Source organism: Kribbella pratensis (genome assembly GCF_004366075.1).
In the GTDB taxonomy this organism is placed as follows: Bacteria; Actinomycetota; Actinomycetes; order Propionibacteriales; family Kribbellaceae; genus Kribbella; species Kribbella pratensis.
Map to the genome: position 1 here is coordinate 1,808,486 of NZ_SODU01000002.1, position 55,287 is coordinate 1,863,772.

At 68.9% G+C, this 55,287-nt stretch carries 56 protein-coding genes and 1 riboswitch (2 of these 57 only partly in view); of the genes, 20 read left to right on the forward strand and 36 right to left on the reverse strand.

The genetic code is table 11. The features are described from left to right. Positions 1 to 210, forward strand: the 3' portion of a protein-coding gene (locus EV137_RS23625) for an HU family DNA-binding protein (RefSeq protein ID WP_134130756.1). Its footprint begins 84 nt before the window's first position; only the last 210 of its 294 coding nucleotides appear in the window; its start codon lies off the left edge, out of view; it ends in the stop codon at positions 208 to 210. 3 nt (positions 211 to 213) lie between these two features. Here the strand turns inward: EV137_RS23625 and EV137_RS23630 are convergent, their stop codons facing one another. Together EV137_RS23630 and EV137_RS23635 are read right to left on the reverse strand one after the other, a co-directional pair. Continuing rightward, positions 214 to 1,245, reverse strand: a complete 1,032-nt coding sequence (locus tag EV137_RS23630) for an SMP-30/gluconolactonase/LRE family protein (protein ID WP_134130757.1) — start codon at positions 1,243 to 1,245, stop codon at positions 214 to 216. A gap of 52 nt (positions 1,246 to 1,297) precedes the next feature. Next, positions 1,298 to 2,206 carry an SMP-30/gluconolactonase/LRE family protein gene (locus tag EV137_RS23635; RefSeq protein ID WP_134130758.1) on the reverse strand — a complete coding sequence of 303 codons (909 nt, stop codon included), beginning with the start codon at positions 2,204 to 2,206 and terminating at the stop codon, positions 1,298 to 1,300. Between the two features lie 130 nt (positions 2,207 to 2,336). On the opposite strand from EV137_RS23635, the gene EV137_RS23640 reads away from it, so the two are divergent. After that, positions 2,337 to 4,280, forward strand: a complete 1,944-nt coding sequence (locus EV137_RS23640) for a M13 family metallopeptidase (RefSeq protein WP_134130759.1) — start codon at positions 2,337 to 2,339, stop codon at positions 4,278 to 4,280. A 43-nt stretch (positions 4,281 to 4,323) separates the two neighbouring features. Here EV137_RS23640 and EV137_RS23645 read toward each other — a convergent pair whose 3' ends face one another. Beyond that, the gene (locus EV137_RS23645) at positions 4,324 to 5,133 is read right to left on the reverse strand and encodes a class I SAM-dependent methyltransferase (protein WP_134130760.1); all 810 of its coding nucleotides are present in this window, start codon (positions 5,131 to 5,133) and stop codon (positions 4,324 to 4,326) included. Continuing rightward, positions 5,130 to 6,176 carry an alpha/beta fold hydrolase gene (locus tag EV137_RS23650; RefSeq protein WP_134130761.1) on the reverse strand — a complete coding sequence of 349 codons (1,047 nt, stop codon included), beginning with the start codon at positions 6,174 to 6,176 and terminating at the stop codon, positions 5,130 to 5,132. The genes EV137_RS23645 and EV137_RS23650 overlap by 4 nt, the downstream gene beginning before the upstream one ends. 87 nt (positions 6,177 to 6,263) lie before the next feature. Here EV137_RS23650 and EV137_RS23655 point away from each other — a divergent pair, with 87 nt between their 5' ends. Then, positions 6,264 to 6,905 carry a TetR/AcrR family transcriptional regulator gene (locus EV137_RS23655; RefSeq protein WP_134130762.1) on the forward strand — a complete coding sequence of 214 codons (642 nt, stop codon included), beginning with the start codon at positions 6,264 to 6,266 and terminating at the stop codon, positions 6,903 to 6,905. Between the two features lie 9 nt (positions 6,906 to 6,914). Here EV137_RS23655 and EV137_RS23660 read toward each other — a convergent pair whose 3' ends face one another. From EV137_RS23660 to EV137_RS23700, 9 genes are all read right to left on the reverse strand, one after another. Then, entirely contained in the window at positions 6,915 to 8,360 is a 1,446-nt protein-coding gene (locus EV137_RS23660) for an aminopeptidase P family protein (RefSeq protein ID WP_134130763.1), read from the reverse strand. 13 nt (positions 8,361 to 8,373) lie between these two features. Continuing rightward, entirely contained in the window at positions 8,374 to 8,811 is a 438-nt protein-coding gene (gene panD / locus EV137_RS23665) for an aspartate 1-decarboxylase (RefSeq protein WP_445991795.1), read from the reverse strand. 45 nt (positions 8,812 to 8,856) lie between these two features. After that, positions 8,857 to 11,031, reverse strand: coding sequence for an MMPL family transporter (locus tag EV137_RS23670; RefSeq protein ID WP_134130764.1), 2,175 nt, complete (start codon positions 11,029 to 11,031; stop codon positions 8,857 to 8,859). An 81-nt stretch (positions 11,032 to 11,112) separates the two neighbouring features. Further along, entirely contained in the window at positions 11,113 to 11,793 is a 681-nt protein-coding gene (locus EV137_RS23675) for a response regulator transcription factor (RefSeq protein WP_134003746.1), read from the reverse strand. Then, positions 11,696 to 12,964: a sensor histidine kinase gene (locus EV137_RS41515; RefSeq protein ID WP_134130765.1), complete on the reverse strand. Its 1,269-nt coding sequence runs from the start codon at positions 12,962 to 12,964 to the stop codon at positions 11,696 to 11,698. The genes EV137_RS23675 and EV137_RS41515 overlap by 98 nt, the downstream gene beginning before the upstream one ends. 75 nt (positions 12,965 to 13,039) lie before the next feature. Then, the gene (locus tag EV137_RS23685) at positions 13,040 to 14,461 is read right to left on the reverse strand and encodes an FGGY family carbohydrate kinase (RefSeq protein ID WP_134130766.1); all 1,422 of its coding nucleotides are present in this window, start codon (positions 14,459 to 14,461) and stop codon (positions 13,040 to 13,042) included. Beyond that, entirely contained in the window at positions 14,448 to 15,845 is a 1,398-nt protein-coding gene (locus EV137_RS23690) for an alpha,alpha-trehalose-phosphate synthase (UDP-forming) (RefSeq protein WP_134003752.1), read from the reverse strand. The genes EV137_RS23685 and EV137_RS23690 overlap by 14 nt, the downstream gene beginning before the upstream one ends. A gap of 7 nt (positions 15,846 to 15,852) precedes the next feature. Further along, on the reverse strand, positions 15,853 to 16,854 hold the full coding sequence (locus EV137_RS23695; RefSeq protein ID WP_134130767.1) for a Gfo/Idh/MocA family protein: 1,002 nt from the start codon (positions 16,852 to 16,854) through the stop codon (positions 15,853 to 15,855). Further along, on the reverse strand, positions 16,845 to 18,248 hold the full coding sequence (locus EV137_RS23700; protein WP_238175504.1) for an amidase: 1,404 nt from the start codon (positions 18,246 to 18,248) through the stop codon (positions 16,845 to 16,847). The genes EV137_RS23695 and EV137_RS23700 overlap by 10 nt, the downstream gene beginning before the upstream one ends. A 149-nt stretch (positions 18,249 to 18,397) precedes the next feature. Here EV137_RS23700 and napA point away from each other — a divergent pair, with 149 nt between their 5' ends. The 3 genes from napA (at position 18,398) to otsB (ending at position 20,320) form a co-directional block, all read left to right on the forward strand. Next, positions 18,398 to 18,706: a nucleoid-associated protein NapA gene (napA, locus tag EV137_RS23705; protein WP_134003758.1), complete on the forward strand. Its 309-nt coding sequence runs from the start codon at positions 18,398 to 18,400 to the stop codon at positions 18,704 to 18,706. A 2-nt stretch (positions 18,707 to 18,708) separates the two neighbouring features. Next, a complete protein-coding gene (locus EV137_RS23710; RefSeq protein ID WP_134003759.1) occupies positions 18,709 to 19,410 on the forward strand; it encodes a LytR C-terminal domain-containing protein in 702 nt (233 codons plus the stop codon). 76 nt (positions 19,411 to 19,486) lie between these two features. Continuing rightward, on the forward strand, positions 19,487 to 20,320 hold the full coding sequence (gene otsB, locus EV137_RS23715) for a trehalose-phosphatase (RefSeq protein WP_134003761.1): 834 nt from the start codon (positions 19,487 to 19,489) through the stop codon (positions 20,318 to 20,320). Here otsB and EV137_RS23720 read toward each other — a convergent pair. Next, positions 20,286 to 20,726 (reverse strand): hypothetical protein, encoded by a 441-nt coding sequence (locus EV137_RS23720; protein WP_238175505.1) that lies wholly within the window; start codon positions 20,724 to 20,726, stop codon positions 20,286 to 20,288. The two genes, otsB and EV137_RS23720, sit on opposite strands and share 35 nt — an antisense overlap. Positions 20,727 to 20,840: 114 nt before the next feature. Between EV137_RS23720 and EV137_RS23725 the strand changes: the two genes are divergently transcribed. From EV137_RS23725 to EV137_RS23745, 5 genes are all read left to right on the forward strand, one after another. Continuing rightward, positions 20,841 to 21,785: a DNA-3-methyladenine glycosylase family protein gene (locus EV137_RS23725; RefSeq protein WP_238175506.1), complete on the forward strand. Its 945-nt coding sequence runs from the start codon at positions 20,841 to 20,843 to the stop codon at positions 21,783 to 21,785. A gap of 435 nt (positions 21,786 to 22,220) precedes the next feature. Then, a riboswitch (SAM riboswitch) is annotated at positions 22,221 to 22,364 on the forward strand. Between the two features lie 13 nt (positions 22,365 to 22,377). Beyond that, complete coding sequence (thrC, locus tag EV137_RS23730; RefSeq protein WP_134130770.1) at positions 22,378 to 23,640, forward strand: threonine synthase; 1,263 nt, start codon at positions 22,378 to 22,380, stop codon at positions 23,638 to 23,640. Then, positions 23,637 to 23,912: a ubiquitin-like small modifier protein 1 gene (locus tag EV137_RS23735; RefSeq protein ID WP_130383007.1), complete on the forward strand. Its 276-nt coding sequence runs from the start codon at positions 23,637 to 23,639 to the stop codon at positions 23,910 to 23,912. Before thrC ends, EV137_RS23735 begins: the two co-directional genes overlap by 4 nt. A gap of 13 nt (positions 23,913 to 23,925) precedes the next feature. Continuing rightward, a complete protein-coding gene (locus tag EV137_RS23740; RefSeq protein ID WP_134130771.1) occupies positions 23,926 to 24,942 on the forward strand; it encodes a zinc-dependent alcohol dehydrogenase family protein in 1,017 nt (338 codons plus the stop codon). A 71-nt stretch (positions 24,943 to 25,013) separates the two neighbouring features. After that, positions 25,014 to 25,811 (forward strand): prolyl oligopeptidase family serine peptidase, encoded by a 798-nt coding sequence (locus EV137_RS23745; protein WP_166679991.1) that lies wholly within the window; start codon positions 25,014 to 25,016, stop codon positions 25,809 to 25,811. A 30-nt stretch (positions 25,812 to 25,841) separates the two neighbouring features. On the opposite strand, the gene EV137_RS23750 is transcribed toward EV137_RS23745, so the two are convergent. The 3 genes from EV137_RS23750 to EV137_RS23760 all read right to left on the reverse strand — a co-directional run bounded on the left by EV137_RS23750 (position 25,842) and on the right by EV137_RS23760 (position 29,382). After that, on the reverse strand, positions 25,842 to 27,065 hold the full coding sequence (locus EV137_RS23750; RefSeq protein ID WP_134130773.1) for a response regulator: 1,224 nt from the start codon (positions 27,063 to 27,065) through the stop codon (positions 25,842 to 25,844). A 224-nt stretch (positions 27,066 to 27,289) separates the two neighbouring features. After that, positions 27,290 to 28,240, reverse strand: coding sequence for a dihydrodipicolinate synthase family protein (locus tag EV137_RS23755; RefSeq protein WP_134130774.1), 951 nt, complete (start codon positions 28,238 to 28,240; stop codon positions 27,290 to 27,292). A gap of 11 nt (positions 28,241 to 28,251) precedes the next feature. After that, positions 28,252 to 29,382: a mandelate racemase/muconate lactonizing enzyme family protein gene (locus tag EV137_RS23760; protein WP_134003779.1), complete on the reverse strand. Its 1,131-nt coding sequence runs from the start codon at positions 29,380 to 29,382 to the stop codon at positions 28,252 to 28,254. A gap of 95 nt (positions 29,383 to 29,477) precedes the next feature. Here EV137_RS23760 and EV137_RS23765 point away from each other — a divergent pair, with 95 nt between their 5' ends. Next, positions 29,478 to 30,440 carry an LLM class flavin-dependent oxidoreductase gene (locus EV137_RS23765; RefSeq protein WP_134130775.1) on the forward strand — a complete coding sequence of 321 codons (963 nt, stop codon included), beginning with the start codon at positions 29,478 to 29,480 and terminating at the stop codon, positions 30,438 to 30,440. A gap of 452 nt (positions 30,441 to 30,892) precedes the next feature. Here EV137_RS23765 and EV137_RS23770 read toward each other — a convergent pair whose 3' ends face one another. From EV137_RS23770 to EV137_RS23805, 8 genes are all read right to left on the reverse strand, one after another. Then, positions 30,893 to 31,765: a carbohydrate ABC transporter permease gene (locus EV137_RS23770; protein WP_134130776.1), complete on the reverse strand. Its 873-nt coding sequence runs from the start codon at positions 31,763 to 31,765 to the stop codon at positions 30,893 to 30,895. After that, positions 31,766 to 32,605, reverse strand: coding sequence for a carbohydrate ABC transporter permease (locus tag EV137_RS23775; protein WP_238156812.1), 840 nt, complete (start codon positions 32,603 to 32,605; stop codon positions 31,766 to 31,768). A gap of 80 nt (positions 32,606 to 32,685) precedes the next feature. Beyond that, entirely contained in the window at positions 32,686 to 33,951 is a 1,266-nt protein-coding gene (locus tag EV137_RS23780) for a sugar ABC transporter substrate-binding protein (protein WP_134130777.1), read from the reverse strand. Positions 33,952 to 34,041: 90 nt separating this feature from the next. After that, on the reverse strand, positions 34,042 to 36,030 hold the full coding sequence (locus tag EV137_RS23785; RefSeq protein WP_238175507.1) for a ligand-binding sensor domain-containing protein: 1,989 nt from the start codon (positions 36,028 to 36,030) through the stop codon (positions 34,042 to 34,044). 154 nt (positions 36,031 to 36,184) lie between these two features. Further along, on the reverse strand, positions 36,185 to 36,745 hold the full coding sequence (locus EV137_RS23790) for a hypothetical protein (RefSeq protein WP_134130779.1): 561 nt from the start codon (positions 36,743 to 36,745) through the stop codon (positions 36,185 to 36,187). Beyond that, complete coding sequence (locus tag EV137_RS23795) at positions 36,742 to 37,893, reverse strand: L-histidine N(alpha)-methyltransferase (protein WP_134003791.1); 1,152 nt, start codon at positions 37,891 to 37,893, stop codon at positions 36,742 to 36,744. Before EV137_RS23795 ends, EV137_RS23790 begins: the two co-directional genes overlap by 4 nt. 57 nt (positions 37,894 to 37,950) lie before the next feature. Then, positions 37,951 to 38,151: a cold-shock protein gene (locus EV137_RS23800; protein ID WP_130382983.1), complete on the reverse strand. Its 201-nt coding sequence runs from the start codon at positions 38,149 to 38,151 to the stop codon at positions 37,951 to 37,953. Between the two features lie 64 nt (positions 38,152 to 38,215). Beyond that, positions 38,216 to 39,598 (reverse strand): MFS transporter, encoded by a 1,383-nt coding sequence (locus EV137_RS23805; RefSeq protein ID WP_166679992.1) that lies wholly within the window; start codon positions 39,596 to 39,598, stop codon positions 38,216 to 38,218. Between the two features lie 52 nt (positions 39,599 to 39,650). On the opposite strand from EV137_RS23805, the gene EV137_RS23810 reads away from it, so the two are divergent. Continuing rightward, on the forward strand, positions 39,651 to 40,256 hold the full coding sequence (locus EV137_RS23810; protein WP_166679993.1) for a CGNR zinc finger domain-containing protein: 606 nt from the start codon (positions 39,651 to 39,653) through the stop codon (positions 40,254 to 40,256). Here the strand turns inward: EV137_RS23810 and EV137_RS23815 are convergent. The 3 genes from EV137_RS23815 to EV137_RS23825 all read right to left on the reverse strand — a co-directional run bounded on the left by EV137_RS23815 (position 40,217) and on the right by EV137_RS23825 (position 42,989). After that, on the reverse strand, positions 40,217 to 41,362 hold the full coding sequence (locus tag EV137_RS23815; protein WP_134130782.1) for a Cmx/CmrA family chloramphenicol efflux MFS transporter: 1,146 nt from the start codon (positions 41,360 to 41,362) through the stop codon (positions 40,217 to 40,219). The genes EV137_RS23810 and EV137_RS23815 overlap by 40 nt on opposite strands. 152 nt (positions 41,363 to 41,514) lie before the next feature. Then, positions 41,515 to 41,703 (reverse strand): hypothetical protein, encoded by a 189-nt coding sequence (locus EV137_RS23820; RefSeq protein ID WP_134003799.1) that lies wholly within the window; start codon positions 41,701 to 41,703, stop codon positions 41,515 to 41,517. Then, the gene (locus EV137_RS23825) at positions 41,700 to 42,989 is read right to left on the reverse strand and encodes a PspC domain-containing protein (protein WP_134003801.1); all 1,290 of its coding nucleotides are present in this window, start codon (positions 42,987 to 42,989) and stop codon (positions 41,700 to 41,702) included. Before EV137_RS23825 ends, EV137_RS23820 begins: the two co-directional genes overlap by 4 nt. A gap of 197 nt (positions 42,990 to 43,186) precedes the next feature. Between EV137_RS23825 and EV137_RS23830 the strand changes: the two genes are divergently transcribed. The 3 genes from EV137_RS23830 to EV137_RS23840 all read left to right on the forward strand — a co-directional run bounded on the left by EV137_RS23830 (position 43,187) and on the right by EV137_RS23840 (position 45,910). Further along, positions 43,187 to 44,674, forward strand: coding sequence for a PspC domain-containing protein (locus EV137_RS23830; protein WP_134003803.1), 1,488 nt, complete (start codon positions 43,187 to 43,189; stop codon positions 44,672 to 44,674). Then, complete coding sequence (locus tag EV137_RS23835; protein ID WP_134003805.1) at positions 44,671 to 45,312, forward strand: response regulator; 642 nt, start codon at positions 44,671 to 44,673, stop codon at positions 45,310 to 45,312. Before EV137_RS23830 ends, EV137_RS23835 begins: the two co-directional genes overlap by 4 nt. 109 nt (positions 45,313 to 45,421) lie before the next feature. Further along, positions 45,422 to 45,910, forward strand: coding sequence for a GNAT family N-acetyltransferase (locus EV137_RS23840; protein ID WP_134130783.1), 489 nt, complete (start codon positions 45,422 to 45,424; stop codon positions 45,908 to 45,910). Positions 45,911 to 46,023: 113 nt separating this feature from the next. Here EV137_RS23840 and EV137_RS23845 read toward each other — a convergent pair whose 3' ends face one another. From EV137_RS23845 to rpsR, 3 genes are all read right to left on the reverse strand, one after another. After that, positions 46,024 to 47,445, reverse strand: a complete 1,422-nt coding sequence (locus EV137_RS23845) for an META domain-containing protein (protein WP_134130784.1) — start codon at positions 47,443 to 47,445, stop codon at positions 46,024 to 46,026. 63 nt (positions 47,446 to 47,508) lie between these two features. Further along, positions 47,509 to 48,018, reverse strand: a complete 510-nt coding sequence (locus tag EV137_RS23850) for an NUDIX hydrolase (protein ID WP_134130785.1) — start codon at positions 48,016 to 48,018, stop codon at positions 47,509 to 47,511. A 59-nt stretch (positions 48,019 to 48,077) separates the two neighbouring features. Next, positions 48,078 to 48,320 carry a 30S ribosomal protein S18 gene (gene rpsR, locus EV137_RS23855; protein WP_133784955.1) on the reverse strand — a complete coding sequence of 81 codons (243 nt, stop codon included), beginning with the start codon at positions 48,318 to 48,320 and terminating at the stop codon, positions 48,078 to 48,080. 136 nt (positions 48,321 to 48,456) lie between these two features. Between rpsR and EV137_RS23860 the strand changes: the two genes are divergently transcribed. After that, a complete protein-coding gene (locus tag EV137_RS23860; protein ID WP_134130786.1) occupies positions 48,457 to 49,785 on the forward strand; it encodes a C1 family peptidase in 1,329 nt (442 codons plus the stop codon). Here the strand turns inward: EV137_RS23860 and EV137_RS23865 are convergent. Together EV137_RS23865 and EV137_RS23870 are read right to left on the reverse strand one after the other, a co-directional pair. Continuing rightward, positions 49,768 to 50,502, reverse strand: coding sequence for an alpha/beta fold hydrolase (locus EV137_RS23865; protein ID WP_134003814.1), 735 nt, complete (start codon positions 50,500 to 50,502; stop codon positions 49,768 to 49,770). The genes EV137_RS23860 and EV137_RS23865 overlap by 18 nt on opposite strands. Before the next feature lie 41 nt (positions 50,503 to 50,543). Continuing rightward, entirely contained in the window at positions 50,544 to 51,269 is a 726-nt protein-coding gene (locus tag EV137_RS23870; RefSeq protein ID WP_238175508.1) for a PIG-L deacetylase family protein, read from the reverse strand. Positions 51,270 to 51,311: 42 nt separating this feature from the next. On the opposite strand from EV137_RS23870, the gene EV137_RS23875 reads away from it, so the two are divergent. Next, the gene (locus EV137_RS23875; protein WP_134130787.1) at positions 51,312 to 52,397 is read left to right on the forward strand and encodes a serine hydrolase domain-containing protein; all 1,086 of its coding nucleotides are present in this window, start codon (positions 51,312 to 51,314) and stop codon (positions 52,395 to 52,397) included. On the opposite strand, the gene EV137_RS23880 is transcribed toward EV137_RS23875, so the two are convergent. Together EV137_RS23880 and EV137_RS23885 are read right to left on the reverse strand one after the other, a co-directional pair. Beyond that, the gene (locus tag EV137_RS23880) at positions 52,390 to 52,998 is read right to left on the reverse strand and encodes a ClpP family protease (RefSeq protein ID WP_134130788.1); all 609 of its coding nucleotides are present in this window, start codon (positions 52,996 to 52,998) and stop codon (positions 52,390 to 52,392) included. The two genes, EV137_RS23875 and EV137_RS23880, sit on opposite strands and share 8 nt — an antisense overlap. After that, complete coding sequence (locus tag EV137_RS23885; protein WP_134003822.1) at positions 52,995 to 53,591, reverse strand: ClpP family protease; 597 nt, start codon at positions 53,589 to 53,591, stop codon at positions 52,995 to 52,997. Before EV137_RS23885 ends, EV137_RS23880 begins: the two co-directional genes overlap by 4 nt. Before the next feature lie 98 nt (positions 53,592 to 53,689). On the opposite strand from EV137_RS23885, the gene EV137_RS23890 reads away from it, so the two are divergent. Beyond that, positions 53,690 to 54,046 carry a hypothetical protein gene (locus EV137_RS23890; protein WP_134003824.1) on the forward strand — a complete coding sequence of 119 codons (357 nt, stop codon included), beginning with the start codon at positions 53,690 to 53,692 and terminating at the stop codon, positions 54,044 to 54,046. Here EV137_RS23890 and EV137_RS23895 read toward each other — a convergent pair. Continuing rightward, positions 54,043 to 54,924, reverse strand: coding sequence for an alpha/beta hydrolase (locus EV137_RS23895; RefSeq protein ID WP_134003826.1), 882 nt, complete (start codon positions 54,922 to 54,924; stop codon positions 54,043 to 54,045). The two genes, EV137_RS23890 and EV137_RS23895, sit on opposite strands and share 4 nt — an antisense overlap. Before the next feature lie 82 nt (positions 54,925 to 55,006). On the opposite strand from EV137_RS23895, the gene pcrA reads away from it, so the two are divergent. Beyond that, on the forward strand, positions 55,007 to 55,287 hold the 5' portion of the coding sequence (pcrA, locus tag EV137_RS23900) for a DNA helicase PcrA (protein WP_133784972.1). 2,038 nt of this gene lie beyond the right edge of the window; only the first 281 of its 2,319 coding nucleotides appear in the window; its start codon is at positions 55,007 to 55,009; its stop codon lies off the right edge, out of view.

Sequence of the window (55,287 nt, forward strand, 5' to 3'; positions counted from 1 at the left end):
GGCGACGTCGTCACCGAGGCCGTGCAGCGCGGCGACAAGGTGTCGCTGACCGGCCTGCTCAGCATCGAGCGGGTGCTGCGCGCCCCGCGCACCGGCCGCAATCCGCAGACCGGCGAGCCGCTGAACATCCCGGCCGGCTACTCCGTGCGCCTGTCGTGCGGAAGCCGCCTCAAGGCCGCTGCCCGAGGCGACCTCCGCACCGTCCGGTGACCCTCAGCGGCGGACCGCCGTGGCCCAGTAGGGCGTCGTCGCCGTCGGCGGAGTGCTGAACCGGGCGTTCACCAGGTACAGCCTGGACCCGAACGCGGCAGCGGTCGTCGGGATGTCGAACCCCGGATCGGTAATGGTCCGGATCTGCCGGCCCGTCGTCCCGGCGCGGTCGAGGCGCACCACCGCGACCTGGTTGGAGAAGTTCTGCACGACGTACAGCAACCGTCCGAGCAGCAGCATCCCGTCACCGTTCGTCATCAGCGTGCCACCGAGGTCCACGCGCTTGGTGACGCCGGTCCGCGGATCGACCCGGAACAGGAATCCGGTCGACGACTGCACGATGATCAGCGCCCGGCGGTCCGGCGTCAGCGTGATGCCGTTGCCGTTGAAGCCGGTCGGATCGTGCACATAGTCGCCGCTCAGCGGAACGGTCCGCACCTGATTCAAGAGCTGGCCGTGCCGGCCGATCGGCACCTGGTAGACGACGGGGCGACTGGAGTCCGTGAACCAGGCGCTGGTCCTGCTCAGCACCACGTCGTTCACGAACGTCGCCGTCTCGGTGGTCAACGTGTAGCTCTTCAGGATCTTGCCGGTGCGGATGTCGACCACGCGGGCGTTCCCGGCCGACCCGCCGGCGATCCACAGCCGTCCGCGGTTGTCTGCCTTCAGTCCGACCGACGGCGTACCGGGTCCCTGGCTGATCAGCTTTCCGCGGCCCGTGCGCAGCGTGGCGGCGTAGATGTCGCCGTCGACGAGCGATCCGAAGTACGCCGTACCGCGGCTGATCGCGATGCCTTCCGGCTGGAATCCGTTCGGTAGGTCGATCCGCGTCGGGAACGCCCTGGACTGCCGGGATGTCTGCCGGGACGTCTGCTGGTCCCCGAAGCGGATCCGGTCGCAAGGCGCGTCGTAGACCGAGTGCTTGACGACGGCCGGTCCGGGCGCGGGTGCAACGGTGGCGGCCGCCGACGTGGAGACGAGGCCCATCAGCAGGACGGGCAGGCCGAGAGCGGCCATCACGTGACGTTTGTGCATGATTCCTCCCCTCCGTCACACCGTAGGACGGCCGGTGCCGGTCGGGAACGGCTCAGCGCTTGACTGCTGTGACCCAGTACGGAGTGGTGGGAGTCGGTGACGTGGTGAAGCGGGCATTCGGCAGGTAGAGCCGGTTGCCGAACGCTGCGACGGTCGTCGGTACGTCGAAGTCCGGGCTGGTCAGTTCGCCGACCAACTCGCCCTTCGTGCCGGTGTCGTTCAGTTCGAGTACCGCGATCGTGTTCAGTCGGTTCTGGACGACGTACAGCGTGCGGTCGAGCAGGAGCAGGCCGTCGCCGTTGGTCATCAAAGCGTCGCCGAGGTCGATCCGCCGGGCCACACCGGTCCGCGGGTCGACCCGCAGCAGGAAGCCGGTGGACGACTGCACCATGATCAGCGCGCGGCCGTCCGGGGTCAGCGAGATGCCGTTCGCGTTGTTGCCGGGCAGGTGCTGGTAGTCGCCGCTGAGCGGAATCGTCTCGGGCTTCGCACCGGCGACGCGGTAGAAGACGGGCTGCTGCGAGTCGGTGAAGTACGCGCCGTCATTGGCGAGTACGACGTCGTTCACGAAGGTCGGCGTCGCGGTGGTGAACGTGTAGCCGGCCAGGACCTTGCCGGTGCGGGTGTCGATCACCCGGCCGTTCCCGCCGGCGGCCCCGGCGACGAACAGGCGGCCGAACGGGTCGACCTTCATCCCGAGCGAGCCGGTGCCCGGGCCCTGACTGATCACCTTGCCGAGGCCGGTCCGCAGTGAGGCGGCGTAGATGTCCCCGTCGGCGCGGGAACCGAAGTACGCCGTACCGCGGGCGATCGCGATGCCTTCCGGCTGGAATCCGTCCGGCAACTCGAATCGCGTCGGGTAGGGGACTGGTGCGGCGCTCGCTGCCGAGGTGCTCGCCAGGCCCAGCAGTACGGCCGGCACACCGGCAAGGGCAGTGCGCCTGCGGACGGGGTGTGACATGGGCGGGTCCTCCCTGATCCGTGGTCTTTACCCGGGAGAACGTGGCGGTCCTGTGGATAGTTCAAACCGGCGGATTCGCGAACCGGGTATGTTCGCTGGCAGCAACTCGACTTGGGACAAGGGGTCAGGGATGACAGCAGAACTCGACGACTCGGTGGCGGTTCGCCCGCAGGACGATCTGTACCGCTACGTGAACGGGGCGTGGCTGGCGGAGCACGAGATTCCCGCGGACAAGGCGATCCACGGTGCGTTCCACGCGCTCCGGGACACCGCCGAGCAGGACGTCCGCGCGCTCGTCGAGAAGACCGTCGCGGCCGGGCACCCGGAAGGCAGCGAGCCGCGGAAGATCGCCGACCTCTACACCAGCTTCATGGACACCGAGACGATCGAGCGGCTCGGCGCCGAGCCGATCGCCGAGCAGCTCGCCCTGGTCGCGGGCGTGACCGACGTGACCGGCCTCGTGTCCGTCCTCGGGCAGCTCGAGCTGCAGGGCGTGCCGGGGGTCTTCCACTACTGGGTCGACGCCGACGCGAAGAAGTCCGACGAGAACATCGTCCACCTGACCCAGGGCGGCCTCAGCCTGCCCGACGAGTCGTACTACCGCGAGGACAGCTTCGCCGAGATCCGGACGGCGTACGTCGACCACGTGGCGACGATGCTGGAGCTCGCCGGGCTGTCGGACGCGACCGCCGCCGCCGAACGGATCATGGAGCTGGAGACCCGGGTCGCCGGCGCGCACTGGGACCGGGTGAAGGAGCGCGACGTCCAGCTCACCTACAACAAGCTCGACCGGTCCGGGCTCGAGGCACTGACGCCCGGGTTCGACTGGGCGACGTGGCTGGCCGGTGCCGGCGTACCGGAGAGCGCGTTCGCGGAGGTCGTGGTCCGCGAGCCGGACTTCCTGACCGCGGCCGCGGCCGCGCTGCAGGAGGTCGACGTCGATCGGTGGAAGGAGTGGCTGGCCTGGCGGGTCGTGCACAGCGCGGCGCCGCTGCTGAGCCAGGCGTTCGTCAACGAGAACTTCGCGTTCTACGGCAAGACCCTGACCGGTGCGCCCGAGCTGCGCGAGCGCTGGAAGCGCGCCGTCGGCGCAGTCGAGCAGGCGCTCGGAGAGGCGCTCGGCAAGCTGTACGTCGCGGAGCACTTCCCGCCGGACGCCAAGGCCCGCATGGTCGAGCTCGTGCAGAACCTGGTCGCCGCCTACCGGCAGCGGATCGAGGCGCTGGACTGGATGGGCCCGGACACCCGGCAGCGGGCGCTCGAGAAGCTCGGCACCTTCGTCCCGAAGATCGGGTACCCGGACGAGTGGAAGGACTACTCGGCGCTCGAGATCGACCCGGCCGACCTGTTCGGCAACATCCGCCGCTCGGTCGCGGTGGAGACTGCGCGGGACCTCGCCAAACTCGGCAAGCCGGTCGACCGGAACGAGTGGCGGATGACGCCGCAGACCGTCAACGCCTACTACAACCCGCGGATGAACGAGATCGTCTTCCCGGCCGGCATCCTGCAGCCGCCGTTCTTCGACCTGGTCGCCGACGACGCCACCAACTACGGCGCGATCGGCGCGGTGATCGGCCACGAGATCGGCCACGGATTCGACGACCAGGGCTCGCGCTACGACGGCGACGGCAACCTGAACGACTGGTGGACCGACGCGGACCGCGCAGCCTTCGAGCAGCGCACCGACAAACTCGTCGCGCAGTACGACGCACTCGAGCCGGCCGAAACCCCCGGCCAGAAGGTCAACGGCAAACTCACCCTCGGCGAGAACATCGGCGACCTCGGCGGTCTGTCGATCGCGTACGTCGCCTACCAGTTGTCCCTGGACGGCACCGAGACCGAGGAGGAGTTGCAGGCCGGTGCCGAGCGCTTCTTCGCCGCCTGGGCACACGCCTGGGCCACCAAGACCCGCCCCGAAGAAGCCGCCCGCCGCCTCACCATCGACCCCCACTCACCCCCCGAGTTCCGCTGCAACGCGGTGGTGAAGAACATCGACGAATTCCACAACACCTACAAAACCACGGAATCCGACGCGATGTGGCTCTCTCCGGAGGACCGCGTCCGCATCTGGTAGCCCCAGCCGCCGCCGGCCCACCCCGGGCCGGCGGCGGCTGACTTCAGCGGACCCGGGCCACTGCTTGGATGGCCTTCAGGCGGCCGTCCGAGAGCGCGTCGACGAGGTTGTCGAGGCGTTCGCGGAAGTCGGGGACGAACGCGTGCAGGCCGAGCGGGCCGGGTGGTTGCGACTGGATCGTTCGCATCAGGGCGCCGACGTGCTCGGTCAGGTCGGTCCACTGGTCGATGGCGAGTCCGGCCGATTCGATCACGGCACGCAGGGCCGGCGGTGTGACGAGATGGGTGTCATCGGGGACGTCCGCCCACGGCAACGGGTAGCTGAGCTCGTCCTGGTCGCCGGCGCAGATGTCCCACACCGCGAGTCGGCCGCCCATTTTCAGGACCCGCGTCGCTTCTTGGTAGAGACGGTCCTTGTCCGGCACGTTCATCTGGACGTGCTGGCTGAACACGACGTCGTACGACGAATCGGCCAGTGGTAGCGCGGTCACATCGCCCTGACGTACATCGATCCGATCGTCCAGGCCGACCAATTGGTTGAGCCAACGGGCTGTCTCGCAGTACTCGTCGGACAGGTCGACCGCCGTCACGCTGCAGCCGAATCGGGACGCGAGGTACCTGGCCGTTCCTCCGATGCCGGTGCCGGCGTCGAGCACCTCGTCGTCCGGTGCGACGCCGACCAGGTCGACGAGCTGCATCGTCGCGATCCGTCCACCGGTGTGGTAGTCCTCGAGCATCGCGAGATCCTCGGCCTGGAGTCCATCGAGCTTCTTGCCTGCGGCGGCAAGTGCCTGCTCGATGCCGGCCTTCGACCGGCCAGTCGTGTACTGCGAAGGAACTGGGCTGTCATTCATGCGATTTCCTCCGTGTGAGCGACCTCCGGGAGCGCCGTTACCCCATGACGTGAGGCAATGTCGCGGACGGCCGCGGCGAGGAGGTCCGGGTGTTCGCTGGTGGTCAGGTGACCGCCCGGAAAGGTCAGGACCCCAGCCTCGGGGACCCGTTCGCGAGTCGCAGCGATCTGCCGATGCTCGTACGGATCCTCGTCGCTCCCACCGACGTACAACGGGATCGTCCCGTTGAGTTCCCGTGCGATCGCGGCGAAGTCCCAGCGCCTCGCGTTGCGCCGATGCTCCTTGACGAAACCGGCGCCCTCGTGGAGGAACCTCGCGCCGTCGCGGCGGACCAAGGCGGACCACAACTCGAGGAGCTCCCGCCGGCTCGGGTGGTAGTTGCGGGAGTACATCTGGGCCTGCTGCCAGCCCCGGATGAACGACGCCGACGACCGCCCGACCGCACGCGCACCGAAGGCGCCGAGCGGGGAACGCAGGAGCGGTGTTCCTTGCCACGGGTGTGAATGCGCGTCGGCGAACAAACCGCCGTTCACCATGAAGACCGCGGTGATCCTCGGCGTCACCCGTTCAGGATCCAGTTGGCGCCGAAGGAGTTCCAGCAGAGCCAGCGAACTGTAGTCGAAGGTGACGACGACGGTACGACGTACGCCGTGGTGCCGCCACAAGGCCTGGACGAGCTCCGCCCGTCCTACCGTCGAATGTGGATAGCGCCTGGGATTGTCCGAGTCGCCCTGGCCGACCGGCTCGACGTACAACCGTGGACCGAGGCCTGCTGGTAGCAGGCGATCCACCTGGGCCCAGCCGTACGATCCGTCCGGGAATCCGGGCAACATAGTCAACCAGACCGCGTTCGCCTCGACCGGCTCCGTCGGTGCGCGTTCGAAGACCTTGAGTACGCCGGGCCCGGCGGTGACTCGTTCGTCGGTCAGGACCCGTGCCCGCTTCGCGTCGTACCACAGGCGCTGCCCGTCGGCGAACCACTCGTCTGCGGTTACCCAGACCTTGTCTGCTTGCGGTACGGCGACTGATGTCTCCTTGCTCATCGTGGACTCCTCAGGAAGGTTGCTTAGTGGACGCTGTCCACATTAGGCACACTTAGTGGACGGTGTCCACATTGTTATCCTGAGCGGATGACGGCAGCGGAGGAAGCACCACGGTCGCGGCGACGCCCGCGTGGCGACGTACGGGCCGGCCTCGTGGCGGCCGGAGTCGAGTTGGCGCGCAGCGGCGGGCCGGACGCGGTGGTACTCCGGGAAGCGACCCGGGCCGTCGGCGTCGTACCCAACGCGGCCTATCGGCACTTCGCGGACCGCGACGAGTTGCTCGCCGAGGTCTGTAGCGCGGCGATGAACGAGCTGGCGGAGCGGATGGCCGCGGAGATCGGACGCGTCCGCGGCAAGCGTGGTAACCCATCCGCCGCACAGCGTCGGCTGGGTGCGATCGGGGCGGCCTATCTCGAGTTCGCCCGTGACGAGCCCGGACTGTTCGCTACCGCGTTCGCCGTGCCACAGCAGCACGCGTACGCAGGCCGCGACACGGGTGACGCACCGGATCGAACACCTCTGGGCCTGCTACGTGCCGCCCTGGACGAACTGGTCGAAGCAGGCGTACTCGATCCGCAACGACGTGACGGGATCGAGTACCCGATCTGGTCCCTCGTCCATGGGACCGCGGTCCTCACCGGCCAGGGTCCGCTCCGCGACGCCTCCGGCGTCGAGCTCCGCCAGATCGAGGCGCGGACCCTGGCTTTTATCGGCAACAGCCTCGCGTGACGCCGCCGACTACGAAGCCATCCAGTTCTGGATGCCTTCGACCGTGCGGGGCATGGCTTCGGAGAGGTTTTCGGGCCCGTTGTCTGTGATGAGGATGTCGTCCTCGATGCGGATGCCGATGCCGCGGAGGTCCTCGGGGACGGTGAGGTCGTCGGACTGGAAGTAGAGGCCGGGCTCGACGGTGAGGACGTAGCCGGGCTGGACGGGACCCTTGCGGTAGTTCTCGTCGCGGGCCGACGCGCAGTCGTGGACGTCGAGGCCGAGCATGTGGCTGACGCCGTGCAGGGTGTAGCGCTGGTACAGGCGGCTCTCGGGGTCGAGCGCCTCCTCGGCCGACACCGGCAGCAGCTCCATCGCGTCCAGGCCGCGGACGATGATCTCCATCGCCGCCTCGTGCCCGGCGCGGAACGTCGCACCAGGCGTGAGCGCGGCGATTCCGGCGTTCTGCGCGTCCAGCACCAGCTGGTACAGGTCTCGCTGGCGCGGCGTGAACTCCCCGTTCACGGGCAGCGTCCGCGTGATGTCCGCGGTGTACAGCTGCCGGTTCTCGACGCCCATGTCGAGCAGCATCAGCGTGCCGTCGTTCACCGGGCCGTCGTTTTCGATCCAGTGCAGCGTGGTCGCGTGCGGACCGGCCGCGGCGATCGACGTGTACCCGACATCGTTGCCCTCGGCACGGGCCCGGCGCCAGAACGTGCCCTCGATCCAGCGTTCGCCGTACTGCCGGACCTTGTCCATCTCGGCGAGTACGTCGGAGAAACCGCGGTGCGTGATGGCGACGGCGTCCCGCAGCTGCTCGAGCTCGTACGCATCCTTGACCAGCCGCAGCTCGGACAGCGTCGCCGCGAACTCCCCGTCCTTGAGCTGCTCCGTCCGGGCACCGCTCAGCAGCGAAGCGATCGACTCGTCCTCGCCCCGCCGTACCCGCGTCGGTACGTCGCTCTTCAGTGCGTCGGCCAACTGGTCGACGTGCCGCGTCTCGATCCCGAACTCCTTGGCGGTCTCGGTCAGCGACGGGCGCCGGCCGGCCCACAGCTCGCCGTACATCCGGTCGCGCCAGAACTCCTCGCCCTGCGAGCGGTCGGCGCGCGGGCGGAAGTACAGCACCGAGTCGTGGCCGGTGGTGCCGTTCGGCTCCAGGACGAGCACCGCGTCGGAGGTCTGGTTGCCGGTCAGCCACACGTAGTCGGTGTGCGGGCGGAAGACGTAGTCGGTGTCGTTCGAGCGCACCTTGTAGGTGCCGGCCGGGATCACGAGCCGCTCGCCCGGGAACGCCTGCGACAGCGCGTCACGGCGCTTCGCCGCCCACACCCCGACGTCGCTCGGTGACAGATCGTGCCGCTCGGAGTCCGCCCAGCCGGAGTTCATGAACGCGCGCAGTTTCGGGCTCGGCTCGTTGTCGTGCGAAGCCGTCTTCGGAGCGTCCTGCGCGGTGGTCTCGGTCGTGTCGGTCATCGTCGACCTGTCCTCATCTCGGCGCGGCGGTGGTGGCGCCGGTCGTGGCTACGGGTGCAGTTGGTCCCCGCGAAGCGTGCCGCTGTGGGGGAGCGCCTCGGCGGGGTCGGAACCGATGCGGGTGATCGCATTGTCCTCGTCCACGAAGACTACGCTCGGCTCGAAGACCTTCGCCTCGGCGGTGTCGAACATCCCGTACGCGATCACCCGGGTGGATCAGGTGCGCCGCGGCCCCGTTGATCCCGACGATCCCGGACCCGCGCGGCCCTTCGATCAGGTACGTCGACAGCCGCTCACCGTTGGTGATGTCGACGATGTCCACCTTCTCGCCGGGCAGCAGGTCGGCCGCCTCCATCAGGGCCGCGTCCAGCGTGCACGATCCGACATAGTCCAGATCGGCCTGCGTCACCTTCGCCCGGTGCACCTTCGACTTCATCATCTCCCGCCACATGGCGGCCATGATCCGGGCGAATCCCGTTCCTGTCAGTGGCCGCCATCACCCAACCGGTTCAGCTTGCCGTTCGACCGCGGGCCGGCGGCGGAGCGAGTCGCCCTCCACGTCGACGTTCGGGAGGAGGCGGTTCAGCCAGCCGGGGAGGTACCAGGCGTGCCGGCCGAGGAGTGCCATCACCGCCGGTACGACGGTCATCCGTACGACGAACGCGTCGAGTGCGACCGCGAGGGCCAGCCCGAAGCCCATCTCGCGGATCAACGTCTCGCCGGACAGGATGAACCCGGAGAAGACCGCGGTCATGATCACCGCCGCCGCGGTCACCACCCGCGCCCCGTGCGCGAACCCGTCGACCACCGCCACCCGGGGTGCGGCGCCGTGCACGTGCTCCTCGCGCATCCGCGTCACCAGGAAGATCTGGTAGTCCATCGCGAGCCCGAACACCACCCCGATCAGGAAGATCGGCAGCATGCTGATCACCGGCCCGGTCTGTCCCGAGATGCCGAACAGCCCGGCCAGCCAGCCCCACTGGAAGACCGCGACCAAGGCGCCGAACGTGGCCACGACGGTGAGCAGGAACCCGAGCGTCGCCTTCAGCGGCACCAGGATCGAGCGGAACACCAGCATCAGCAGCAGGAACGCGAGGCCGATGATGAGTGACAGGTACGGCAACAGCGCGCCGCCGAGCTTGTCCGAGATGTCGATGCTGACCGCGGTCGCGCCGGTGACCGCCACCTCGGCACGATCCTGGTCGGGCATCAACCGGATCGCCTCGACCAGGTCCTTGGTCTGCTGCGTACTCGGGCCGCTCGACGGGATCACGGTCAGCAACGCCGTGTTCCCGGCCGGGTTGAAGACCGGTGGCGTCACCATCGTCACGTCCGGCAGCCCGCGTACGGCGGCTGCGGTCGCGGTGGCCGCCGTCCGCGGATCGGCAGAAGCGCCTGCGTCCACGACCACCATCAGCGGCCCGTTGAACCCGGGCCCGAAGCCCTCGGAGAGCATCTCGTACGCCTTGCGCTGGGTCGAGTCGGGCGCCGCGGTGCTGTCGTCGGGCAGCCCGAGCTCGAGATCGGTCGCCGGGATCGCGAGCGTGCCGAGACCGATCACGGTCACCACGAGCACCGCCAACGGGCGCCGGGTGACGAAGCCAGCCCACCGGCGGCCGATCGTCGTCCGTCCGGCCGCTTCCGGATCGCCGCCGCGGAGACCGGGGATGCGACCGCCGAGCACCCGCCGTCCTGCGAACCCGAGCAGGGCCGGCAGCAGAGTGAGCGCGATCGCGACCGCGATGACCACGGTGAACGCGGCGGCCAGGCCCATCTGGGTGAGGAACGGGATGTCGACAACAAACAGCCCGGCCAGCGCGATCACCACGGTCAGGCCGGCGAAGACCACAGCAGAGCCGGCGGTGCCGACCGCTCGGCCCACCGCCTCCTCCGGCTCCAGTCCGGTGCTCAGCTCATGCCGGTACCTGGACATGATGAAGAGCGCATAGTCGATCGAGACCGCGAGACCGATCATCAGCGCGAGGATCGGCGTACCGGATCCGATGTCGACGAAACCGCTGATGGTCGAGATCGCGGTCACCCCGAGCCCTACCCCGATGATTGCCGACAGCAACGGCAGACCGGCGGCGATCAACGAGCCGAAGGTGATCAGCAGTACGACGGCAGCCACGCCGATACCGATCACCTCGGTGAGCTGCTGCTCGTTCTGTGGTTGCAGCGCGTCGCCGCCGTACTCGACCGTGAGTCCGGACGCGCGGGCCGGTTCGACCGCGACGGCGATGGCCTCCTGCGCTTCCGGCGTGATCTCCTGCGCGGGGACCTTGTAGGTCACCTGCGCGTAGCCGGTGCGGCCGTCGGAGGAGATCGCCTTGGCGCTGAAGGGGTCGACGACGCGGGCGACCTGCGGTGCGGTCGCGAGCCGATCCAGGGTCTGCTGGACCTGTGGCGTGTCGGTGAGCTTCTGGCCGGCGGGTGCCTGGAAGACGATCCGGGCGGTCGCGGCGTCGGCGCCGGCCTGCGGGAAGCGGTCGTTGAGCAGATCCGCGGCGCGCTGCGACTCGGTGCCGGGGATCGAGAAGCCGTTGGCGGTCGGGCCGGAGAGCGTGCCGGCGCCGACTGCTCCGGCAGCCAGCAGTCCCAGCCATACCAGGAGCACGAACCGGCGGCGGCGGAACGCGAATCGGCCGAGCCTGTAGAGGTACGTAGCCATGCGGCCGATGCTTCCGGTACGCGGCCGTCGTTCGCGTCTGCTCCCGGTGGGCTTCTCGCCGTACCGCGTTCACCGTACCTGCTACTGCGTCTGCGGTACGCCGGGACGCACGAGCCCGGTCTGGTACGCCAGTACGACGAGTTGCGCGCGGTCGCGGCAGTCGAGTTTCACCATCGCCCGGTTCACGTGGGTCTTCGCCGTCGACGGGGAGAGCACGAGGCGCTCGGCGATCTCGTCGTTGGACAGGCCGAGGGCGACCAGGCCGACGATCTCGCGTTCGCGGTCGGTGAGGACGTCGAGTACCGTGGGTCCGACCTGGTGGCCGGAGGTGGGTTCGGCGAGGAAGCGGTTGATCAGGCCGCGGACGGCCTTCGGGGACAGCAGGGCGTCGCCGCGGGCGACCACACGGATGGCGTCGATCAGCTCGGCCGGCTCGACGCTCTTGCCGAGGAAGCCGCTGGCGCCGGCGCGGATCGCGTCGAACACGTACTCGTCCACCTCGAACGTGGTCAGGATCAGCACCTTCACGCCCGCGAGCGCCTCGTCCGCGGTGATCATCCGGGTCGCCGCGAGGCCGTCGACCTCGGGCATCCGGATGTCCATCAGCACCACGTCGGCCCGCTCGGACCGCGCCAGCTCGACGGCTTCCCGCCCGTTCGACGCCTCAGCAACGACCTCCAGATCGGGTACTGAACTCACCAGCACCCGGAACCCGCTCCGGATCAACGTCTGATCGTCCGCCAGCAACACCCTGATCGTCACCCAGGTCTCCCGTCTCCAGAGGAAGCACAGCATGTACGGCGAACCCGCCACCAGCCGCAGGCCCCGCGTGTAGCTCCCCACCGACCGCGCTCACACGCTCCCGCATCCCCACCAGCCCGTGCCCACCATGCGCAGCGCCCGTCACAGGAGGTAGAGCGGGTCCGTTGGTGACGGTGATCTCGAGCGCGCCGGACCGGTGGAGCAGCTGAACCTCCGCCGCCGCGCCGGGGGCGTGTTTGAGGACGTTGGTGAGGGACTCCTGGACGATGCGGTACGCCGTGAGTTCTATGACGTCCGGTAGCGCGCCCAGCGAGGCAGGTGGCGTCCAGTCGACCTCTACACCGGCTGCGGTGAAGGAGCGGATGAGAGCGTCCAGCTCGTGCAGGGACGGAGTAGGCGCCGTGGGAAGCGGTGAGCCGGAGCGACGCAGGACGCCAAGGAGCACGGTGAGTTCTTGGAGCACAGTGCGACCACCGGAGCGGACCAGCGACAGGGCGCGTTCCGCCTCGTCCGGTTGAGTGCGGAGGACATGCGCCGCGACACCGGACTGCACGTTCATCAAGGCGATGTGGTGCGCGATCACATCGTGTAACTCGTGCGCGATCCGCAACCGTTCTTCGATCACCCGCCGCTGTGCCTCTTCGTCCCGCGACTGCTCGGCCCGCACGGCACGCTCCTCCAGCTCCAGCAGATACGCGCGCCGGTACCGGACCGCTTCCCCGATCGCGCCCGAGAACAGCACGAAGAACGTCAGACCGAGGTTGTCGAGCACGTCCCCGCCGACGAAAAGCACCTCAGCGGTCAGGCTGAGCAGCGCCGTTGCGACGACCGCGATCGAGCGTGTCGGCCGGTCCTTCGCCAGGACGACGGTGTACGCCGCGACGCCCATGTAGATGACGATCGGGCTCTTGCCTTGCTCGGCGATCACGAACGTCGTGGTGATCACGGTGGTGATCGCCAGCACGAGCAGCGGCGCCCGGCGCCGGAACGTGATCACGACCGCACCGGCGATGGCGAGCAGCACCACCGTCTGGTTCAGCTGGATCCGCTCACCGACGTGCCGTCCACCCGGCACCACCAGGTTGATCAGCAGGATCGAGAGGGCGACAGCAAGGTCCAGCGCCAACGGGTGCCGCGCCAAGGCACGACAGAACCGGGTGAGCCGTTCCATCCCTTCACAGTACGTGACCGCCCGCCGAACCACCTCGTCCAGCAGCAGTATCCCCGCCGTACCGCAGGCGCGGTACTAGATGGTCGACGCCCGTACGGCGAGTTCTCGGAGGGTTTCGTAGCGGGGGCGGAGGGCGGCGACGCGGGACGCCTCGTCCGGGACCGGCGTCAGGTGTTCGCCGCCTGGGGCAGGGGAGAGGCCGAGGGCCACCGCGGCGGCGCCGCGGGCGCCGACCTCGGCTTCGGCGCAGACCGTGGTCGGGCGGGCGAAGGTGGCGGTCAGGCAGCGGCGCCACCACTCGGAGGCGTCGATCCCGCCGCCGCCGAGGACGACCTCCAGTTCCTGCCCGAACAACGAGTCGAGGATCCGCAGTCCGCGGTCGATCTCCAGTGACGCGCCTTGGAGTGCTGCCGCGAGCAGGTCGGCCGGGCTGTCGTCGAACGAGAGGCCGAAGTACACACCCGATCCGCCGGGCACCACCGCGGGTGGCCTCGTGCCGGCCATGAACGGGATCGCGATCGCACGCGTCGCCCCGATCTCGACCCCGGTCGGTTCGTCGGACTCCAGCCGCAGTACGCCGGTCAGCCACGCGTGGAGGTTGCCGGCGGCCGAGAAGGCCATCCCGGTCACGGCCCGCTTGTCGTCGACCCGGTACCGCCACAGTTCCCACGGGAGCTCGGGCGCGTTCTCGATCGGGTGCACGACGCGTACGGCGGCCGACGTACCAACGGTCACCGCTGCGACGCCGGCGTCGTACCCACCCGTCCCGACGTTCGACGCGGCGCCGTCACCGGTCGGCGGATGCACGGGTACGCCGACCAGACCGGGCCAGCGGCGTTCGTACTCCTTGGACAACGTGCCCGTCCAGCCTGTCGGCACGATCGGCGGCAACCGGTCGGCCGTCACGCCCGCGATCTCCAGCGCCTCGTCGTCGTACGCACCGGTCGCGAGATCCAGCGTGCCGGTCCCGGACGCGATCGAGACGGACGTGACGCGTTCGCCGGTCAGTCGCTCGAGCACCAGGTCCGGCAGGCCGGCGAAGGCAGCCGGGGAGTCGTCGGCAAGGAGCCACGGGATCCGGCGGGTCCAGTACAGCCGGTGCAGCCACGCGCCGGTGCGCGCGTGGAACGCCCGCTCGTCGAACGACGTACCGAGACCGAGGTCGACCGAGCGCGTGTCGGCCCACGTGATCACCGGTGTGCGCGCGACACCTTTGTTGTTAAGAGCAACGATCGAGTGCCACTGTGAGGAGAGCACGATCGCCCCGATCCCCTCGAGGTGGCCGTTCTGCTCGAGCTCGTCCAGGCACCCGAGCAGGCCCTCGACGTACTCGTGCAGGTCGAGCGTCGCCGAGCCGTCATGGCCGTACGTCGGGGAGATCTTGTGTCGCGCCAGCGCACCGGGGATCGGCGCGGCGTCTTCGGACGAGAGGACCAGTGCCCGCGCCGACGACGTCCCCAGGTCGAGGGCGAGCACCCGCTCCTCAGTCTTGGTCATGCAACGCCTTCAGGAAGGTCTGCGCCCAGAGGTTCACGTCGTGCGCCGCGAGGTGTTTGCGCATCGCCTTCATCCGCCGGCCGAGCTGCCGGTCGTCGGTGTTCATCGCGTCGACGATCGTGTCCTTCATCCCGTTGATGTCGTGCGGGTTCACCAGGAAAGCCTGCCGGAACTCGTCCGCCGCCCCGGCGAACTCGCTCAGCACCAGCGCGCCGGTGTCGTCGTACCGCGTCGACACGTACTCCTTGGCGACCAGGTTCATCCCGTCCCGCAACGGCGTCACGACCGCAACGTCAGCGGCCCGCAGCAACGCGGCCATCTCGGTCCGCGAGTACGTCGTGTGCAGGTAGTTGATCGCCGGCGTACCGATCCGGCCGTGCTCGCCGTTGATCCGCCCGACCAGGAGCTCGATCTCGTCGCGCAGCACGCGGTACTGCTCGACACGCTCCCGGGACGGCGTCGCGACCTGGATGAACACCGCGTCGTCCACCGAGATCCGCTTCTCGTCCAGCAGTTCGCCGAACGCGCGCAGCCGTTGCCGGATGCCCTTGGTGTAGTCGAGCCGGTCGACGCCGAGCAGGATGTGCGTCGGGTTGCCGACCTCCTCGCGCATCTCGGCCGCGCGGGCCGTCGTCTCCGGCTGCCGGGCGAGGCTCTCCAGCTCGTTGACGTCGATCGAGATCGGGAACGCCTTCGCCCGGACGATCCGGTCGTCGGGCAGGTGGATCCGGTCGCCGCGGGTCCGCAGGCCCATCCGGTTGCGGGCCAGCCGGGCGAAGTTGGACGCTGCGCCGGGGCGCTGGAAACCGACCAGGTCCGCGCCCATCAGCCCGTCCAGGATCTGCCGCCGCCACGGCATCTGCGCGAACAGCTCGGTCGGCGGGAACGGGATGTGCAGGAAGAACCCGATGCGTACGTCGGGGCGCAGCCGGCGCAGCATCGCGGGGACGAGCTGCAGCTGGTAGTCGTGCACCCACACGTCGGCGTTGTCGTCGGCGGCCTCCGCGGCGGCCTCCGCGAACCGCCGGTTCACCGCGACGTACGACTCCCACCACTCGCGATGGAACTCCGGCGCCACGATCACGTCGTGGTACAGCGGCCAGAGCGTCGCGTTGGAGAAACCCTCGTAGTACAGCTGGACGTCCTCGGCCGAGAGCATCACCGGGACCAGGTGCATACCGTCGTTGTCGAACGGATCCACCTTCTCGTCCGGGCTCCCGGTCCAGCCGATCCAGGCACCGTGATGGCCCTGCATCACCGGCGCCAGGGCCGTGACGAGCCCGCCCGGACTTCGGCGCCACGCCGTACTGCCGTCGGGCATCTCGATCCGGTCGACCGGCAGCCGGTTGGCCACCACTACGAAGGAACTCCTACCGTTCGGCATATTCAGTTCATCCACTCAAATCGTCGTCGTCACCGGGGTAGCGGACCCCGATCTGTCTCCTGGTTTCGTCGAGCAGGTCGAGAATCTCGAGGGTGGCGGCGTGGGGGAGGGCCGGCACTTCGATCAGCCCTTCGCGCAGCGCTTGCATGACTGCGGTTGCCTCATAGTGGTACCCACGACCATGCGTGGGTACCTCGATCCGCTCCGCTCCGGAAGCGGTCGTGCGCACGTAGTACTCGGGGTGGTGGAAACGGTGCGGGACCTGCAGGTTTCCGTCCGGTCCGCTGATCGACGCGACCCACGGGCTCTGCGACCGCAGGCCGCAGGTCAGCGCGGCGACCGCGCCGGACTCGTACCGCCAGGCCATCGCGACGTTCAGGTCGATGCCGTCGTCGTTCAGCGAACCGACCGCCTTCACCTCCGCCGGGCGGCCGAGCGCCAGGTAGGCGAATGTCATCGGGTAGATGCCGCCGTCCATCAGCGAGCCTCCCCCGAGCGCCGGGTCGAGCAGGCGAACCGGCAAGGAAGGCTTGTGGAACGCGAAGTCCGCCACCACCTGCTGCGGTTCGCCGATCACCCCGCTGTGCAGGTCCTCGAAGAGCGTCTGGATCACCGGGTTCGTGCGCATCCACATCGCCTCGGCGAACAGCGTGTCGTGCTCCTTGGCGACCGCGATCAGGTCCCGGGCCTGCGCGGCGGTCAGCGTGACGGGCTTCTCGCACAGTACGGCGACGCCGGCCTGCAACGCCGTACGGGCGACGGCGTAGTGCTGCGGATGCGGCGTACCGATGTAGATCACGTCGACCTCGCCGGAGTCGATCAGCCGGCGGTAGTCGTCGTACGCGTGCGGGATGCCGAACTCGGCGGCGAACCTGTTCGCGCTGTCCTGGGAGCGGGACGCGACCGCGGTCGCGACGGCGTCGTCCGGAAGCAGCGCGAGATCGTGCGTGAACTGGGTCGAAATGTTGCCGGTCGCAACGATGCCCCACCTGACGCGATCTATACCCACTGTCTGAACTCCGGGGTCGGGAACGGTCCGTCTGCAGCGATTCTCGCGGTTTCCAAGGCGTGCGCCAAGCGAATGAGCGTGACCTCACTTCGCGCCGTACCGCTGATCGTGAGTCCGACCGGCAGTCCGGACACCACTCCGGACGGGACCGACAGCAGTGGATAACCGGCCAGGGCCGCGTGCGACGAGGAGCTGCCGAGCACGTGATCGCCGTTCACCAGGTCGATCGCCCAGGCCGGTGAGTACGCCGGGGATACCAGCGCGTCGAGCTGGTTGTCGCGGAGCAGGTTGTCGATGCCGTCCCGGCCCGCGCGGAGTGCGGTCAGGCGCGCGGCGACGTACACAGGGGAGCTGAGGCCCTCCGTGGCAGCAGCACGTTCGAACAGCTCCTGGCCGAACCACTGCAGCTCCAGGTCCGCATGCTTCTTGTTGAACGCTATGAGGTCGTCCAACGTCTGCGGGCCGCCAGAAGCGCGGGTAGCGAGGTACGACGCCATGTCGACCTTCAGCTCGTGGGCCAGCACCTGCAACTGGTCCTCGTCACCACCTGGTGTCGGCAACGACAGGTGGTCGACCAGCGTGGCTCCGCACTGGCTGAGGAACTCCAGCGCTCGCTCGGTCACCTGGTCCAGGCCGTTCGAGTAGCCCCAGAGGGGACCGCGCGGTACGCCGATGCGCACGTTGCTGAGGTCCGTGCCGCGGCAGGCCTCCGTGTAGTCGGTCTGGCCGCCGGTGAGGACGGTGAGCAGGGCTGCAGCCTGGGTGACCGTCCTGGTCATCGGCCCGGCGGTGTCCTGCGAGTGCGAGATCGGGACGATGCCCTGCTGGGGGACCAGGCCGACTGTGGGCTTCAGGCCGACGACGCCGTTCAACGCGGCCGGGCAAACGATTGAGCCGTTGGTCTCGGTGCCGATCGCGTAGTCCGCCAGGCCCGCCGCGACCGCGGCGCCGGAGCCGGACGAGGAGCCGCCGGCCGAGCGGTTCAACGCGTACGGGTTGCGGGTGAGGCCGCCGTACGCGCTCCAGCCGGACGAGGACGCCGAGCCGCGGAAGTTCGCCCACTCGCTCAGATTGGTCTTCCCCAGGATCACGCAGCCCGCCGCGCGCAACCGCCGTACCAACGGGGCGTCCTCCGGCGGCGGTGGCTGGTCGGCCAGCGCCAGCGAGCCGGCCGTGGTCGGCAGGTCCGCGGTGTCGATGTTGTCCTTGACCAGCACCGGCACGCCGTGCAGCGGCCCACGGACCCGGCCCTCGTCACGCTCGGTGTCGAGTCGGGCGGCTTCGGTGAGCGCGGCGGGGTTAGGGGTGCAGACGGCGTTGACCAGCGGGTCGACCTCACGAATCCGCCCCTGCAACTCCTCCACCAGCGCCACGCTGGACGGAGTTGAGCTCACTTGAACGATCCTGCCAGACTCGGGTGCGTCCCGTTGTCTTGTCAGCGACACGCTTCGTGTCGCCCGAGCGGTGAATGACATCGCTGTTGTTCAGCACGTAGAGTGGCAGGCGGACGGACGATCACCGACCGCACAGGAGTCAGCTGCACATGGACAGCGCCAACGCCAGCTCTTCCGGCCCGGCCGAAGCTGCGCAGCCGGCTGTTGCCGGACTCTCGGAGCGTGACGGCCAGATCCTTGCTTTTGAGCGGCACTGGTGGAAGTACGCCGGAGCGAAGGAACAGGCGATCCGGGACCAGTTCCAGATGTCGGCGACCCGGTACTACCAGGTCCTGAACGCACTCATCGACCGGCCCGAGGCCCTCGCGCACGACCCGCTGCTGGTCAAGCGCCTGCGCCGCCTCCGTGCCGCCCGCCAGCGCGCCCGCTCCGCACGCCGACTGGGCATCGAGGTCTGACCATGTCCCGCCGCCTCAGGGCGTGCCTCGCTGCCCCACGCCCGCGGGGCGAGCAGGGGCAGGTCCTGTCCTCCCTCGTCGCGGTGGCTGCCGTGGTGGCGATCGTGGCCGGACTGCTGGTGCTGTTCGGGACGCGAGAACACGACAGCAAGGCCGACGAGAAGCCGGCCGGCGTGAGTACGCCGAAGCCCACCTCCGGGCCGTCGACCGTCGGCGCCAGCGTGCCGCGACCGTCCACGAAGCCGACCACCGAGCCGACCGATGCACCGACCAGTGCGCCGAGTAGCGAGCCGCCGTCGACCGCGCCGACCCAGCCGACCGAGACCACGCAGCCGACCGAGACCACGCAGCCGACCGAGACCGCGCAGCCGACCGAGACCACGCCGTCGACTCAGCCGACCCAGCCGGTGGTGACGATCCCGGCGGAGGAACGGCCGGCGATCGAGGTGTACAACAACACCGCGCGCAAGGGTCTCGCCGACACCGTCGCGAACCGCGCCCGGCAGGCCGGCTGGACCGTGTCCGGGTCGCCGGACAACTGGCACGGCAAGATCGCCGAGAGCACGGTCTACTACCCGCCGGGCATGCTCGACGCCGCCAACCAACTCGCCCACGACCTCGGCATCGGCCGGACCAAGGGCGCACTGGACAACATGAAGAAGGATCGCCTGACCGTGATCCTGACCTCGGACTACAGCGGATGAGCGAGCGGAGCGAGCGAACAATCAAGCACAGCGTGCTTCGTGTCTCATCCGCGCCCGGAGCGAAGCGAGGACGTGGATGAGCACCCCGGTCATCGAGACCGACTCGGGACGAGAGGGCTGGGAGGCCATCGTCTCGGACCCGGCGACCGCGGTGATCTCGTCCGACTTCGACGGCGTACTCTCGCCGCTCGTCGAGGATCCGGCGCGATCCCGGCCGGTCGAAGGCGCCCTGGATGCACTGGCCCGGCTCGCCCGGAGCGTGAACCAGGTCGCGATCGTCACCGGCCGGCCTGCACTGGTCGCCACCGAGCTGTCCGGTGTGAGCGGTTACCCGGGGCTGGGCAATCTCGTCGTACTCGGGCACTACGGGCTGGAGCGCTGGGACGCGGCGACGGGCAAGGTGACGAGCGACCCGGTGCCGGAGGGCGTCGCGACGGCGCGGGACCGGTTGCCGGGGCTGCTGCGCGAGGTCGGCGTACCGGATGCGTTCGTGGAGGACAAGGACAGCTCGCTGGCTGTGCACACGCGTCGGCTGGAGGATCCGGTCCGGGCCCTTGAACTGCTGCGGGCGCCGTTGAGAGCGCTGGCTCAGGAGGCCGGGCTGAGGCTGGAGCCGGGCAACCTCGTGCTCGAACTACGGCCGCCCGGCATCGACAAGGGCATCGCGCTCCGCCGCCTGATCGAATCCACCGGCGCGCGGTCGATCCTGTACGCCGGGGACGACCTGGGCGACCTTGCGGCGTACCGGGCGATCCAGGAGCAGCGGGACGCCGGACTACGCGGCGTACTGCTCGCTACGCGGTCCTCGAACGCGACCGAGCTGATCGAGGCCGCGGACATCGTCGTCGACGACCCGAGTGGTGTGGTGACCGTCCTCACGGCCCTTTCGGACGCGATCTCAGCCCGCTGAACGCCTGCGTCACGGTCTTGCCGATCGGCTGGACCGGGCGCTCGACGTACCCGCCCTCCTTCAGATCGGCGAGCCGTTCGAACGGGTTGCGCGACGCCGGGTCACCGGTGAGCAGGAACGAGACGACCACGCCCACGACGTACAGCGGGAGCATCGGCAGGCCGATCAGCCAGAAGTACTGCCACGAATGCCGCTCCTCGTGCCGGAGGAGCGCCGGGTTGTCGAAGTACACCCGCTCGTGCTTGCTCAGCACGACATTCCCGATCGTGAACGCCCCCGCGACCGGAAACCCGAGCTTGTACCCGTTCGCGAAGAACAACCCCCGAGGCCCCCGACTGAACGAAGCCCGCCCCAGAACCCCCACCACCGCCCCGGCAACCGTGGACAGATTCACAAAGTTCCCCACCAACTTCACCCACTGCCAGCCGGTCATGGCTCAGTATCGAGCCGATGTCCTAATGTCTCAATTCTCAGGACATCCGCTGATCTGGTTGTCGGCGGTGTGGGTCAGACTGGGGCGGTGAGTTCGGTGGTGCGGGTTTGGCGTCCTGGGCGGGTGGTGGATCCGCATTCGGTGATCGGGGGGTTGCGTAAGGGGCCTGGGGATCCGGCGTACGTGTTCGACGCGGCGCGGCGGACGGTGTGGCGGGCTACGCGGACTCCGGACGGGGCGGTGTTGTTGCGGTTGACGCCGTACGCCGGGTTTGTCGAGGCGGAGGCTTGGGGGCCGGGGTCGGAGTGGGCGCTCGACGGCGTGCCGGAGTTGCTGGGGGAGCGCGACAGCTGGGACGGGTTCGAGCCGCTGCCGGAGCATCGGGCGCTGGTGGACGCGGCGCGGCGGTTCCCGGATGTGCGTGTGCCGCGGACTCGGGCGGTGTTCGAGGCGATGGCGGCGGCCGGGATCGAGCAGGTGGTGACCGGCCAGGAGGCGTTCCGGGCGTGGCGGCTGCTGCTGCGTGAGTACGGCGAGCCTGCGCCGGGCCCGACGCCTCCGGACGGACGGCAGATGATGGTGCCGCCGGCGCCCGAGGAGTGGCGGCAGATCCCGTCGTGGCAGTGGCTGCGGGCGGGTGTCGAGGGCCGACGATCGCGGGTTGTCATCACGGCGGCGACGCGGGCGAAGGCGCTGGAGCGGACGCTCGAGCTGAGCGACGCCGGGGAGATCGAGCGGCGGCTGCGGTCACTGCCCGGGGTCGGGGTGTGGACGGCGGCCGAGGTACGGCAGCGGGCTCACGGGGACGCGGACGCGTTCTCGTTCGCGGACTATCACGTGTCGCGGAACGTGTCGTACGCGCTGATCGGCGAGGAACTCGACGACGACGGCTGCGCCGAGCTGATCGAGCCGTACCGCGGCCACCGCTTCCGCGTCCAGCGCCTCCTCGAGCTCGCCGGCATCGGCCACCCGCGCTACGGCCCCCGCAAGGCGCTCCCCACCCACACCCCAGGTGCCACCCACCGCCTCTGAGCGAACCACCCACGACCCACCGACCGCCCGTGGGCGGGATTCGCTCGCGACCCGCCGCCTGTGGGCGGGATTCCCACGCGCGCCCCGCCGGATCCCGCCCGCGACCCGCCATCCGTGGGCGGACTTCTCCTGCGGCCGGTCGCAGGTGGGCGGACGCTCGCCACTCATCAACCCACCGTCCAGCGGTGAGACCACGCCTGGTGGGGCCGATCGGCGGCCGGTTGTGGGCCGTTGGTGAGTGGCGGGCGTCCGCTCATGGGCGAGGCGCGGACCTCCAGGCCATCACAATGGGCGTCGGTGGCTCGCGGTCCCGCTCAGGAGCGGCCCGCAAGGCGGATTGTGATGGCCTGGAGGTCCGCGCCGCAGCTGAGATCGCGTGTCTCGGATGGTGGGATCACAAGACACAATATGGACCCGATTGGGTAATCTCGGGGGAGCTCATCCAGAGGGACTGAGGGAAACGGCCCGTTGAAGTCCCGGCAACCCTCCCCGTCGAGCCCCCGCCCGGGGCGTCTCGCGGTGGAACGGTGCCAAATCCGTCCCGCCGCCGAGATCCGGTGTTCGCGGGGAAGATGAGAGGGGAACCTCACTCATGAGCCTGACCGCCGCCACCCACACGATCCGTGAAGGTGCCTTCGGCAACGGTACGCACCTGAGCTGTCGCGCCTGTGGGGCGAAGTCGCCGCTCGGCCCGTTCTACGCCTGTATGGAGTGCTTCGGTCCGCTCGAGGTCGGATACGAGTACCCGACCATCACCCGTGAGCAGATCGAGGCCGGACCCAAGAACATCTGGCGGTACCAGCCGCTGCTGCCCGTCCCCGTGGACGTGGCCAGCTTCCCGAACACCGAGCCCGGCTACACCCGGCTCGTCGACGCGCAGAACCTGGCCCGCGAACTCGGGCTCAGGAAGCTCTGGGTGAAGGACGACTCCGGCAACCCGACCCACTCCTTCAAGGACCGGGTGGTTGCATCGGCGTTGAGCGCCACCCGCGAGCTCGGCATGAAGGTCTTCGCCTGCCCCTCCACCGGCAACCTGGCCAACGCGGTCGCCGCGGCCGCGGCCCGGGCCGGCATCCGCTCGGTCGTGTTCATCCCGCACGACCTCGAGCGCCCGAAGGTGATCACCACGGCCGTGTACGGCGGGACGCTGGTCGCCGTCGAGGGCAACTACGACGACGTGAACAAGCTGGCCTCCGAGATCGCCGGTGAGGAGGAAGGCTGGGCGTTCGTGAACGTGAACGTCCGCCCGTACTACTCCGAAGGCTCCAAGACCCTCGCCTTCGAGATCGCCGAGCAGCTCGGCTGGCGGATCCCGCAGCAGGTCGTGATCCCGGTCGCGTCCGGCTCGCAGCTGACCAAGATCGACAAGGGCTTCACCGAGCTCGGCAAGCTCGGCCTCGTCGACGCCACCGACTACAAGATCTACGGCGCGCAGGCGACCGGCTGCTCGCCCGTCGCGCAGGCGTTCCGCGACGGCCACGACGTGGTCAAGCCGGTGAAGCCGGACACGATCGCGAAGTCGCTGGCGATCGGCAACCCGGCCGACGGGCCCTATGTCCTGGACGTCGCCCGCCGTACCGGTGGCGCGATCGAGGACGTCAGCGACGACGAGGTCGTCGAGGGCATCCAGTTGCTGGCCCGGACCGAGGGCATCTTCGCCGAGACCGCGGGCGGAGTGACCGTCGCGACGCTGAGGAAGCTGATCGCGACCGGGCAGCTCGACCCCGAGGCCGAGACCGTCATCATCAACTCCGGCGACGGGCTGAAGACGCTCGATGCCGTGGCCGACCGGGTCGGCCCCAAGGTGACCATCCCCGCGTCGTACGACGCCTTCGTGAAGGCAGGCCTGCAGTGAGTGTGAGCGTTCGCGTCCCGACCATCCTGCGGCCCTACACCCAGGGCGTGTCCGAGGTGTCCGCCGAGGGCGCGACCCTGACCGAGGTGCTCGACTCGCTCGACGCGTCGTACCCGGGGATCAAGGGCCGCGTACTGGACGACTCGGGCGAGCTGCGCCGGTTCGTGAACGTGTACGTCGACGACGACGACGTACGCTTCGCCGACGGCCTGCAGACCACGATCAAGGACGGCGGCCAGGTCTCCATCATCCCGGCGGTCGCGGGCGGCTGATTGAGCTGCTCTGATGCGTGCGGTTGTCATCTCGGAGTACGGCGTACTTCCTGAGATTCGTGAGGTTGCGGAGCCTGCGGTTGCGGACGGCTCGGTTGTCCTGAAGGTTGAGGCGACCGGGCTGTGCCGTAGTGACTGGCATGGCTGGATGGGGCATGACTCCGACATCGTGCTGCCGCATGTGCCGGGCCATGAGCTCGCCGGCACGATCGCCGCGGTCGGGGCGGGTGTGAGCGGGTGGGCGGTCGGGGATCGGGTCACGACGCCATTCATCTGCGCGTGCGGTGCATGCGAGCAGTGCCTCGAGGGCAACCAGCAGGTGTGCCCCAACCAGCTGCAGCCTGGGTTCAACTACTGGGGTTCGTTCGCCGAGTACGTCGCTGTGCCGTACGCCGCTGTGAACCTGGTGCGACTGCCCGACGACATGGATTTCGCGACCGCCGCGGGTCTGGGGTGCCGCTTTGCCACGTCGTTCCGCGCCGTCCATCAGGTAGGACAGGTCGTCGCCGGTGAACGCGTGGCCGTCTTCGGATGCGGTGGCGTCGGCCTGTCAGCGGTCATGATCGCGACGGCTCTCGGCGCCGAGGTCATCGCCATCGACACCAACCCCGAAGCGCTGCACTTAGCCCGCGAGTACGGCGCCGCACACACCATCCACGCGTCTGCAGACACCGTTGCGCAGATCCACGACCTGGGCGGTGCTCATGTCACCATCGACGCGCTCGGCTCCAACGACGTCGTCCAGCAAGCCCTGCAAGCTCTCCGCCCACGAGGCCGTCACGTCCAGATCGGCCTCCTGCCCCAAGGCGTGCAGCTGGACGTCGGCCGCCTGATCGGCCAGGAACTCACCTGGCTCGGCAGCCACGGCATGCCCGCCCACGCCTACCCCGAAATGCTCGCCCTAGTTGCCACCGGCAACCTCAACCCCCAGCACCTCATCACCCGCACCATCCCCCTCGAACAAACCCCCGCCGCCCTGGCAGCCCTCACCAACGGCACCCCCGCCGGCGTCACGATCATCACTCCCTAGCCGGTCGCTCTGGACGTCGTCATCGCCCGGATACGACGATCGGTTCCCCGGCCGAGGAGGCGATGGACCTGATGTCTGCAGCGCGATCCGAGCTCACCCACCTCGCAGATGTCCGCTACGCTCGCCCGAACGGCATCGACCTCTGCCTCGACGTACTAGGTCCGGCACCGCTGCCCACCACCCCGCTCCCGACCGTCGTACGAATCGACGGATGCCCGGGTTGGGGACCGGGTGATCGCTCGTCCGCCCTGCTGCCGTTCGCGAATCCCGCCCTCGTGCGAGCAGGCTTCCTGACCGTTGCCATCTCCGTCCGTCACAGCGGGCAGGCGATCTTCCCCGCGCAACTGCACGACGTACAGGCCGCCCTGGACTGGCTGCGCCGCAACCCGCTCGGCCTCCCTATCGATCCTGATCGCATCGGCATCTGGGGACAGTCCGCCGGGGGACACCTCGCAGCCCTCGCCGGCCTCGCGTCAGCTCGCCGTACGGCGGTGGCGAACGTCCACGCAGTAGTGACGGTCAGCGGTCCGAGCGATCTCCTCCGTCCCGGCGGCGCCCTGCGGATCGACCGCCCTTCGCCGGTCACCGCGTTGGTCGGCGGCGACGTGTCCACGCATCGCGAACAGTTGCGCGCGGCAAGTCCGATCGCGCACGTCAGCGCCGGCGCACCGCCCTTCCTGATCATCCACGGCACCGCGGACGAGACGGTTCCGTACGAGCAGGCCGAACGACTTCATCACGCACTGCTCGCAGTCGGCGCGCAGTCGCGTCTCTTGGCGATCGACGGCGGGCGTCACGATCTCCGCGACGACTGGTATGCCGTGGCGGACGAGGCCGCACGCTTCTTTGCGGAACATTTTCGGCAGTAGGTGCAAACTTCTTTCCGCAAAGCCCGGCTGCTACAGGCGGATCAGGTAGACGGTGGGTGGGCGGCCGGTTCGGCCGTGTTGTTGGGTGCCGGTGGGGGCTGCTAGGCCGGCTCGTTCGAGGCGTTTGAGGACTCGGCGGGCGGTGCGGAGCTGGACGGCTAGGTGGTCGGCTACGTCTTGGGTGGTGAGGCCGTCGGGGAGGGTGGCGGTGAGTTCGCGCATCCGGGCGAGGGTCTGGGTGTTGAGGCCGACCCGGCGGGCCAGCAGCGGGAGGCTTTCGGTGCCGCGGGCGCCGGACGGCTGGTCGCCGGAGGGCTCGATGACGATCTCGACGTCGTCGGACATCGAGACGACACCGGCGACGGAGCCGATCGAGGCGGCGCGGCCCACGGCGCGACGGGCGAGCGCCTCGGCTTCGGCCGCCGTACGGCCGACGCCGAAACCGACGTACGCCGTGCTGTGCCGGGCCGCCAGGTGGTCGAGCAGAGGCATCCGGGAGAACTGTTCGGTCGCCTGCTCCAGGAGCCCGCGGGTGGTGACGACGAGGTGCCGGCCGTCGGGGAGGGCGGCGAGGCTGCCGCCGAGCGTGATGAGGTCCGCGGCGAGCGCGTCGTCCGGTTCGGGCAGGTCGATGACGCCGAGCGCGACCTGGGCGTCGCCGACGTGCTGGCCGGTCGTGGTGAGGATCAGGGCCTGCAGGGTGGAGCGGATCGAGTACCGCGACGGCGCGAGCCGGACCGACGGCATCTCGTTCTCGATCAGGTGGAACGCCGAACCCAGGCAGCTGATCGCGACCTTCGTGTCGTGCTTCTCGCGGGCCGTGCGGTGGAACGCGACGATGTCGTCCGAGGTCAGGCCCGGCCGGTACGGCAGCACCTGGATCTGGTCCGTCGGCAGCTTCGCCTCGATCAGGGTCTCCAGCACCTCGGACCGCCGCAGCGTGTCGATCGAGAACTGGGTGACGTTGTGCCCGAGGCGCAGGAGTTCGACGAGGGCGCGCAGCAGGGTCGCCCCGTCGTACGAGACGTACATCGCCGGCCGGTCGATCACCCCGGCCTCGGTGGCGATCGTGTACGGGACGACGCCGGTGAACAGGAAGGCGTCCACGTCCGAGTGCGACTGCTCGACGAGTTCGACGGCTTCGGTCTCGTGCCGGTACGCCAGCGGCACGAGCACGGTCCCGCTCGGGGCGCCGACCACCGTCACCCGCTGGACCAGGTCCTCGGGACCGACCACGCCGACCGCAAGCGCCATCAGTCGACCCCGCCGACAGCTGAGCAGATCCTCACGCAGTCCTCCGACGACTTCTGGTCTGGCCCTCAAGTCGCAGAATAGCGCAGCGGGCTCCGAGATCTTGACGTTCAGGCCTTGCTCTCCTAGTTTCGGTCAAGACCACAACTACCGCCACCCCCTGAGGCGGATCCAGGGAGCGTCGGTGTGGTGGAGCGAAGGAGGGAGCGCGCCACCTCACTGCACTTTTACCGATGCAGTTCCTCAAGGCAGCGGATGACCAGTTCGCGCTCGCCCGGCGGCAGATCCGGCCCGTACGGATCGTGCGCGGCCGTGGCCGCTATCAGGCCTTCCCACTCGGCCGCCCAGAGCATCCGCTGGACGTAGCCCTCGATCGGCGCGTAGAACGTCGCCGCCGCGAACCGGTCCAGCCGCTCTGACGCGGTCAGGAATTCCGAGTGGTCGCCGGCCGTCCAGGCTCGCAGTACGGCGGCCGACAACTCGACCTGCGCCGACGCGATCCCGACGAGCGCCGTGTCCGCGCCCCACATGAACGACGGCCCGTACATCCGGTCCTCGCCGGTGATCAGCAGCTTTCCGCTGTCGCGCCCGGCCCAGATCGCGTCCTGGCACCCGATCGCACGGTCCAGCGTCGCCGTCTTCACGCCGAGCATCGCGTCCAGCGCGAGCAAGTCGCGGATCAACGAGGGTGGATACGGGTACCCACCGGCCTCGCCGTGCAGGTAGAAGCCGACCAGCGGCAGCCCGCTCTCGGCCGCCACCCGCTCGTGCAACGCGACCGCCTGCGCGTGCCCGTCCGGCAGTTCGCCTAGCGCTGCCAGCGGATAGACCATGACCGCATCAGCCCCACCGGCCGCAGCGGCCCGCGCCATCTCCACGGTCGCGTCCGCGGCCTCCTCCAGCGTCCGCGCCGCGGAAGACTTCGGTACGCCGACACCCGCGACGATCGGTACGTCGGTAGCGGACCGCCACGTCTCGAGCACCTTCACGCGATCGCCCGGTGACAGGTAGAGCCCCCGCCCGGTGTGCGCCCACACCGCGACGCCGCCGACAGTGTGCTTCGTGAGCGAGACGGCGTACGCGGACAAGGCGTCGTACGCGACGATGCCGTCGGAGTCCATCGGGGTGACGACCGCGGGGAGCAGTGTGCCGCGGAGTCTTTCGACCAGTGGATGCATACGATGACCTCTCAGACGTCGTGCCCGAGACCGGGGCGCTTCGGTACGTCGATCCAGCCGTCGCAATCGGCGAACACGGTCGGGGCCAGCGGGTCCTCGTCGACCATCAACGGCCCCACCAGGTCCGCCGCGACGGTCGCTCCGGGTACGGCGGCGGCCAGGTGTACGGCGGCCAGCGTCGCGACACCCAGCTCTGGCATCGACCCTACCTTCACCGCGAGCCCCGCGGCCTCGGCCACGGCGGCGATCTGCAGCGCGCGGTGGAGCCCGCCGACCTTGAGGATCTTGATGTTCAGTACGTCGGCCGCACCGCGCCGTGCGATCTCCAGGGCGTCGTGCAGCGAGTGCATGCTCTCGTCGACCATCACGCGGACGTCGAGGCGGTCCCGCAGCCGGACGAGCCCGGTCAGGTCCCAGCGCGGAAGGGGCTGCTCGAGGAGGGTGAGGCCCGCCGCGCTCATCTTGGCGAGGTACGGGAGGGCTGTGGTGGCGTCGTACCCCTCGTTGGCGTCCAGGCACAGCTCCGCGTCGGCGGGGATCGCGGCGCGGACCGCCCGGATCAGTTCGAGGTCCTTCGCCGGGTCGTGACCGCCCTTGACCTTCAGGTGCATGAACCCGCGGTCGGCGTACTCCGCGGCCTCGGCGGCCATCTCGTCGAGGGTCCCGAGGCCGACCACCCACGTGGTCTGCACGCGGTCTCGGACGCTGCCGCCGAGCAGGGCGTGGACGGGCCAGCCGCTGATCCGCCCGGCGAGGTCGAACAGGGCGATGTCGAGGCCGGCCTTGGCGACCTGCTGGCCGCGCAGTACGCCGTCCATGGTGACGTGAGCGCCCGCGCGGTCGAGCGGGTCGCGGCCGATCAGGGCCGGCGCGAGGTGCTCCTCGATCGCCGCCTGGACGCCCGCCAGCGTCTCGCCGGTGTACGCCGTCATCGGCGAGGTCTCGCCGATCCCGACGTCGCCGTCGGCCGTGTGCACCTCGACGACCAGGCTGATCAACTCGTTGCTCACACCGCTGCTGATCTGGAACGGCCGGCGGTACGGCGCGCTCACCACGCGGGTCTTGATCGCACTGATCGGCGCGGCCCCGAAGGCCTCCGATCCCCCACCCGGCAACCCGGCCGGTTCTGCTGCAAGACTCATAACCGGCTCCTAGGGTCGCAATCTGGGCGGAAAGCATTTACGGTCAAGACCGTAAATACCCTGAGCGCTCCCTGTCAACGGAAGGTGGCACCCCGATGCGGCTGGGTCTCTATCTGAACCTCTACGGCACCCCGGACGAGCGGCCCCAACTGGCCGACGCCGTCGAGCAGGCGCGGCTGGCCGAGCAGGCCGGATTCGAGTGGGTCGTGCTGGGCGAGCGGCACCTGCACCGGCCCGGGTACCACGAGATCCTGACGTCGATGACCTGGCTGGCCGCGCACACGTCGCGGATCGGGATCGCGACAGCCGGGATCGTGGCGCCGCTGTACGACCCCGTCGTACTCGCCGAGACGCTCGCGCACATCGACGTACTGTCGGGTGGGCGGCTGACAGCGGGGTTCGTGCTCGGGTACCGGCCGGAGGAGTTCGCGCTGTACGGCGTGACGCAGGCGGAGCGGGTCGCACGGTTCGAGGAAGGGCTGGAGATCCTCACCCGGTTGTGGACGTCCGAGGAGGTCACGTACGACGGCAAATTCACGTCCATCCAGGAGGCGTACCTGTCGCCCCGCCCGGTACAGACGCCGCGGCCGCGGTTGTGGAACGGCGGACGGGTGTCGGCGGTGCTGGAGCGTACGGCGCGGATGTGCGACGGGTGGACGACGTCGTTCAACGAACACGACGCAGACCTGCCGGCGAAGATCGCCGAGTATCTGTCGTACCCCCAAGGCGCCGGATCGCTTGGCCAGGAGGTCATCCTCTGCCGCGAGGGCTACTGCGCCCCCACGACCCAGGACGCGCGGCAGGCACTGGAGGAGCCGCTACGCGACCTGTACGACGCCTACACCGGCTGGAAGCGTACGTCGACGGACGCCGCCCGCTACACCCAAGGCTGGGACGAGATCGCCGACCGCAGCGTCATAGGCTCCCCAGCCCAATGCGCCGACCGCCTCGCCCACTACGAGGAGATGGGCGCCGACGGCATCATCCTCCGCATCCAACCCCCCGGCATGCCCCAATCCGAAGCCCTCAAGGCGATCGAGGCGTTCGGCAACCTGTAGAAGACCCCCGCGTGCTACGCAGCCAGTCCTCGTCGCTGCGCTCCTCGTCCCGGCCGCTACGCGCGCTCCCATCCGCCCCCGGCTGAGCGCCGGACTTCTAGCTGCCGGCTAACGCCGGCGAATTGCGGGCTGCCGCCCGCGAGTAACTGCCTGACGGGATGTGGTTATCCGGGACGTGACGTGGTGACAGGGGGACCGCGGTCTACGCGGCGACCCCGAATCTCGCCCTGGGGTAACTGGGAACACCTGCCGGGGACCGGGAACAGGCTATTGCCTATGCCCAGTCCCAGGGAGGTGTTGCAAGTGTGTTCGGCGACGCCGTTCGCGTACGTGCGGTGACTGCCTCACATGCCGCGCCGCATAGATGGGGTCGCTGTCGTAGCGCGCGTGCGGGTGGTCGCCGCGGCGCTAGCCCGCAACTCGCCGGCGCCTGCGGAGCACGCGTGGGCTGTTCAGGCCTTCAGCCCCGACATGGCGATGGAGTCGGTCAGGTAGCGCTGGAGGAGGCCGAAGACGAGGAGGCTGGGGACCACCGTGATGGTGGCGCCGGCCATGAGTTGGTTGATGGGGACGGCTTGGCCTTGGAGGGTGGCCAGGCCGACGGTGAGGGTCTGCATCTTGCCGGACTGGCCGATGACGAGCGGCCACAGGAAGTCGTTCCAGTGCCAGAGGAAGACGAAGATGCCCAGTGTCGCCAGCACCGGGCGGACCAGGGGCAGGACGATCATCGTGAAGATCCGCCACTCGGGCGCACCGTCGATCTCGGCGGCCTCGAACAGCTCGTCGGGCAGTTGCATGATGAACTGGCGCATCAGGAACACCGCCTGCGAGTTCGCCAGCGTCGGCACGATCAGGCCCCAGTAGCTGTCCACCCAGTCCAGCTTCGCGACCAGGATGTACGACGGGATCAGCGTCGCCTGGAACGGGACCATCAGCGTGGCCAGGAACGCCCAGAACATGATCTCCCGGCCGGGGAACTTCTTCTTCGCGAACGCGTACCCGGCCATCGACGCGAACAGCAGCACGCACGCCACGGACACCAGCGAGTAGAGCAGCGAGTTCACCGTCCACCGCGGGATGTCCGAGCTGGACAGCACCTTCGAGAAGTTCTCCAGCGTGAAGTTCGCCGGGTTCAGCGCGTCCGGGAACGTCCGCCCGCTCGGCGGCGCGAACGCGACCAGCACCATCGCCGCGAACGGCACGATCGTCACGATCGCCGTCAGCGCCAGCAAGGTCGGCAACGTCAGCCGGCCCCCCGTACGCCGTCCTGCCGTCGGTGCCTCCACTACCGGCCGGACCGGCGGGCGGTCGAGTACCTGAGCCATCTAGTCGTCCCTCCCGACGAGCCGGCGCTGTACGAGCGAGACGATCAGCACGATCAGGAACAGCACCAGACCGATCGCGCTGGCGTAACCGAAGTCGAAGTACTTGAAACCGCTGTCGTACAGGAAGTACACGAGCGAGTAGCTGGACCGCACCGGTCCGCCGCCGGTCATCACGTACATCGCGTCGAAGACCTGGAAGGCGCCGATGGTCTCGATCACCAGCACGAAGAACAGCACCGGCCGCAGCTGCGGCAGCGTCACGTACCGGAACCGCTGCCAGGTACTCGCCCCGTCGATCATGGCGGCCTCGAGGTACGACTTCGGCACCGCCTGCAGACCCGCGAGCAGGATCAGCATCGAGTACCCGAAACCCTTCCACGCCGACGTGACCGCGATCGACGGCAGCACGGTGCCTGACTGGCTGAGGAAGTCGATCGGACCGATGCTCACCAGCCCGAGTACGGCGTTCAGCAGCCCGTCCTGCGCGTCGTAGATCCACTTCCAGATCACCGCGGCCAGCACGATGCTGGTCACGTACGGCAGGAAGAACACGCCGCGGAAGAAGCCGCGCTTCCACACCACCTGGTGGAGCAGTACGGCGGTTCCGAGCGACAGCAGGACTGTCAGCGGGACGAAGATCACCGTGTAGGTGATCGTCACCAGCAGCGCCTCGTGGAACACCTTGTCCGACAACAGCCGCGTGTAGTTGTCGAGCGCGATGAAGTCCCACTTGCCGCTGATCCGGTAGTCGGTCAGCGAGAGGAAGAAGGCCCCGATCGCGGGCAGGAACCGGAACAGCAGGAACAGCACCAGCATGGGGGCGACGAACAGCAGACCCACCCAGGGTCTGCGCCGCGGCCCACCTCGACGACGGCCGGCCGCGGGTCCCGCCCGACCCGCGACCGTGTCGGTTGTGTCGGTCAACGCTGCCTCGAGAGCAGGTCGTTGGCCTGCTTGGCGGCGTCGTCCAGCGCCTGCTGCGGCTGCTTCTTGCCGGTCAGCACGGCCTGGATCTCGGTGCTCAGGAACGACATGATCTGCCGCGCCGCCGGGTTCGGCTCACCTGGTACGGCGTACTGCAGCGCGTCGTGGAACTTCGCCGCCATCGGGTCGGTCGACTCGGACTTGGCGTCGTTGCGCGGCGAGTAGAACCCGGACGCCTTGCTGAGCGCGTCCAGTTGCGCCGGCTGCATCATGAAGGACAGGAACTTCTTGGCCCCATCGGTGTTCTCCGAGGCCGCGTTCACGACCAGACCCCCCGGCAGGCCGAAGCCGACCTGCTTCTTGCCGGTCAGCGGTGTACCGATCTCGACGTTCGCCGCGCCCCACGTCTTCGCCACCGTTGCGGCGTCGGCCGGCACGCTGGTCATCGCCATCGCGACCTGCCCCTTGCCGAACGGCGAGTCGGCGACGACGTTGCCCGCGGTGAGCGCGGTCTTCGGGATCGCGCCCTCGTCCCACAGGCTCTTCAGGAAGGTCAGCGCCTCCAGGCCGGGGGCCTGGTTGAAGCTGACGCTCTTGCCGTCGTCGGCGAACACCTTCCCGCCGGCCTGCCACAGCAGCGGGTAGAAGTTCAGGTTCAGCGTCGCCTCCGGCGAGGCCGAGTAGTCCAGCGTGGAGAACCCGGCCGCCTTGAGCTTCGGCGCGGCCGCCTTGATCTCGTCCCAGGTCTCCGGCGGCTTGCTGATCCCGGCCTTGGTCAGGACGGTCTTGTTGTACATCGTCGTCGTGACCGTGTGGTAGATCGGGGCGCCGTACACCTTGCCCTCGACGGTCAGGCCGGGGATCGCGGCCGGCAGGAACTTGTCCTTCTCCGGGGTGACCACGTCGTCGACCGGCTCCAGCGAGCCGCTCTTCACGTACTGCGGGATCTGGTCCGGGATCATCAGCAGGACGTCCGGACCCTTCCCGCCGGAGAATGCGGCCGCGACCTTCTCCTCCCGGCCCTTCCACGGCTGGTTCTCCAGCTTCAGGTCGATGCCGGAGTTGGCCGCCTCGAAGTCGGTCTCGACCTTCTTCCAGTAGGCGTCGCTGGCCGCCTGGTCGGCGATCACCGGGTACATCCAGAGCGTGACGCTCTTCTTGCCGGCGGAGCCGCCGTCGTCGCCTCCGCCGCACGAGCTGAGCGCAGCGGCGAGAACGAGCGCGGTAAGTGGTGCCGCGATGCGGCGGACGGTCGATTTCATCGCACCCCCAGGGTGTCCGGAAGTCAGGGCCGGAAAGTGTAGAACCGAATAACGGTCAGGACCGAAAGTAGCTGGGGTGAATTTCGGCTGTCAACGGCTGATATCAATCCGGAACAGCTCGGAGCCGCTCGTCATCAGCAGTTGGTGATCCCCGCGGACGCCGAGCCGCCGGTGGGCGTGCGCGACGAACAGCGTCGGGACGGCCTTCGCCCCCGGCGCGATCCGGTAGATCTTGTTCAGGTCGATGCTCACGTAAACGGCCTCCGGCGTGGCCACGATGTCGCCGCTGGAGGTCGTTGTCCCGAGCGTGAAGGACTTCTTCAGCTTGCCGGTGTCCGGCGCCACCGCGAACACGGTCTTCCCGGCCACGCCCCACAGCAGGCCGTCCGGCCCCATCGTGACCGAGGACACCGTTGCGGCCTTCGGCACCGGCACGGTCTCCCAGAGTTTCTTCTTCTTGGCCACGTCCCACGCGAACACTGTGCCCGCTTCCCGGGTCGGCGGCGTGGTGGCCAGGCCGCCGACGATCGACGTACCGCCGTACACGATCCCGCAGTGCGAGGTGAGGCCGAAGACAGACTCGTCCTGGACGACGTTGCGGTACTTCTCCGCGGTGTTCGTCGCCGGGTCGTAGATCACCAGCGCGCCGCCGAGCCGGTCGCCGTCCGGGACGGTGCCGACCGCGATCTTGCCGTTCACCTCGGTCAGCGCGCGGGCGCGGGTCTGCAGGAGATCGGGCTTCAGGTTGAGCAGCTGCTTCGGGTTGTCCGGCGTACCGGGCGGTCCGGGGGAGTACTCCGGGCTGCTCCAGGGCTTCGTGGTGTCGTAGGAGTAGAGGCGGGCCTCCGGATAGGCGCCGATCCAGACGGTGCCGTCCGAGCCCTCCATCAGGGCCTCGACCTGGGAGAACCGGTTGAACTTCGCCGCACCCGTGGTCGGGTTGACCACGGACACGCCGCCGTTCAGGAAGCCGCCGGCGTAGATGTTGTCCTTGCCGCCCGCGACGGACAGGATCTCGATCGGCTCCCGCCGGACCTTGGTGGTGAAGATCTCGGACTTGCCGGTCTGCGGGTTGTACCGGAACTCCTCGCCGCGCCACAGGGTGCCGACGACGCTGGTGCCCGGGTAGTCGGGGAGGTTCAGGTCGGCGTACCCGATCGAGCGGGCGTTCTGGATCCGGCCGGTGAACATCAGGCCGGTGCCGGTCAGGGTCTTGGTGGCCGGGTCGTACTTCTTCAGTTCGCTGCTCTGGATCAGGTACAGCGAGCCGTCCGCGCCGATCGGGGAGATGTCCAGGCCGTGCGCGTTCGGGATCTCGTCGACCCAGGTGCGACTGGCGATGTCCCAGACGTACAGCGGGCCGGGGAACGCGGTGCTGATCCGCACATAGACGCGGCCGCCGCGGGCGTTCAGGTCGTAGACGACCTTGTCGGACGGGTCGCCGAGACCGGGTGGCGACGGCAGTTCGGTGATCGCTCCGCTGGTGGCGTCGATCTCCATGATGTGCGCGTCGGGCATCGTGCCGGCGTACACCTTGCCGCCCGCGTAGTCGATGCTCTTGACGTACGTCTGGCCCGCGAGGACGGTGCCGTAGTCGCGGATCGCGCCGGTCTGGTCGTCGTACCGGAACACCTTGCCGTTCGGGAACGTGCCGCCGTACACGTTGCCCTGGTCGTCGGTGGTGATCCGCCAGATGAAGGACTCGGACGCGATCGGCCGGCCGAGGTCCTCGACGCTGCCGCCCGGCCGCAGCCGGTACAGGTGGCCGTTGTTGTACGTGCCGACGTAGATCGTGCCGTTTGGCGTCGCGGCGACCGCGTAGCTGCCGTCCGCGCCGGGCAGCGCCGCGGAGAGCAGGCTGTCGCCGGTGGCCGGGTCGATGGCGTTCAGGTACGCCGGACTTCCGGTGGACACGTTCCAGATCGCGGTCTTGCCGTTCGGGCCGGGCGCGACGGTGCCGCCGATGAGCAGTACGTCGGACAGCGGCGTACCGAGTGAGGTGACTGTGCCGACCGGTGGTTGCTGACCGGCCTGCGCCGGGCTGGTCAGGGTTGTGCCGAGCAGAGCGACGAGAGCCATTGCGAGAAGGGAGCGGACTGATCGCATGCGAATTGCCTCCGGGGTGCCGTATTTACGGTCCTGTCCGAAAGTGAAGCTCTCGCGGCGTGGCCAAGTCAACGGCTCGGCACAATTTGCAGCTACTGGCAGCAACGGGTCCGGTTACGGCCAGACCCTAAAGCGGTGGCAGCGCGTCGAGCAGCTTCTGCAGCTTCTCGCGAGTGCGCGCGAAGTAGCTGTTCTCGCGGTGCAGCGCACGGTGGAACGCGGCGAGTTCGGCCGCCGAGATGGTGTTCGAGAACGTGCTGATCTCGGTCAGGTCGAGCCGCCGGTTGAACAGGTGCACGGTGTCCCGCCAGCGGTGCATCAGGCCGACGAGCTCTGCGTCGCGGTGCAGGCCGAGCGCGCCGGACACCAGTGCGAGATCGACCGCGGACACCACCAGCCGCGGGTACACCTGCCGGGTGGTCGGCGCGTCGGGCGAGAACCGCTCGTCGTTCAGCAGCCTGGTGTTCTCGTGCAGCTCGTTCGCGACGGCCCGCAGGACCTCGGTACGGCGTTCCGCCTCGGCCGTCAGCCGCTCGACGAAGATGCCGGTCAGCCCGGCGACCAGCGTGAGTGAGTTGACCGCCGGCTCCCAGCGCGAGCCCTGCGGCCAGAAGAACCACAGGACGCCGAGAACGAAGGCCAGTGCGAGCAGACCGTACGTCACCGCACTGACGACGGTCCGCCTCATGTGGACCAGATGTCGTCGGCGAGGCTGCGTGCCGTCTCGCCGGCCCCTTCCGGTGCGAGCAGCAGCAGTTCCAGGCCGAACGGGTTCGGGCGGCGGGCGTATCGGAACTGGGACTGGATCGCCTCGACCGGCGTCAGCTGACAGGCCTCGGTCAGCCGCTTCAGCCGGGTCGTGGAGTACTTGCGGGTGGTGTAGAGCCGGATCGTGTCGCCGATCGGCAGCACCGCCTCGGTGTGGTCCGGCAGCTCCATCCGGATCTCTTCGCCGGTGTCGTTCTGCCAGAAGATCTTCACCAGCAGCGCGTCCTCGTCCTCGACCTCGCCGACGAACTTGACCTGGTCGTTGTTGATCTTGAGGTCGGTGTTGTACCGCAGGGTGCTGGTGACGAACTCCGCGAACGCGCGGGTCTGGTGGTACTCGTCCGCGGCCGCGTCGGCGGACTCCTGGTCGAGTCGCGTCGTACTGGCCACCTCGAGCAGCAGCCGGTCCTGCGGCCGCAGCACCCGGGTGAGCGTGTCGAGCAGCTCCTCGTCGCTCTCGAAGTTGGCCAGCGTGTTGCCGGTCAGCGCGAACAGGATCGGCTCGTCGTCGACCAGCCGGGCCAGCATCTGCCCGAGCTCCTCCATGTTGTCGGCGATCGAGAAGTCGAGCTGCACCGGAAGCACCTGGGAGACCGGGAAGCGGGCGCCGCGGACCGGCTCCAGGGTGCCCATCCGGAGCATCTCCGAGCTCATGTCCACCGGGATGTAGTACATGTCGGGGTTGTGCCGGCGCATGTCGCTGAGGATCGTCCGGTCCTTGACGCCGGTGCCGACCCCGAGGCTGACCAGGTGGAAGCCGCCGTTCTCGACGTGCGGGCGGAGCTTGCGCCAGTGCCGCAGGAACGACTCCGCGCCGGCCTTCATGACCAGGTAGAACGGGTCGTTGGTGGCGTTCGCCCAGGCGATCGTCGGGCCGATTCCCCAATAGGAGAAGCCCGACGTGATCTGCTTGCCGTCACCGGACGTCGAGAACGGTCCGCGCAGGTCGCTGGTCAGGGTCGCGAGCTTGTCCGTCTGGTCCTCGCCGACCAGCACCAGCGACCACGCGAAGTCGTCGTCGGCCAGCGCATGCTCGAGCTTCCGGATCACGGGTACCGGCTCTGCCACGTCTCACCCCTCACATGATGAGAGGTCAGGTTATCGGTTACCGCCGGCTACTGCCGGTCAGACAGGGGTGACCGCGTCGGCCTCGCGGCCCTTGGGTCCGTCGACGATCTGGAACTCGACGTGCTGGCCGTCCTCGAGCGTCTTGTACCCGTCGGAGACGATCTTGCTCCAGTGCACGAACACGTCGTCCTGCCCGTCGACGGCCAGAAAACCGTAGCCCTTGTCGGCGTTGAACCACTTCACGGTGCCGCGCACCATCGAGACTCCTTGACTACGGGATCCGCTGCACCCGGATCCCTCCGGTACTTCGCGGTCCACAAGCCTAGCCCAGTCCATCGGTCGAGCGGCGCACTGTCCGCGGCACTGTGAACGCGGCGGCGAGCCCGGTCACGGCGACCGAGATACCGAGCCCGAAGGCCATCCGGTACCCGGTCATCGGCGCGGCCGACGCGATCACCGGCCCGGACAGCGCGAGCCCGAGCGAGGCCCCGAGTTGCGCGGACGAGTTGAGGACGCCGGCGGCGACACCACGGTCGGTTTCCCGCACGTACGCCGTACCCGCGGTGGTGGACGCGACGGACGCCACGCCGAGGCTCACGCCCATGACCCCGAAGCCGCTGATCAGCAGAGTCAGCGGCAGTCCTTCCGCGGGCAGCGGCAGCAGTACGGCGACACCCACAGCAACACCCGCGAATCCGGTCAACAGCGCGCGCCGTACGCCGAGCGCGCGGACTGCGGGCGGGCCGAGCAGGGAGCCACCGATCACCGCGACGTTGAAGACCGGGAAGATGAGCCCGGCCAGTGCCGGCGGCAGACGCAATGTGTCCTGCACGTACAGCGCGGCGGTCAGCATCGCCGGGCTGGTCGAGGCGGTCAACGCGGCGGCGGTGAGGTTGCCGCCGAGAACGCCGTGGGTTCGCAGCAGCGAGGGCGGGAGCAGGGGCTGCCGCGAGGTTCGCTCGATGCGCATGAAGCCGATCATCAGCAGGGCAGCTGTTGTCAGCGCCGCCCAACCGGGCCACGCGGAGAAATCCCGCGCGATCTCCGACAGGCCGACGGCCGCCAGCACGATGCCGGCCGTGACGCAGCAGGCGCCCGGGAGATCGAGGGTGACGACGCGAGTCCGGCTCCCGCGGCCTGGGAGGCTGCGGATGCTCCAGAGCAAGGCGATGAAGCCGATCGGCACGTTGACGGCGAACACCCAGCGCCAGCCTGCGACCTGGGTGATCAGGCCGCCGAGGAACCAGCCGCTCGCCCCACCCCCGGCGCCCGCTGCCGTCCACCATCCCAGCGCTCGCCGCGCCGCTTCGGGAGGCAGGGCGTCCGACAACGCGGCCAGCGCCGCGGGAGACAGGAGTGCCGCACCGGCGCCCTGGGCGAGGCGGGCACCGATCAGAACCGCCGGGGACCAGGCGAGAGCGCAGGCGAGCGAGGCGGCAGAGAACACGACGAGCCCGATCCGGAAGATTCGCCGTGCACCGCCGAGGTCGGCGGTCCGGCCACCGAGCACGAGCAGTCCGGCCAGCACGACCGTGTACGCCATGAACACCCAGGGGAGCGTGGCCGCGGCGAAACCCAGGTCCGCACCGATCGCCGGCAGCGCGGTGGTGACGATGGTCGCGTCCAGCACGACGACGAACTGGGCCACGCAGACGACTGCCCAGCCGGCCGAACGGGTCGAGATGTTTCCGGTCAAACCGCTCATGATGGAAACAGTGCCCGCGTCGGCGGATGGCAAACTGGTAAAATGCATTTTGATGGAAACAGTTGAGCTCCCACCAGGCATCCGCGAGCTGCCCGTGGTCGCGGGTGATCTCGCGCTGGACTTCGCCAACACGGTCGACGATCCCGCCGGCCCGTTGCGGCACGACCACATCGCGGACTACCGCTCGCTGCTGCACTGGTCGCTGCGAGTGGGCATGCTGACCGGGGCCGACGCGGATCGCCTGCTGCTCCGTACTGCGCCACGCCGAGCGGCGGTCGTGATCCGCCGGGCGCATCAGTTGCGGGATGCGATCAACCTGGCGGCGGGCTCGATCGCCGACGGCCACGAGCTGGAGGGATGGACCGAGCTGCGCCCCTTCGTCCGTGCGGCGGTCGACCACGCCGACCTGGTGGACCGCCGCCCGGTCTGGCCGAAGGAGGAGCTGGAGGCGCCGCTGTGGCCGGTGGCACTCGCCGCCTACGAGCTGCTCACCGGCCCTCACGCGACCCGTATCAAACGCTGCGCGGGCTGCCCCTGGGTGTTTCTGGACCAGTCCAAGAACAACAGCCGCCGCTGGTGCTCGATGGAGATCTGCGGCGTCAACCAGAAGATGCGCCGCTACGTCACGCGGCGTGCTGCTCGCCGCGTCCAGCCCTGAGCCGCACAACCGAGGCTGAGCGCTGCACCCACCAACCCGGCGCTGACCCAGAGCGGGCCGTGGAAGGTGCCGGTTCCGATCGCGAGGCCGCCCAGTAGCGGTCCGGCGGCGGCGCCGACGTTCAGGGCGGCGGTGGCCAGTCCGCCGGTCAGGACCGGCGACTCGGTGCCGGCGTACAGGGCGTACGAGATCAGTGTCGAGCCGACCGCGAAGGACAGCGCGCCTTGGACAAGGAGCAGGGCGACGGCCGGTACGACGTACGCCGTGGTGAGGGCGAAGGCGCACCACCCGAGCAGCAAGATGCCGCCGGCAACGAGTACGAGCCGGTCGTCGCGACGGTCGGCGTACCGGCCGGCGACGGTGACGCCCGCGAACGAGCCGAGCCCGAACAGCGCGAGCATCACCGGCACCCATCCCGCCCCGAGCCCGGTGACCTCCGTGAGTATCGGCGACAGGTAGGTGAACGAGCAGAACGTCGCGCCGTTCACGAGGGCACCGAGGAGCAGCAGTACGGCGAGCCGCGGTGTCACGCTGAACCGCCCGACGGTCGCCGGGCCGGTCGCACGGTTCGGGACCGAGCGCAGAATCCCGAGTAACGCCGGCAGCGAGATGATCGCGACCGCCCAGAACGCGGACCGCCAGCCGAGGTAGCGGCCGAGCACGGCACCCGCCGGTACGCCGACGATGCACGCGAGCGTCGTACCGCCGAGAAGGACGGACGTCGCGCGGCCCTTCGCGTCCGGCCGGACCATTGTGGTGGCCGTGGCGAGTGCCATGGCGAGGAAGCCTGCGTTCGCGAGGGCCGCGAGGATCCGGGTGGCCAGCAGAACCGTGAAGTCGCTGGTCAGCGCCCCGACAACGTGGACGGCGAGGAACACCGTCAACGTCACGAGCAACGTCCGGCGGCGCGGCCAGCGGGCGCCGAGTACGGCGACGGCCGGGGCGCCGACGATCATCCCGAGCGCGAACCCGGAGGTCAGCCAGCCGATGGTGGGGATCGAGACACCCAGATCCCGGGCGATGTCCGGGCCGAGCCCGGAGAGCATGAATTCAGAAGTCGCCTGGGCGAAAACGGCCAGGCCAAGGAGGTACAGCACGAAAGGCATGGAAATGCTCCGCAACCATGAGAAGACGGGTATGAGTCGTCTCCGGCGGTTCCGGCGCATGCGCACGGGAACGGCCGGTGGCTACGCTCTGTCCGCCTCCGGGCTGCTCACACCCCAAGCCTAGAAAACCGGCGTACCCACCGTCCACCTCGTTAGGCGCGGCGGGAGGCGGCGAGGCCGAGGAGGCCTGCGGTGACCAGGAGGAGGGCGCTGGTCACGCCGAGGTCGTCGGTCTGCAGTACGCCGTTGTCGGTCAGCATCCAGATCGTGGCGGCGCCGGTCAGGACCGTGCCGGCCACCACGCCGGGCACGTCCGGCCTGGTCTTTCGCTGCTGGCTCATCCGCGCTCCACCTTGATACTGCCCAGCCTGAGGTCCAGGTCCAGGGTGACCTGCTGCGGGCCGGCCTTGCCGTCCGTGCCGAGGTCGTTCAGCTTCAGTTCGGCATTATGGCCGTCCTGGTGCTGGTTGAGGAAGGCAACGTCTCCCATCTCGGTCGACACCGCGCCCTGCACGTCCACGTCCTGCGGGAGCCGCACGACCACCTCGCCGAGGCCGCCGTGGACCTGGACCTTGGCGCCCGGGCCGAACTTCGCCTGGGTCAGGTCGAGGTGCACCGACCCGGCGTCGAACTCGTAGCTCGTCCCGGTCGCGGTGATGGTCTGGGTGGACGGCGCGACGTAGTTGGTGTCCGCGAAGTTGCGCGGCACACCGGGGAACACCGTGCTCGCGATGGCTCCGACGGCCAGCAGGATGCCGAGCGGCAGCAGGGCCAGCGTGCGCCCGACGAACCCGCCGAGCAGCATGCCGCCGCCGAGTGTCGCCAGGCCGATGATCAGCATGGTCGCCGTCGGGGCGCCCGCCAGCGCGGCGATGCCGATCGCGAGGCCGGTCAGCACGACGATGATCGACTTGATCCCGCGCACGCCCTTGGCAGGCGGTCCGGCGGGGGTGCTCGCGACCGGCGTGGTGCCGGCGGGCTCGTCGATGTACAGGCCGAGGGGGTCGTCCTCGGTCCACACAGGCTGGACCGGTTCGACGGTGCGGTCCTGGGGTCGCTGTGTGGCCGAGGACGACGGACCCGCCGGGGGAGCTGACGGGTCGGTCCGAGGAGGCGTGTACGCCGTGGTCTGCTGCGGACCGGCGTACGCCGAAGTAGTCGGCGGCACCGTGTCCTGTGGGCGCCGACCCTGATTGCAGTTGCCCTTGCGCTGCTTCGCGATCAGCCAGATGACACCCACCACGATCAGCGGGCCGGGGACGAAGCGGCCGAAGTTGAACGACGACATCATCGCGATCGCGAAGAACACGCAGGCGCCGATGACCACCGGCCAGAACCACGGGTGGTCGCTCCGGACCCGGTCGCCGAGCACGCCCTGCGCGGCGGAGCGGTCACTGCCCTCGTCGGGCATCAGGACCCAGGCGGCGATGTAGAAGATCACGCCCGGACCGCTGATGATCAGCACGGCCATCACCACGCGGACCAGCACCGGGTCGATGTTCAGCGCGCGGCCGATACCGCCGCAGACACCCGCGACCCAGCGGTCCGACCTGCTGCGCCGCCAGCTCTGGGGGTTCTGCAGGCGGTTGCGGTCGAACCCGGCGGGTCCACTCTGGTTCTGCTCCATGCCATCGATACTGGCGCGAATTCACCCCGGATCACATCGGGGATGCCCCCTGAGGACCCCCGGAGTCGCTCGCCGTCCGGACGACACAGTCGGGGTTCTCCCCGAGCCGACCCTGACTTCATCGGAGAGGCGTGTGAGGAGGCGGCCCGGGACAAGCCTGCTGGTGTCGGACCGGTCCGCATGTGACGATCGTTGTGATGAGCCAGCCAGCAGCCGCGCCGCCGGGCGGGTCCTCCGCGAACGGAGCCCCACCCGAGCCGCCGCCTGGGCAGAACCAGGATCAGTGGCGCTTCAAGGGCTGGGGACCGCAGGGCCCGGGGCAGTACCAAGGCCCGTACGCCGCCTACGCCGCGCGGATGGGCAACCAGGCCGGCCCGAGTGGTCCGCCGTACTCGTCCACGCCGCCGCGGCCGGCCGCGGAGCCGACTCGTCGGGCGTACCGGCGTACCGAAGGGCGCGTCGTCGCCGGTGTGGCCGGCGGGATCGCGGACCACCTCGGCGTGTCGGACACCGTCGTACGGCTGGTGCTGATCGCGACCACGGTGTCCGGCGGCTTCGGCGTACTGATCTATGCGGCGCTGTGGTTCCTGATGCCGCTCGCGCCGGAAACCGTGCCGGATGCGCCTGGGCTGGCCGCGCACACACGTAAAGGGCTGCGCACCGACGAGCCGGCGCCGCCGGTCGCCGAGGCGAAGCAGCGGACGCGGGAGAAGAGTCGCGGGCAGCTGCCCGCGCTGGTAGCCATCGGCATCGGCCTGGTCCTGCTGCTGCAGGTCGCCGGGCTCGGCATCGCCGGGAAGCTGTTCTGGCCGCTGGTGTTCGCCGCGACCGGTCTGGCACTGATCTGGCGGCAGGCGGACGAGAGCCAGAAGGACAAGTGGACGCGCGACGTCCGGGTCCCGATCCTCGGCCTGGTGCTCGGCAAGGGCGGCTGGAAGTCGCTGATCCGGATCGCCGTCGGCCTGGTCCTGCTCGGCACCGCGGTCACCTTGTTCCTGGTACAGAACGGCCGGCTCTCGATGGTCGGCGACGTACTGATCGCGCTGCTGCTCGCCGTGGTCGGGATCGGAGTCATCGCCGGGCCGTGGGTGCACCGGCTGACCCGCGACCTGAACGCCGAGCGCGCGGAGCGGGTGCGTTCGCAGGAACGCGCCGATATGGCCGCACACCTGCACGACTCGGTGCTGCAGACGCTGGCGCTGATCCAGAAGCAGGCCGAGGACCCGAAAGCGGTGGCCCGGCTGGCGCGCTCGCAGGAGCGCGAGCTGCGGTCCTGGCTGTACGACGAGGAGCACGACGCCGACCAGACGATCGTCGGCGCCGCGAAGCAGGCGGCCGCCGAGGTCGAGGACTCGCACGGCGTACCGATCGAGGTGGTCACGGTCGGCGACTGCGACCTGACCGAGCCACTGGCGTCGATGGTCCGGGCCGCCCGGGAGTCGATGGTGAACGCGGCCAAGCACTCCGGCGCGGCGAAGATCGACGTGTTCGTCGAGGTGGACGGCGACCGGGTGGAGATGTTCGTCCGCGACCGCGGCAAGGGCTTCGCCGTGGACGAGGTCCCGGACGACCGGCTCGGCTTGCGGCACAGTGTGATGGGCAGAATGGAACGGCACGGCGGACGCGCGACGGTGCGGTCCGATCCCGAGACAGGCACCGAAGTGCGACTGGAGATGGACAGATGAGCAGCAGGCGCGTTGTCGTCATCGACGATCACGACATGTTCCGGGCCGGGGTACGCAGCGAGATCGGCAGCGCGGTCGACATCGTCGGGGAGGGGGCTGACGTCGACAGCGCGGTCAAGGCGATCGTCGGCACCGAGCCGGACGTCGTACTCCTCGACGTCCACCTGCCGGGCGGCGGTGGCACCGAGGTGATGAAGCAGGTGCACCAGCGGCACCCGGACATCAAGTTCCTCGCGCTGTCGGTGTCCGACGCCGCCGAGGACGTGATCGGCGTGATCCGGGCCGGCGCCCGCGGGTACGTCACCAAGAACATCTCCGGCACCGAGCTCGTCGACGCGATCAACCGGGTCGCCGAGGGCGACGCGGTGTTCTCGCCGCGGCTGGCCGGCTTCGTGCTGGACGCCTTCTCCGGCGCGATCGACATCGCCTCGGTGGACGAGGACCTGGACCGGCTGTCACAGCGGGAGCGTGAGGTACTGCGGTTGATCGCGCGGGGCTACGCCTACAAGGAGGTCGCCCGCGAACTCTTCATCTCGGTGAAGACGGTCGAGACCCACGTCTCCTCGGTCCTCCGCAAACTCCAACTCTCCAACCGCCACGAACTAACCCGCTGGGCCACCGACCGCCGCCTCGTGTAACCACCCCACGCTTTAGCGCGCGGCTACCGCGCGATTTCCGGCTACCGCCGGGGCGACGACACTGTGGTGCCACCCGTTCTACATCAGTTGGATGTGGGGGTCGCGATAAATGGCCGAGGTTGTCTTGCCGCTTACCGTTCGCGATCTGACCGAAGCCGACCTGCCCGCCTGCGGGTGGTACGGGACAGCGACGGATCTTGCGTACGTAGCCGAAGCGATCCAACGTGCTGGCCGCGGCGAGGTCGACTACTTGGCGGTCTGTCCACCTTCCGGTCTGCCAGTTGCGGTCGGTGGGGTCGACTACACCAAACCACCCGGCGCGGCGACTATCTGGCAACTGTCGGTCCAGGCGGAGCTGCGCTCGTGCGGGATCGGCTCAGTCCTGATCGGGGCGTTGGAGCAGCGAGCTCGAGACCGCGGACTCCGCTGGGTCGAGTTGGGCGTGGACGACAACAGCTCGCGGCCGCGCGGCTTGTACGAGCGGCTCGGCTACGTGGTGAGCGGCAACGAGATCGCCTCGTGGGACCAGGAGGCTGCAGACGGGTTCAAGCCCATTGCCGTTCAGTTCAGGGCGTGGGCGAGCTGTCGATCGCGGTAGTGGGAAAGAAATGGTCCGCATGTGCAAATTTGTTTCCCAACCGGCCGGTGTGAGGCGTGGTTGGGGTTGCCCGGCGTGGCCACAGACGGATTGGTGGCCGCCGCGCATTCGGTCTACCCCGCTTTTAGGGCGAGGCCGGTGCCGGAGGGGGTCAGGAGGGTCAGTTGGTTGTGGTTGATGGTGTAGGTGACCGCGGGTCCGAGGGTGGTCAGGATTGTGGTCTGCAGCGCGGCGGATTCGGGTGTGCAGGGGTGGTCGGTGGTGGCGACGTCGCTGAAGTTCAGTTCGGTGTTGTTGCGGGTGAAGCTGCCGGAGAGTTCGTTGCACCCGGTCCAGCCGGTCAGGCGGTCGCGGTCGAAGCTGATCCACGCCGGCTCGGCGCGACCGTAGCCCTGGCGCAGATCGCCGTTGGTGATGGTGGCGACGACCTTCCACCTGATCCCGTCGAGCGGGAAGTCCGGTTCGGCGATCTTCCGGTCCAGCAAGGTGATCGTCGTACCGCCTGAGGCGAGGGTGAGCTCGTCGCCGTTCAACTGCCAGGAGGGTTTGCTCGTCAGGAACGTCTTGAACCATTCCTCCTGGTCCCGAAGCGGCGGTTGGCAGCCCACCTGGGTGCCGCCGAGTCCGGGGACAGACAGGCTCCCGTGGGTCAGCAGCTCGCCGGCCCCGACGGCGGCGCCCAGGCTGTTGCACCCGACGTACGCTCTCACGCTGTCCAACACCCGCGGCCCCTCCTCGTTCTTGTTCGGCTGTCGCGCGAACTGGAGCCGGATACGCGTCTTCGGCAGCAGTTGTTTGGCTTCGCCGTCCTCAACCACCGCGGTCGACAGATAGGTCTTGCCCAGCGGCATCCTGATCGATCCGTCCAGTACGCCGATCGCGGATCTGAACTCACGCAGTCGGTCCAGGAGTACGTCGGCTCCACCGGCCTCTTGGTCCTGGACCCCTGATCGATGCACGGACATCCGACCGTCCGGCTCTACCCGGATGATCGTGCTGACTCCGTAGGCGGCGGCCGGCGTACGTCGGTCGTCGGCGTCGATGATCACGGTGCCGGGCGGAAACTGCGCGCGGGCTTCGGCTGCCGAGGCGGCCGGTGCTTCGCCGGTTCGATTGGCGCTGCTTCCGTACAGGAAGGGAAAGCTCGTCCACAGGAATGGCAGCTCACCCCAGGCTCCGTCGAAGAACAGCACCCAGCCGTCCTTGATGGCCGGCGTCAGCCACTCGGGCATCGCCGGATCTGGCCGGATCGGCGCCAGGACGGACATTCGCTCGGCGAGCGCGAAGTCGGCCGCGGCGAGGGTGTCGCTGCGCAGGTCGAGGTACCGGAACAGCTGATCGTGCGCGTCCTCCAAGTGGACCGAGATCCCGACCGGCTGGTCGACGGGACGACCTTTCAGGACATTCACGGCACGGGCGTCGCGGGCCACCACGCCGTACGTCATCGGACTGGGCCTGGTCACGACGACAGCCCCGCCGCCACGCAGTACTTCGACCGCATGGATTTGCGCCCGATCAAACTCCGGCAGATCCATGATCGACACTCCCCAAGTATCAGCCGGGTGTGCGGTTCCACCTATGGGGCGGCTATGCCGATGTCAGGGCGTCGTCGCCGTCATTCCCACGATTCTGGGAGGCTCAAGGTGGCCCTCCGAGGCCAGGTGCGTGAAGAGAGCGCGGTTGTAGGTGTTCATCTCAGGCAGTTCGAGTGGGTCGTAGAACCTGAGGTCTGTGGTCTCGGGGCCCGAAAGGTCGAGGTGCCCCGACCGCGACTCGGCGCGGTAGGTCAGTGAGATCACCTGGCACTGGTCGCCGTTGGGGTAGACCAAGAAGCATTCCGGACCTGAACGTGCGGAGAGCAGGGTCAGCTGTCCAGCTACCAGGCCTGTTTCCTCACGAAGCTCTCGACGGGCGGCGTCTTCGAGTCGCTCGCCTGGTTCAACGGCGCCGCCGGGGATGCACCACGTCTGGTCGTCGGAGCGCTGTTGGAGCAGGACTTGCTGCCGGTCATCCCAAACAAGCACACCGGCAGCCGCGACGACCAGTGGTTCCGTGCCGACCAGTGCTCTCATGCGCTCCAGGTAGGACTTTGTGCCGCCGTCAGCCATGGTCGCAGGATAGGTGGGCGGGTCGATTGAGTCCTCTAGAGCTAGATCGCGTGGAGGGCTTACCGGCCGGAGGAGGTGTAGGGGAGGAGGGCCATTTCGCGGGCGTTCTTGATGGCTCGGGCTACCTGTTTCTGTTGCTGGACGGACAGGCCGGTGACTCGGCGGGAGCGGATTTTGCCGCGGTCGGAGATGAACTTGCGCAGCAGTGCGGTGTCCTTGTAGTCGATGAAGGTGATGCCGTCGCGGTCCAGTGGGTTCTGCTTCGGCTTGCGCGTGCCGGTCGGTGCCGGGCGTCGGGCCATGACGGCCTCCTTTGTTGAATGTCGTTTTCAACTAGCGTAGCGCAGGGTCTCCACGGTGGCGCGTTTCGGCCAGGGCATGGATTCGCCACTCCGTTCCTTCGGCCCGGGCTTGGCGGCTGTTATACCGTCGACTCTTATGGAGCGGAATCTCACAGCCGATCAGCTCGCGCTCTTCGAGAAGGAGTTCGCGTCGAACCCGCAGTACCGGGTGATGCAGAACGCCGTCACGCAGACGCCGGTCAACAGCATCGCCCTGGATCGCCAGGTCGTCACGTCGATGGACCACTCGGTGTCCCATCTGCTGGACGACTGGAAGGTCACCAATCAGAAGAAGAGCGGTCGGTGCTGGCTGTTCGCCGGGCTGAACCTGCTCCGCGTCGGCGCGGCCGAGAAGCTCGGGGTCAAGGACTTCGAGTTCTCCCAGAACTACCTGCTGTTCTGGGACAAGTTCGAGCGTTCGAACTTCTTCCTCGAGGCGATCATCGAGACCTCCGAGCGGGACGCCGACGACCGGACCGTCGCGCACCTGCTGTCGGACCCGATCGGTGACGGCGGCCAGTGGAACATGTTCGTCGCGCTGGTCCGCAAGCACGGCCTGGTGCCGAAGTCGGCGATGCCGGAGACCGAGAGCTCGTCCGCGACCGCGCAGCTCAACGATGCGCTCCGCAAGCTGCTTCGCCAGGGCGCGCGCGACTTGCGGGCGCTCGACACCGACGACGCCCGCCGCGACCGCAAGCGCGAGATCCTGACCACCGTGCACCGGGTGCTGAGCATCCACCTCGGTACGCCGCCGCAGAAGTTCCTGTGGCAGTGGAAGGACAGCGACAAGGGCTTCCACCGTGACGGCTGGACCACGCCGACCGAGTTCGCGGCGGCGTACGTGCAGCTGCCCGTCGACGAGTACGTCTGCCTCGTGCACGACCCGCGGGAGGCCAGCCCGGTCGGCCGGACCTTCACCGTCGACTTCCTCGGCAACGTCATCGATGCCCCGCCGGTGGTGTACCTGAACGTCGAGATCGACCTGATGAAGCAGCTCACCCAGGACGCGATCGTCGGCGGCGAGCCGGTCTGGTTCGGTTGCGACGTCGGCAAGCAGATGAACGCCGACCTCGGCTTCTGGGACGCCAAGCTGTACGACTACGGCGCCGTCTACGACACCGAGTTCACGCTGGACAAGGCCGAGCGGCTGGTGCACCACGAGACGCTGATGACGCACGCGATGCTGTTCACCGGCGTCGACGTGGTCGACGGCAAGCCGCGCCGCTGGCGGGTCGAGAACAGCTGGGGTGACGAGAAGGCCGACAGCGGCTTCTGGACCATGAACGACTCGTGGTTCGGCGAGCACGTCTTCGAGGTCGCCGTACGCCGGTCCGCGCTGCCGGCCGACCTGCAGGCCCGCCTGGACGAGGCCCCGATCGTCCTCCCCGCCTGGGACCCGATGGGCGCCCTAGCCGATCAGGCCTAATGCTTCAGCGGGGCGCTCGAGGGTCGGCAGGTGGCCGGCCCAGGGGAGGTGGATGCGTTCCGGGTTCGGTAGGCGTTCCGCCAGGTAGTCCGCGCTGTCGGTGAAGAACTTGAAGTCGTGCGCGCCGGTGATCAATCGCACCGGCGCGCCGATCTTCTCGGGCTCGACGGCGTACTCCTCGTTGTCCAGGTCGTCCCCGGCGGCGAGCTGCAGCTCGTACGCGCGCTTCTGCATCGCGCGGAGCAGTTCGCGGGCTTCGTCGTCGGCGTCCGGACCGATCCAGCGCCGTACGGTGAGGTCGGTCGCGCCGTCGACGTCGCCGGCCTCCAACAGCTTGTTCTCCTCGCCCCACAACGCCCGGAGCTCGTCGTCCGGCTCCACGTTGTCGGTCGGCGCACAGATCAGTACGAGACGGTCGAACCGCTCGGGCGCCCGGCTCGCGGCCTGCTGTACGACGTACCCGCCGTACGACGCACCGACCGCCGTCACCGCACTGGACCCGACCGCGTCGAGTACCGCGAGCACGTCGCCCGCGTCGGAGTACTTGGCGCCGGCCTCCACCGGCGTCTCGCCGTACCCGCGCAGGTCCAGCGTGATCACTCGATGGTTCGACTTCAGCTCTTCCACCTGCCGGGCCCACATCCGGGCGTCGGCCACGCCGGCGTGCACGAGCAGCAGATCCGGGCCGTCCCCGGTCACGTCATAAGAAATCGTCATGGCTGCACCTTCCAGGTCGCACCTGCCCGCAGGCAAACTGATTACAGGCGGACGACAGTGAACGACTCGGCGTAGTGGTTCGGCGGGAGGCCGGCTTCGGCGGCGACAGCGGCGAAGGTGGCGGTGATCCCCGTGCGAAGGCCGTCGGGGTCCCGGTGCTGGCTGGTGTGCGACAGGAGCGCGTCCAGCTTCTGGTCGAAGGTGTCGGTGACGTCCACGTAGTGGTTGATCTCCGGGTGGTCCATCATCCAGAGCTCGCCGACGTCCCACGCCTCCTCGGCCAGGTCGGAGTACGCGTGGGGGTTGCCGGCCGCCGGATAGAACGCCCGGACAGCAGCCTCCGCCGCGGCCAGGTGGTCAGGGTGTGAGACGTGGAGCCGGGACCACACGCGCTCGGGCGACTGAGTGAGCAGGCGCTGCGGGCGAACAGTCCGGATCACTCGGCTGATGTCGCGGACCAACGCCGACGTCGGCTCGACCGATCCGTCGACGTAGCCGAGGAAGTGCAGTTTCTGGACGCCGACGTGCTGCGCGGCGGTGGTCTGCTCGGCCCGTCGTACGGCGGGAATCTCGGCGCGGTCCCGATCCGGTTCGAAGCCACCGGCCTGCCCGTCGGTGACGATGCAGTAGTGCACCTCGATTCCGGCCTTGGTCCACAGTGCGACCGTGCCGGCGCCGCCGAAGTCGATGTCGTCCGGGTGCGCCATCACGACCAGCGCCCGCTCGATCTCGCTGTCCGGTCGCGGATTCGCCTCAGGAACACTCACCATCAGACAGTAACTGTTTGCCCAGGTGGGCACAGTGGACTCATGGAGTTCGGCGGGGTCGGCGACCCCCAGGACGCCGGTTTCGACCCGGACCGTCTCGCGGAGGCGATCGGGCTGATCGAGGCACGTGGCGGGGTCGCGCAGTTGTGCGTCGTCCGGGACGGCCGGACGGTGGTCGACCGCTCCTTCGGGTGCTCACCGAACGCGCTGTTCTGGCTCTTCTCCGCAAGCAAGCCGTACATCGCGATCGTGGTCCATCAACTCGTCGAATCCGGACGGCTGCATCTCGACGACGCGGTCGCGGCGTACTGGCCGGAGTTCGCGCGCAACGGCAAACGCGAGATCACCGTCCGCGAGGTCCTGCGGCACCGGTCCGGCCTGTCGAACGCGGGCTCGTACGTCGGAGAGCTCCGCGCGATGACCGACTGGGACCGCGCGCTGCGCCGGATCGAGGAGGCCAGACCGCGCTTTCCGATCGGGACCGTCGCGTACAGCCCACTGGCGTTCGGGTTCATCCTCGGCGAGGTCGTACGACGCTGCAGCGGGACGCCGTACGACGAGCTGGTACGTCGTAACGTCCTCGAGCCGCTCGGTGTCGCGGACACATACCTCGGCCTGCCCTACGAGCTCTGGGACCGGCATGTGCCGATCCGTGCGTCGGGTCCGCTCGGGCCGTTCATCCAGTCCGTCGTCAACCGCCGGAGTACGCGCGAGGCCCTCGTACCGGCTGCCGGGATCTCGACGACCGCGCGGGATCTGACGGTCTTCTACCAGGCCTTGCTGGACGGCCGTCTGCTCCGGCCGGAGACGCTCGCGGTCGCGCTCGAGCCGAGCAGCGAGGGCGAGTACGACCCGGTGGCGCGGGCGCCGGTCCGGTGGTCTCAGGGCTTCCAGCTCGGCGGACCGCGGTGGATGGAGGGTGCCGTATCGTCCATGGGGTCCCTGAGCGGCAAACGGACGTTCGGCCACAACGGCAGCAACTGCTGTATCGGGTGGGCCGACCCGGATCGCAGGATCGCGTACGCGTACCTGACCAACCGGGTCGGCCGCCCGCAGCCCGACCTCCTCCACCACGCCGCCGTCGCCGACAAGGTCCTCGAAGCCGCCGACCAGACGGAACCTAGGTGAGCACCGGAACCGGGGTCCGCTCGCTGATCACGTGGTCGACGATGCCGTACTCCTTGGCGCCGGCCGCGGTCAGCACGTGGTCGCGATCGGTGTCGTGCCGCAGCCTCTCGATCGTCTGGCCGGTGTGCCGGGCCAGGATCTCCTCGACCTGACCGCGGACCCGCACCACTTCGTCCGCCTGCAGGATCAGGTCCGGGATCGTGCCCTGACCGCGGCCCGCCGGCTGGTGCAGGACGATCCGGGCATGCGGCAGTACCGCGCGGCTTCCCGGCGTACCCGCGGCCAGCAGGACCGCACCGGCGGAGATCGCCTGTCCGACGCAGACGGTCGCGATCGGGGACTGGACGTACTGCATCGTGTCGTAGATCGCGAGCATCGCGGTCATGTCGCCGCCCTCGCAGTTGATGAAGATCTTGATCTCCTGATCAGGTTTGTCCGCTTCCAGATGCAGGAGCTGGGCGATCAGGGCGTTCGCGACCCCGGCATCGATCCCCGTACCGATGTAGATGATGCGCTCGGTCAGCAGGTGCGAGTAGACGTCCATGATGCGCTCGCCGCGCGGGTGCTGGGCGATGACGTTCGGGATCGTGTAGCTGCTCATGCTGCTGCCGCCTTCCTGGGCATGACCTGGTCGAAGGACTCGACGATGTGGTCGATGAAGCCGTACTCGCGGGCCTGCTCGGCGGTGTACCAGTGGTCGTGCCGCGAGTCTTCGTGCACGACGTCGAACGGCTGCCCGGTGTCCTCGGCGATCAGCCCGAGTACGGTGTCGCGGATGTGCCGCAGGTCGTTGGCCTGGATCTCGATCTCGACCGCGGACCCGCCGATACCGGCCGAGCCCTGGTGCATCAGGACGCGGGCGTGCCGCAACGCATAGCGCTTCCCCGGCGTACCGGCCGACAGCAGGAACTGCCCCGCGCTGCAGGCCAGCCCGATCGCCAGCGTCGACACGTCGCACGGCACCATCCGCATCACGTCGCGGATCGCGAGCATCGACGGCACCGAGCCGCCGGGCGAGTGGATCCAGAACGCGATGTCGGCGTCCGGGTCCTCGGCCGCCAGCGTCATGATCTGGGTGGCCAGTAGGGTGCCGAGGTCGTCGTCGAGGACTCTGTCCAGTACGACGATCCGTTGCCCGAGCAGCCGCTGCCGGGCGGTCTCGTTGAACAGCGGCGGTTTCATGTCTTCTGCCATGTCATCCACACTGACCGGGCGAACGGCGCCGTCCCAGCTTTTCTGCTGACGGCAAGTCTGCCCACAGCAAAGCTGTTCTTTGTGGCAGTCTCCTGCGGGTGTATTTGACTGAGGAGCTGTCCGAGCAGGAGCGCACGCTCCTGGAACTGACGGCCACCCCGGCCGCGACGCTGCTCGGCGCGGTGTCGATGATCCTGCGTACGACGTTGTTCAGCGAGGATCCGGCCGTCTGGGTCGACATGTGGCAGGCGCGCCCCGACCTCGCCCGCATCGAGTGGATGGACGGCCCCGAACTGGCCGACGTGGTCGCCCATCTCGCCGCGAAGGACTACGAAGGCACCATCGAAGGCGTCCCCGGCCTGCGCATCACGTCGTACGACGACCACAACGCCAAGATGCACTGGATCGCGACCAGCACCCCGGTGGTCCTGCACCTCACCAGGCAGCTGTCCTAGAGGACCTTCGCCAGCAGTTCGTCGAAGCCGGCCGGGAACGTGTGCCCGAGCCCCGGCAGCCGCTCGATCCTGCACCCGAACCCGGTGAGCTGTTCGGCGGAACCGTCCACGACCTCGAGGAGATCGTCGTCGGTCCCGATCCAGATCGTTGCCGGTGACAACTTCCTGTCCGTGTACGCCGGAAGCTCCCGCAACGCCGGCGCCAATGCGAGCACACCGGCAACGGCCGCCGGCCGACCCGTGAGCGCCCAGTCGAGAGCCACCCGCCCGCCCGCCGAGAACCCGGCTGCGACCACCGGCAAGCCGCCGATCTCGGCAGGCAATTCGTCCAGCGCACGGGCAATGTCCGCGCGGGCCTGCTCGGGATCCGGCCACGTCCGGTACATCGGCGACATCCGCCGCGACGACTGCACACAAACCAGCGCGTAGCCGAGCTCCAGGACCCCGCTCCAGTTCGCTCGCGCATGTAACGCCGTCTGCCCGGCACCATGCAACGCAACCACCACCCCCACCGGCCGATCGGGTACGTCGACCAGCGCCGGAACCGGATCGTCCGCAACCCGCGCGCCGGACACGGCGACCAACTCCTCGAACTCGGACCGCTCACGCAACCCAGCGAGGTCGTCGTCCTCCACCAGGATCGCGGGTGCCCACCACCCACCCGCCGCACTCGCCTCGCGCAACACCCGCAGCGCTCCATCGGCGTCACCGTCCGCGCCGAGCAGGCAGGCCTTCAGGTGGGCGAGTTCGGCCGTCCACGCCTCCAGCCCGTCGCTCTCCGCGTCGAGCAGGTCTGCGGCCGCGCGGTAGCGGTGGTCGTTGTAGAGGACCTCGATCCGGTCCACCAGGTCGTCGTACCGCAGCTCAGAGGCGTCCATGGGGCTGATCCTCGCAGTCCCGGACGCGCGGTTCGAACCCGTTTTCGGAAAGTGTCTGGGGGACCGCCTAAGGTGTTGGGTGATGACCACTTTGTTCTCGCCTGATGAGCTCCCGGTGCCGCTGGAGGAGTCGAAGACGTCTCGGGCCGACCCGGATGCGCTGCTCGAGGGGTTGAACCCGCAGCAGCGCGCCGCGGTGGTGCATGCCGGCAAGCCGCTGCTGGTGGTGGCCGGTGCGGGGTCGGGGAAGACCCGGGTGCTGACCCGCCGGATCGCCTACCTGCTGGCGGCCCGCGACGCGCACCCCGGCTCGATCCTGGCGATCACGTTCACCAACAAGGCCGCCGCGGAGATGCGCGAGCG

Coding starts and splice junctions, on each gene's coding strand:
- EV137_RS23630 (WP_134130757.1), bottom strand. CDS start 1,245: ATGCACAAACGTCACGTGATGGCCGCTCTCGGCCTGCCCGTCCTGCTG.
- EV137_RS23635 (WP_134130758.1), bottom strand. CDS start 2,206: ATGTCACACCCCGTCCGCAGGCGCACTGCCCTTGCCGGTGTGCCGGCC.
- EV137_RS23640 (WP_134130759.1), top strand. CDS start 2,337: ATGACAGCAGAACTCGACGACTCGGTGGCGGTTCGCCCGCAGGACGAT.
- EV137_RS23645 (WP_134130760.1), bottom strand. CDS start 5,133: ATGAATGACAGCCCAGTTCCTTCGCAGTACACGACTGGCCGGTCGAAG.
- EV137_RS23650 (WP_134130761.1), bottom strand. CDS start 6,176: ATGAGCAAGGAGACATCAGTCGCCGTACCGCAAGCAGACAAGGTCTGG.
- EV137_RS23655 (WP_134130762.1), top strand. CDS start 6,264: ATGACGGCAGCGGAGGAAGCACCACGGTCGCGGCGACGCCCGCGTGGC.
- EV137_RS23660 (WP_134130763.1), bottom strand. CDS start 8,360: ATGACCGACACGACCGAGACCACCGCGCAGGACGCTCCGAAGACGGCT.
- panD (WP_445991795.1), bottom strand. CDS start 8,811: ATGTGGCGGGAGATGATGAAGTCGAAGGTGCACCGGGCGAAGGTGACG.
- EV137_RS23670 (WP_134130764.1), bottom strand. CDS start 11,031: ATGGCTACGTACCTCTACAGGCTCGGCCGATTCGCGTTCCGCCGCCGC.
- EV137_RS41515 (WP_134130765.1), bottom strand. CDS start 12,964: ATGGAACGGCTCACCCGGTTCTGTCGTGCCTTGGCGCGGCACCCGTTG.
- EV137_RS23685 (WP_134130766.1), bottom strand. CDS start 14,461: ATGACCAAGACTGAGGAGCGGGTGCTCGCCCTCGACCTGGGGACGTCG.
- EV137_RS23690 (WP_134003752.1), bottom strand. CDS start 15,845: ATGCCGAACGGTAGGAGTTCCTTCGTAGTGGTGGCCAACCGGCTGCCG.
- napA (WP_134003758.1), top strand. CDS start 18,398: ATGGACAGCGCCAACGCCAGCTCTTCCGGCCCGGCCGAAGCTGCGCAG.
- EV137_RS23710 (WP_134003759.1), top strand. CDS start 18,709: ATGTCCCGCCGCCTCAGGGCGTGCCTCGCTGCCCCACGCCCGCGGGGC.
- otsB (WP_134003761.1), top strand. CDS start 19,487: ATGAGCACCCCGGTCATCGAGACCGACTCGGGACGAGAGGGCTGGGAG.
- thrC (WP_134130770.1), top strand. CDS start 22,378: ATGAGCCTGACCGCCGCCACCCACACGATCCGTGAAGGTGCCTTCGGC.
- EV137_RS23740 (WP_134130771.1), top strand. CDS start 23,926: ATGCGTGCGGTTGTCATCTCGGAGTACGGCGTACTTCCTGAGATTCGT.
- EV137_RS23745 (WP_166679991.1), top strand. CDS start 25,014: ATGTCTGCAGCGCGATCCGAGCTCACCCACCTCGCAGATGTCCGCTAC.
- EV137_RS23750 (WP_134130773.1), bottom strand. CDS start 27,065: ATGGCGCTTGCGGTCGGCGTGGTCGGTCCCGAGGACCTGGTCCAGCGG.
- EV137_RS23755 (WP_134130774.1), bottom strand. CDS start 28,240: ATGCATCCACTGGTCGAAAGACTCCGCGGCACACTGCTCCCCGCGGTC.
- EV137_RS23760 (WP_134003779.1), bottom strand. CDS start 29,382: ATGAGTCTTGCAGCAGAACCGGCCGGGTTGCCGGGTGGGGGATCGGAG.
- EV137_RS23765 (WP_134130775.1), top strand. CDS start 29,478: ATGCGGCTGGGTCTCTATCTGAACCTCTACGGCACCCCGGACGAGCGG.
- EV137_RS23770 (WP_134130776.1), bottom strand. CDS start 31,765: ATGGCTCAGGTACTCGACCGCCCGCCGGTCCGGCCGGTAGTGGAGGCA.
- EV137_RS23780 (WP_134130777.1), bottom strand. CDS start 33,951: ATGAAATCGACCGTCCGCCGCATCGCGGCACCACTTACCGCGCTCGTT.
- EV137_RS23785 (WP_238175507.1), bottom strand. CDS start 36,030: ATGGCTCTCGTCGCTCTGCTCGGCACAACCCTGACCAGCCCGGCGCAG.
- EV137_RS23790 (WP_134130779.1), bottom strand. CDS start 36,745: ATGAGGCGGACCGTCGTCAGTGCGGTGACGTACGGTCTGCTCGCACTG.
- EV137_RS23800 (WP_130382983.1), bottom strand. CDS start 38,151: ATGGTGCGCGGCACCGTGAAGTGGTTCAACGCCGACAAGGGCTACGGT.
- EV137_RS23805 (WP_166679992.1), bottom strand. CDS start 39,598: ATGAGCGGTTTGACCGGAAACATCTCGACCCGTTCGGCCGGCTGGGCA.
- EV137_RS23810 (WP_166679993.1), top strand. CDS start 39,651: ATGGAAACAGTTGAGCTCCCACCAGGCATCCGCGAGCTGCCCGTGGTC.
- EV137_RS23815 (WP_134130782.1), bottom strand. CDS start 41,362: ATGCCTTTCGTGCTGTACCTCCTTGGCCTGGCCGTTTTCGCCCAGGCG.
- EV137_RS23820 (WP_134003799.1), bottom strand. CDS start 41,703: ATGAGCCAGCAGCGAAAGACCAGGCCGGACGTGCCCGGCGTGGTGGCC.
- EV137_RS23825 (WP_134003801.1), bottom strand. CDS start 42,989: ATGGAGCAGAACCAGAGTGGACCCGCCGGGTTCGACCGCAACCGCCTG.
- EV137_RS23830 (WP_134003803.1), top strand. CDS start 43,187: ATGAGCCAGCCAGCAGCCGCGCCGCCGGGCGGGTCCTCCGCGAACGGA.
- EV137_RS23835 (WP_134003805.1), top strand. CDS start 44,671: ATGAGCAGCAGGCGCGTTGTCGTCATCGACGATCACGACATGTTCCGG.
- EV137_RS23840 (WP_134130783.1), top strand. CDS start 45,422: ATGGCCGAGGTTGTCTTGCCGCTTACCGTTCGCGATCTGACCGAAGCC.
- EV137_RS23845 (WP_134130784.1), bottom strand. CDS start 47,445: ATGGATCTGCCGGAGTTTGATCGGGCGCAAATCCATGCGGTCGAAGTA.
- EV137_RS23850 (WP_134130785.1), bottom strand. CDS start 48,018: ATGGCTGACGGCGGCACAAAGTCCTACCTGGAGCGCATGAGAGCACTG.
- rpsR (WP_133784955.1), bottom strand. CDS start 48,320: ATGGCCCGACGCCCGGCACCGACCGGCACGCGCAAGCCGAAGCAGAAC.
- EV137_RS23860 (WP_134130786.1), top strand. CDS start 48,457: ATGGAGCGGAATCTCACAGCCGATCAGCTCGCGCTCTTCGAGAAGGAG.
- EV137_RS23865 (WP_134003814.1), bottom strand. CDS start 50,502: ATGACGATTTCTTATGACGTGACCGGGGACGGCCCGGATCTGCTGCTC.
- EV137_RS23875 (WP_134130787.1), top strand. CDS start 51,312: ATGGAGTTCGGCGGGGTCGGCGACCCCCAGGACGCCGGTTTCGACCCG.
- EV137_RS23880 (WP_134130788.1), bottom strand. CDS start 52,998: ATGAGCAGCTACACGATCCCGAACGTCATCGCCCAGCACCCGCGCGGC.
- EV137_RS23885 (WP_134003822.1), bottom strand. CDS start 53,591: ATGGCAGAAGACATGAAACCGCCGCTGTTCAACGAGACCGCCCGGCAG.
- EV137_RS23895 (WP_134003826.1), bottom strand. CDS start 54,924: ATGGACGCCTCTGAGCTGCGGTACGACGACCTGGTGGACCGGATCGAG.